This is a genomic window from Bradyrhizobium sp. MOS001, assembly GCF_004634465.1.
In the GTDB taxonomy this organism is placed as follows: domain Bacteria; phylum Pseudomonadota; class Alphaproteobacteria; order Rhizobiales; family Xanthobacteraceae; genus Bradyrhizobium; species Bradyrhizobium barranii.
On record NZ_SPVJ01000031.1, the window covers coordinates 57,171 to 98,170 of the forward strand.

Genomic DNA, 41,000 nt, shown 5'->3' on the forward strand with positions numbered 1-41,000 from the left:
GCCTGTCGAGATCGGTCGTGATCAGGCCGTTGAGGAAGTTGCGCGCATCCTCGCCCGCGACCTTGACCACGCTCCGGTCGGGAAGAAACGCTGATTTCATGTGAAAATCTCTTGCGACATGTTGCTCCGGAACGTAAGCCCGCAAGGCATAAACGACAAGACCTCAAGCCCCGCGCTTGGGGATGAGAGAGGCCTTCAGCCATGACCCAGCGCTTCGATGTGATCCTCAAAGGCGGCACCGTCGTCAACCAGGACGGCGAGGGTGTTCGCGATATCGGCATCACCAACGGCCGCATCGCGGAGCTGGGCCCGCTGTCGCAGGCCTCCGCCGCTGAGGTGATCGACTGCAAGGGCCTCCACATCCTGCCCGGCGTGATGGACACCCAGGTGCATTTCCGCGAGCCCGGGCTGGAGCAGAAGGAAGACCTCGAGACAGGGTCGCGCAGCGCCGTGATGGGCGGCGTCACCGCCGTGTTCGAGATGCCGAACACGTCGCCGTTGACCGTGACGGAGGCCACCTTCACCGACAAGGTGAAGCGTGCCCATCATCGCATGCATTGCGATTTCGCCTTCTTCATCGGCGGCACCCGCGAGAACGTGCAGGATCTGCCGGTGCTGGAGCGCGCGCCCGGCTGCGCGGGCGTCAAGGTGTTCATCGGCTCGTCGACCGGCGCGCTGCTGGTGGAGGACGACGAGAGCCTGCGCCGCATCTTCCAGGTGATCCGCCGCCGCGCCGCCTTCCACGCCGAAGACGAATACCGCCTCAACGACCGCAAGTCGTTGCGCATCGAGGGCGATCCGCGTTCGCATCCGGTCTGGCGCGACGAGACCGCGGCGCTGATGGCGACGCAGCGGCTGGTCAAGCTCGCGCACGAGACCGGCAAGCGCATCCACGTGCTGCACATCTCGACCAAGGAAGAGATCGAGTTCCTGCGCGACCACAAGGATGTCGCGTCCTGCGAGGCGACGCCGCATCATCTGACGCTGGTCGCACCCGAATGCTACGAGCGGCTCGGCACGCTGGCGCAGATGAACCCGCCGGTGCGCGGGGCCGATCACCGCGCCGGCATCTGGCGCGGCATCGAGCAGGGCATCATCGACGTGCTTGGCTCCGACCATGCCCCGCATACGCTGGAAGAGAAGTCGAAGACCTATCCGGCCTCGCCCTCCGGCATGACCGGAGTGCAGACGCTGGTGCCGCTCATGCTCGACCACGTCAACGCCGGCCGCCTGTCGCTGGCGCGCTTCGTCGATCTCACCAGCGCCGGCCCCGCGCGTCTCTACAACATGGCCTGCAAGGGCCGCATTGCCGCGGGCTACGACGCCGATTTCACGATCGTCGATCTCAAGCGCAGCGAGACCATTACCAACAAATGGGTGGCGTCGAAGGCCGGCTGGACCCCCTATGACGGCGTTCGCGTCACGGGCTGGCCCGTCGGCACCTTCATCCGCGGCCGCCGCGTGATGTGGCAGGGCGAACTGGTGACGGCCTCGCAGGGCGAGCCGGTGCGGTTCCTGGAGACGCTGAAGCAGTAAGGGGCATTCTTTAGCCTCGTCATTGCGAGGAGCGCAGCGACGAAGCAATCCAGAATCTCTCCGCGGAGGCAGTCTGGATTGCTTCGCTGCGCTCGCAATGACGAGGGGAGAGAGCTACAATCCCTCGACAGGGAGAGTAGTCCATGACCCAACCCCTCATCACCACTGTGCAACTCGCCGCGATTCTCGGCGATCCCAACCTCCGCCTCTACGACTGCACGACCTACAACGAGCCTGTCCCGCCCGGCAGCGACGTGCCGTATCGCGCTGTCCCGGGCGACAAGACGTTCGCGGCCGGCCACATCCCCGGCGCGGATTTCTTCGACCTGCAGGGCGAGTTCTCCGACACCTCCGCGCAACAGCTCTTCATGATGGCTGGCGTGCCCCAGCTAGAGGCCGCCTTCGGTCGCCACGGCGCTGACGCATCCAAGACCATCGTGCTCTACAGCATCGGCACCATGATGTGGTCGACGCGATTCTGGTGGATGCTGCGCTCGCTCGGTGTCGATGCACAGGTGCTCGACGGCGGGTTTGACAAATGGAAGGACGAGGGGCGGCCGGTCGAGACGGGCGCGCCGAAGGGCTATCCCGCCACCACCTTCAAGGCCGTGCCGCGCGCGGGCTTCTTCGTCGACAAGACCACCGTGAAGGCGCGGATCGGCGATCCCTCGACCGTGATCGTCAACGCGCTCGGGCCGCAATTTCATCAAGGCCTCGAGCCGAGCCGCTACGGCCGGCCCGGCCGCGTGCCCGGCAGCGTCAACGTGCCCGCGGCCACGCTCGCCCAGGCCGACAAGACACTGACGACGCTCGCCGATGCCGAAGCGAAATTCGCGGCCCAGGGCGTTACGCGCGACAAGAATGTGATCTGCTATTGCGGCGGCGGCATCTCGGCGACGATCGACCTGCTCATGCTGACACAACTCGGCTACGACAAGCTGACGCTGTACGATGCCTCCATGGGCGAATGGGCGAGGGATCCGGCACTGCCGATCGAGACGGACTAGAGGACTCTCTTACCCTCCCCCCTCCAGGGGAGGGTAAGGAAGGAGGGGGAGTGTAAGGAAGAAAGTCGGGAACCTTTATCGCGGGCCCGCATCCAATGTCCGGAACGAATGGAAACAGGTGACCACCATGCAGCGGACCGCAGCCGGCCTGTCCGCCGGCGCCAGAGCATCGGAAGCCGAACTGATCGACCGCGCGCGGGGCCGTGACGAGGCCGCGTTGCGCGAGATCATGCAGGCCAACAACCGCAGGCTCTACCGTCTTGCGCGCGGTATCCTGCGCAGCGACAGCGAAGCCGAGGACGTGGTGCAGGAAACCTATGTCCGGGCCTTTACCCATCTGGACGACTTTCGCGGCGAGTCCGGGCTGTCGACCTGGCTGTCGCGCATTGCCATCAACGAGGCGCTTGGCCGGGCGCGAAGCCGCAAGCCGCATGTCGAGCTCAGCGCTCTGCCGGAAGAGGCGCTCGACGCGCAGATCATAAAATTTCCCGTTTCTCCCGCAGGCGATCCGGAAAGGACCATGGCCCAACGTGAAATCCAGCGCGTCGTCGAACGCGCAATCGACGAACTGCCGGATGTCTTCCGCATGGTCTTCGTCGCGCGCGTCATGGAGGGGATGAACATCGAGGAGACCGCCGATCTGCTCGGCGTCAAGCCCGAGACCGTGAAGACGCGGCTGCACCGTGCGCGCACCATGCTGCGCGAGAACGTCGAGAAGGAGATCGGTCCGGTGGTGATGGATGCCTTCCCGTTCGCCGGGTGGCGCTGCGAGCGGCTGACCGTATCGGTGCTGAAGCGGCTCGGCAGCGGCGGCTGAAGTTTTTCGGGAACGTTTGCGCGAAAATCCCATCCAATGCCTGTGAAGCAACGCCGGCAAACCGTCCGGCAGCACAGGAGTTTCAAACATGTCCACCCGATGGAGCGCGGCGATCGCCGCGGCAATTCTGTTGTCGAGCCCCGCGCTGCTTCGGGGCGCCGGCGCAGCCGACAAGCCCACCGATCCGCAGATCGCTCACATCGCCTACACAGCGGGCGTGATCGACATCAACGCGGCCAAGCAGGCGCAGAAAAAGGCCAAGAACAAGGACGTCAAGGCGTTTGCCGAGGACATGCTGCGCGACCACGAGGCGGTCAACAAGCAGGCGCTGGCGCTGGTCAAGAAGCTGAACGTTACGCCTGAAGACAACGATACCAGCAAGGCGCTGTCGAAGCAGGCGAGCGACAAGCTGGCTGAGTTCGACAAGCTGAGCGGCGCGGCCTTCGACAAGGCCTATGTCGCGAACGAGGTCGCCTACCACAAGGCGGTCAACGGCGCGCTGGAAACCCAGCTCATCCCGTCCGCCGGCAATGCCGAGCTCAAGAGCCTGTTGCAGACCGGCCTGAAGATTTTTCAGGGCCATCAGCAGCACGCCGAGCATGTCGCGGCCGAGCTGAAATAGGGGGTGTGGGATGAAGCCGGGACACCTCGCTTCGATCGCGCTTGCGGTCGTCTTGCTGTCGATCGTCGTCCCGGCGCGCGCCGCGACCATTCAGATCACAATGGAAAATCTCGTGGTTTCACCGGCCGAAACGTCCGCGAAGGTCGGTGATACCATCGAATGGATCAACAAGGACGTGTTCGCGCACACCGCCACGGCGAAGAACGGCGATTTCGACGTAATGCTGCCACCGAAGAAGTCGGCAACGTTTGTTCTGAATAAGGCGGGAACAGTCGATTATTACTGCCGCTATCATCCCAACATGAAAGCGACGCTCAAGGTCGCGCCGTGAGGGAGGAGGGAGTGCATTCCCGATCGTAGTGGGAATATCTCCCGGTCATCGCGAGACTAATGCTAGTCCGGGGGAGGCGGCTTCCGTGCGATAAACGCAGCAGACTTCGCGAACCTGTTCGCCAGGTCCCGTTCGCCAGGTCATTCATCCGTAGACTGGCCCCGCCCGTGTGGCGGGGTCATTTTTCGCAAGCAGCTTACTGCCTTGCGAGAGTGACCGAGAATTCGCCGTTGCGGATGCGGCCCGGAAAGCCCTCGACGAATTTCGCCACCGCATCCTCGCCGTAGGTGCCGACGAGCTCGGCGAATGCCGCAAACAGGCTCGCCTGCGCCAGGCAGTCGCCGTCGACGCCATCATGGCGCGCTTCGGCCCAGGCCTCGTTGAGATAGCTCAGCGCGGCCTGTTTCTGCTCGTGATCGGGCAGCGGCGCGCGGGCGGGGGCGTAGGACACTGAATGGCTCATGAAACTCGATCAGGGCTGGGGCGCGATCCACGGCGATGCGCTGTACGAAAGGTGTAGCACGCGTATTAACGCCCGCTAGGCCACATCTTTAGGAACGGTTAACGGCTGTGAACAAAGTCGATGACAGGGTTCCAGATGCGCGTTCGCGTTCATCTCTCGTCATTCCGGGACGCGCCGACAGGCGCGGGCCCGGAATCCATCGTGCGTCAGAGTTGGTGGCCCGATGGATTCTCAGATGCGCAATTGCGCATCGTAGCTCGCGCTTCGCGCGCCCCGGAATGACGGAAAGAGAAATCAGTTCGCGTAACGCGCGGTGAGATCACGCGAGATCTTCGAGCCTTCCTCGATATAGCGGCGGATCGCCACCGTCGCGGCCGGCGTGCAGCTCCGATAGGTCTGCTGGAAGCCGTTATAGCCGCGGTTGAAGCCGGCGATCATGCGGGTGCGGCGCTCGCCCGAGGGGGTTTCGGCATCGATCAGCGCCTGCATCTCGCTGCGCCATTTGTTGCCCTCGTTGGACCCGCAGATGCCGCGCAGATAGTGCAGGCCGCCCAAAATCTCCGCCAGCCGCTGCAAATCGGCGTCAAACGGCGCCGCCACGTCCTGGGCCCTCGTGGGCACGGAGGCGCAGGCGAGAATCAGGGCAAAAATGGCCAGAAATCGCGTGGACATCGGCGGGGTGTATGCCCCCTCGGGGCGGAGGACGCAAGACGGGGCAGTCAGGGCCCGATCAGCCGGGCGGCCGACAGGATGACCTCCTCCAGCCCCCCGGTCAGCTTGAGGTCGCCGAGGCTCGCCAGGGCGCCGGGGGCGATCCAGCGGTAATCGTCGAGCTCGTCGTTGAGAGCCGGCTCCTTGGCCACCCAGCGGGCGGCAAAGGACATGATCAGGTAATGGCCGGCGCCGGGGGCGGTCGGCAGCACCTCGCGCCAGCCGGCGAGGCCGATGATTTCGATGGCGAGCCCGGTCTCCTCGTCGACCTCGCGCGCCAGCGCCTGGTGCAGCGATTCGCCGAACTCGACCCGGCCGCCGGGCAGCGAATAGAACCCCTTGGCGGGCGAGCGGGCGCGGCGGGTCAGAAGCACCTTGCCGTCGCGGAAGATGGCGGCGCTGACCGCGATCTGGGGGTGGGTGGGCTGGATGACCGCAGGCATATCTTCAACGACCCTTCAACAGCCCTTGGCTCAATTCGCCATGATGGTGTCGACGTCGGCTTCCGCGCCGCCATTGATGATGCCGCCGCAGGCCGCGATCAGCGGCTTGACCCAGAGCGTGGCCTGCTCGGCGAGGCGGACGCGGGTCGTATCCTTCTCGACCTCGCGCATGGCCGAGCCGACCGCTGTCAGGATCGAGGTCATGGTATCAGTGATGTGGTCGAACTGGGCGCGCACGTTCGGATCGGCCTTCTCATAGGCTTCGATGGCCAGATCCCGTGCCTTGAAATTCGACGCGGTGAAATGCTCGGCATAGGACAGCGGCGACCAGGTCAAAAAATCTTCGGCGCATTCCGGCATGTCCGGGACCATTTCCAGCAGCATCACGGCTTCATTGAAATGGTTGAGATAGTCGGTGGCAAGCCCGGTTCGCGGGTTGATGTTGGCCACGCGCAGCCGCTCGGCCCAGGCGGCGGCCTCGGGGCCCGTCTGTACATGCGTCCGCGCGGGTTGGGAGGCCTTTGAGCTCATCTGCCGCAGTGTTAGCGTTCGGGGTTAAAACGACCTGAACGGACCCTATATAGATCGCCAAGGATGTGTGGACGCTTCGTCATAACTTCGGCCCCCGCGGCTTTACGGCAACTGTTCGGCTACATCGAGCAGCCGAATTTCCCGTCACGGTACAACGTCGCGCCGACACAACCGATTCCAGTCGTGCTGCTCGAGAACGGCGCGCGCCATTTCCGCTTGATGCGCTGGGGATTGTTGCCCAGCTGGGTCAAGGATCCCAAGGGATTTACGCTCCTGATCAACGCGCGCTCCGAGACGGTGCTGGAAAAGCCCGCCTTCAAGAACGCGATTCGGAGGCGCCGCGGCCTGATTCCCGCCGACGGCTATTATGAATGGAAGACGGAGGGCGGCCGCAAGCAACCCTTCTTCATCCACCGCGCCGATGGCGAGCCGCTCGGCTTCGCTGCGGTATTCGAGACCTGGGTCGGGCCGAACGGTGAGGAGCTCGACACCGTCGCGATCGTCACGGCGGCGGCGGGCGAGGATCTCGCCGCGCTGCATGACCGCGTGCCCGTCACCATCAGCCCGCGCGATTTCGAGCGCTGGCTCGACAGCCGCGGCGACGATGTCGATGCGGTGTTGCCGCTGATGTCCACCCCGCGCATCGGTGAATTCGCCTGGCACCCGGTCTCCACCCGCGTCAACCGCGTCGCCAATGACGACGATCAGCTCGTGTTGCCGATCAGCGCGGAGGAGATGGAGGCCGAGGCAGAGGCAGAGGCTGCGAAGCCGAAGAAGGTCGCGCGGAAGGTTGCTGCTAGCTCGTCAGATGACGGGCAGGGGTCGTTGTTCTAGGCGGCGGTGCCGTAGGGTGGGCAAAGCGAAGCGTGCCCACCATCGTGTTTCAAGCAAGTGGATAGACGGTGGGCACGGCGCGTTGCGCCTTTGCCCACCCTACGCGATCTACACGATCTCTTTTGCCCTGAGCGCCGCGATCTCCGCTGCATCAAATCCCAGCTCGCCCAGCACAGCATCCGTATCCGCACCCAATTCCGGCGCCATCCGGTCCAGCCGGCCGCCGCCATGGGCGAGCTTGAAGCCGCTGCCGGCAAAGCGCAGGCGGCCGTAGGGCGTATCCAGCTCCTGGATCGCGCCGCGGGCCTGGATTTGCGGATGATCGATGACCTCCTCGACCTTCCAGATGCTGGCGCAGGGCGCGCCGGCATCTTCCAGGATTGTCTCCCACTCGCGCGCAGGCCTGGCCGCCAGCGCCTCCTCGATGATGGCGCGCAATGCGCTCTCGTTCTCGTTGCGCGCGAACCAGTCGGTGAAGCGCGGGTCCGACAGCGTGTCCTCGCGGCCGAGCGCGGACATCAGCGCGCGGTACTGCTTCTCGTTGTTGACGGCGAGCAGGATGTGGCCGTCGCCGCATTTGAACAGATTTGCCGTGGTCCGACGGCTCACCGCCTGGTTACCCGACAGCTGCTGGCGATGGCCGGCGACCGACCAGTCCGCGATCTGCCCCGAGAGAAACGCCATCGTTGCCTCCAGCATCGAGACGTCAATGAGCTGTCCCTTGCCGGTGCGGTCGCGCTGATACAGCGCGCTCGACACGCCGAATGCGGCCGTGGCGCCCGAGAGCACGTCGCACACCGCAAAGCCCGCGCGCGTCGGCCCCGTCTCGGGATGGCCCGTGATCGCCATGATGCCCGACAGCGCCTGCATCTTGCCGTCATAGCCGGGCCGCAGGCGGTCCGGGCCGGTCTGGCCGAAGCCGGACACGGCGCAATAGATCAGTTTTGGATTGATCGCCGACAGCGCCTCATAGCCGATCCCGAGCTTGTCCATCACGCCCGGGCGAAAGTTCTCCATGACGACGTCGACTTGCATCACGAGCTTCTTCACGATCGCGATCGCATCGGGCTTTTGCAAATCGAGCGTCAGGCTGCGCTTGTTGCCGTTGATGGCCTGGAACGCCGGCGCCAGTCCGCGCTCGGCCCATTCGCGGCTGAGCGGCGTGCGGCGCATGTCCTCGCCCTCGCGCCGCTCGACCTTGATGACATCTGCCCCCAGCAGCGCGAGCTGGTAGCTCGCATAGGGGCCGGCCAGCACTTGCGTGAAGTCGAGAATCTTCACGCCCTCGAACGGTCGCGTCACGTCGCTCTCCCCATTGTTTGTTGTTGTCGGAGGACGTCAGGCGGCGCGGTTGCCGCGCGCGATCTCCTTCTGCTTGTCGAATTCGGCGCGGCGGCGCGCCAGCTCTTCGGGCGAGAGCTGCGCGACATTGTTGTAGTCGAGCTTCCAGGACGCGTCCTCGCTCCAGCGCAGCGGCGACTGCATCGTGGTCTGCGGCCCGCTCGCGCTTTCCAGCAGCGTCAGCGCGAGCTCGAGTGTTTGCGCCTGCGAGGCGACGTCGTGCGGCTTGCCCGCCGAATTGCCGAGCGGGAAGTCCGAGAACAAGAAGCGCGGCACGGCGGCATGCTCGATGATGTCCTTGGCGCAGCCCATCACCACGGTCGGAATGCCGTTGGCCTCGAGATGCCGCGCCACCAGTGCGGTGGTCTGATGGCAGACCGGGCAGTTCGGCACCAGCACGGCGACATCGACCTTGTCAGCGAGGCAGCGCGCCAGGATTTCCGGCGCGTCGGTGTCGAGCGTGACGCGATGGCTCCGGTTGGTCGGCGCGCCGAAGAAACGCTGGCTCACCTCGCCGATGCGGCCTGCGGCAGATGCCTTCAAGAGCTGCGGCAACGGAAACCAGGTGCCGTTGTCGGTCGCCGTGGTGTGCTTGCGGTCGTAGCCGATGTGCGAGATGCGCAGATCGTGCTGCTTCGAGGTGTCGCCGTCATAGACCTGGTAGAATTTCGCCCCGCCATTATACGCCGCGCCCGGGCCCTGGTCGCCCTTGGTGGGATCGTAAGGCGCGGCCGTGGTGATGATCGTCACGCGCGATTGCGCCAGCGGTTTTTTCAGCGGCTGGAACGGCGCCTCGGTGTAATGCGCCCAGCGATATGGCGTGGTGTAGCCGATCGCGGTGTAATATTCGCGCGTGCGCTGCATATAGGGGACGGGGGAGTCATAGTCGGGCGCAAAGCCGAATTCGTCGTCGCGCGAAGCGGACATGGGGCGCGTCTCCTGGTTCTTGGTTGGGACCAGACTAGAGATAGTTTTGGGGTAGCTCAACCGGGGCGGGGCGGCGCAGGGCAGAATTGCAGGCTTAGTGGAGCCGATTGCGCTGTCTTCCCCTCTCCCCTTGTGGGAGAGGGTGGCTCGCCGCGGAGCGGCGAGACGGGTGAGGGGTATCTTTCCGCGAGCCCGCTTTTTCTGAATTTGCGGACGCATACCCCTCATCCGGCGCTTCGCGCCACCTTCTCCCACAGGGGGAGAAGGAAGAAAGCGTAACTCACCTGAAAATATGCAGCGCCGCGTATTGCAGCAGCATGATCGCCTTGGCGTCGATGATGCGTCCATCCGCGATCATCGCCAAGGCCTCGTCGATCGAGAGCTCCAGCACCTCGATGTCCTCGCCCTCGTGCTCGAGGCCGCCGCCGTCGCTGACCCGCATCTCCGGCTCGTATTCGGCGACGAAGAAATGCAGCTTCTCGGTGATGGCGCCGGGGCTCATGAAGGCCTCGAACACCTTGTGGACGTGGTGCAGGCGATAGCCGGTCTCCTCCTCGGCCTCGGCGCGGATGCGCACCTCGGGGGAGGCATCGTCCAGCACGCCGGCGGCCGCTTCGATCAGGAGATCGTCGTAGCCGCGGATAAAGGCCGGCAGGCGGAACTGGCGCACCAGGATCACCGTACGCCGTGCGCGGTTATACGGCAGCACGGCGGCGGCGTTGTCGCGCTCATAGGTTTCCCGGTGCTGCGTCTGCCACTCGCCATTGGCGCGCTGGTACTCGAACGTCGTGGTCTTCAGCGTGGTCCAGCCGTCCGAGAGCACGCGGACGTCCTTGATGCGGACGCGGTCGGAAATGGTCATTGCTGTTTTCCAGCTACGTTGTGGAAGCGCGGCCGTCGAGCCACTTCTGGAACATCACCGAGGTCGATTCCTCGAAACCCAGCGACTGGTAGAACGCATTGGCTTGCGCGTTCTCGCGGCGGACCAGCAGTTGCAGCTTCAAAATGCCGGCCTGCCGCAGCCAGTCCTCGGCCGCGACCATGATGACGCGGCCATAACCGCGTTTGCGCCCATCGGGATCGACCGCGACGTAATAGACCCAGCCGCGATGGCCGTCATGGCCGACCATGGCGGTGGCGACGATCGCGCCGCCATCGCGGCCGATCAGCACGGTGGAATTGTCGCGCCGCCGCGCCAGCGCGATGTCGGCATGCGGATCGTTCCAAGGGCGCGTCAGGCCGCAGCGCTGCCACAGCGCGACGAGGGGCTCGACATCGGCGTCGGTGATCGCATCGATCGTAAGTGAGACGCTCACAGCACCTTCCCCGGATTCATGATGCCGAGCGGGTCGAGCATCGCCTTGATCGACCGCATCAGCTCGATCGCGGTCTTGTCCTTCACCTCGGGCAACTCGTCGCGCTTGAGCACGCCGATGCCGTGCTCGGCCGAGATCGAGCCGCCCATGCGCAGCACGATCTCGAACACGACCGCGTTCATCTCGTGCCAGCGCGCCAGGTAATCCGCGGTGTTGGCGCCGATGGGCTCGCTGACATTGTAGTGCAGATTGCCGTCGCCGAGATGGCCGAACGGCACCGGCCGTGCGCCGGGGATCAGTTTCACGACGGCGGCATTGGCTTCGTCGATGAAGGCGGGCACGGCGGCGACCGGAACGGAGATGTCATGCTTGATCGAGCCGCCCTCCGGCTTCTGCGCCGACGACATCTCCTCGCGCAGCTTCCAGAAGCCGTTGCGCTGGGTGAGGTTGGCCGCGATCACGGCGTCGTCGACGATCTCGTCTTCCATGGCGCGGGTCAGGATCGTCTCCAGCGGCGTGCGGGCATCGTCGCCGGGCGAGGACAATTCCATCAGCACGTACCAGGGATGTTTTGCTTCGAGCGGGTCGCGCACGTCGATGCCGTGGCGGACCGAGAAGTCGACCGCCATCTCCGACAGCAGCTCGAAGCTCGTCAGCGCGTTCGCGGCTTCGCCTTGCGCGATGGTCAGCAGCTTCAGCGCCGCCGCCGGCGATTTCAACCCGACGAAGGCGGTCTCGATCGCCCGCGGCTTCGGAAACAGCTTGAGCGTGGTCGCGGTGATGATGCCGAGCGTGCCTTCCGCGCCGATGAAGAGGTTGTGCAGATTGTAGCCGGTGTTGTCCTTCTTCAGCTTCGACAACACGTTGAGCACGCGACCGTCGGCGAGCACCACCTCGAGCCCCAGCGCCATCTCGCGCGCAACACCATAGGCGAGCGCGGCGGTGCCGCCGGCATTGGTCGAGAGATTGCCGCCGATGGTGCAGCTTCCTTCGGCGCCGAGCGAGAGCGGAAACAGCCGGTCCACGTCGGCCGCCTTCTGCTGCGCGACCTGGAGCACGACGCCGGCCTCGCAGGTCATGGTGTTGGAGGCAGTGTCGACCTCGCGGATCTTGTCGAGCCGGCGCAGCGACACCACCACTTCGCCGTTGTGCGGCGTCTGGCCGCCGACGAGCCCAGTGTTGCCGCCCTGCGGCACCAGCGCGATTCCGTGCGCGGAGGCGAGCTTGCAGATCGCCGAGACCTCCGCCGTCGAGCCCGGGCGCAGGACCAGCGGCGAGCGGCCGTGAAACAGGTTGCGCTCCTCGGTAACGTAGGCCTCGATGTCGGCCGCGTCGGTGATGGCATGTCGGTCGCCGACGATCTTGCGGAATTGTTCGATCAGCTCTGGCGCAAGCGGCGGGGTGGCAGATTTATTGACGTTCATGCTCTTGTCTCTTGTTCGCTCTTATCTCTTGCGCATGATCTTATCGGAAAACCGCTGCATACTTTTCCGGATCATGCGCTATCGGGCGACCGCGGCCCGGCGCAGCCGGTCGTTGATGGCCTCGCCAAGTCCTTCTTCCGGCACCGCCATCACCGCGATCGCTCGCGGGCTCTTCGCATCGAGGGCGCGAAGATAGCCGAACAGATTGGTGGCGGCTTCATCGAGATCAGCCGCGGGCGACAAATTCATGACGGCGGCGGCGGCCTCCAGGCCCGGCAGGCGATCGGGGCCGAACGCCAGCAGCGCTTCGCCAGCTGCCACATCGCGCGCATTGAGCCGCACGCTGGCGCGCGGCGCGTAATGCGAGGCCAGCATGCCCGGCGCCAGCGGCTGGCTGTCGTCGCTCTCGGCCTCTACGGGTGGCCGCGCCAGCGGCGCGCCGAGCACGGCCTCGATCCGCTCGCGCGACAGCCCGCCGGGGCGGAGCAGCATCGGGACGTCGAAACAGCCGACAATGGTCGATTCGACGCCGACCGTAACAGGCCCGCCGTCCACGATCAGGTCGATCCGCCCGGCAAGGTCGCTTTCGACATGGGCTGCCAGCGTCGGCGAGACATGGCCGGAGATGTTGGCGGACGGCGCCACCAAGGCCCCGCCGAAGGCGCGCAGGATCGCCTCCGCCACCGGATGGGCAGGAATGCGGATCGCGACCGTGTCGAGCCCGGCGGTGGCCAACTCAGCCACCGGACAGTCATCCGTCTTCGGCACCACCAGCGTCAGGGGCCCCGGCCAGAACGCTTCCGCAAGCCTCAACGCACGCGCGTCGAAACGCCCGATCCGGCGCGCGGCGGCGAGATCGGCGACATGGGCGATCAGCGGGTTGAAGGCCGGCCGCCCCTTGGCGGCGTAAAGATGGGTGATCGCGGTGGCATTGGCGGCGTCCGCCCCGAGCCCGTAGACCGTCTCGGTCGGAAACGCGACCAGCCCGCCGGCGGCCAAAATCCGGGCGGCAGCTTCCGCGCCGGCCGCGCCGGCCGGTAAAATCAGCGTTTCAAGACCCGTTTTCACAGGGACAAAATTCCTCATGCCGGCCGCTTGCGGTGCGTCAAACCCGACGCTATAAGCCGCCTTCTTGTCGGAGTGTGGCTCAGCCCGGTAGAGCACTGCGTTCGGGACGCAGGGGTCGCAGGTTCGAATCCTGCCACTCCGACCAGAAATCATTAGGCTTTTTCTTCTGATTTCGATCCTCGGTCAAGTTGACCACCGTTTCGGCCACCGAAACGTACCGGCTCTTTTGACCAATGGCCGCAGCCGCCCCCTGGAGGAAGTCCGGGTGGTGATGGCCATAAGTGTCCTGCAGGACCTCGGGTGACATGCCCAGGAACCCTGCCGCCTCCCAGATTGGCACGCCACGCTGCATGAGCCACGTCGCAGCTGTATGGCGCAGGGTGTGGGGTGTGACCCTCCCTGGCAGGCGGGCAAGCCTTACGGCGGTCTTGAAGCCCTTTTTCACCGAAGCTACCGGCTTGCCGTTGAACTCAACAAAGCACTCTGTGATCAGCTTACGGTTCCACCAACGCCGAAGGTGGGTGAGCAGCCGAGGCGGGATGGGGGCTGGCGTCTGTCGCTTCTTTGTCGCGCGCTTGCCAATGGCCTTACGATAAAAAATGCCGTGCTCCAGATCCACGTACGAACGCCCAGTTATCGCATATGGCGACGCCGATGCGATCGCGCCTGCCCGAGTGCCAGTATACAGGCCGATCAAGATAAACCGCGCGATATGACGCAGAGGCCTTCGGTTCGTGGCGACCGGGCCGCCCTTCGACGTTCCCGAGTGGATCGTCTGCTTCTCGCGATATCTCCAACAATGCCAAAGCAACGCTGCGGCCTCCTTGCGAGTCAGCCATCGGTCGCGGGCCTCACCTTTGGGAGGGAGCGACACTCGCACCATGCCGCGGTGAAAGCCTTCCTTTGCGTGGTGATTGATCGCGGCGCGCAGTGTCTCAAGGTCACGGCGAGCACCACCCGGACTGCCACGATGCTTGGTGTAGCCTGCACAAGTCTGGGCATTAACCTGCGCCAGCTTCTTGCCACCCCAATACTCGTTGAGTCGCTCAATTCGGGCCTCGACCTCGAACTGGTCGCCGGGCTCGCCAATGTCGGTCAGATAAATCGAGAGGACATCAGCACAATCGATGTCCTCAATGTCTTGGCGGCGCCGTTCGGGTTGATACTTACGAGCGATGTAGTCTGCTAGGGCTTGCTCTGCTTTTGCTGGCGGCTTTTTTTCAGACGTGCTCGCAACGCATCCTGTGGCGATATGGCGATCGCCGTCTTTGATGATCCAGACGGCTTGGTGGACGACCTTGCCGTCTCTATATCTGGGCTTACGTTTGTAGAGCCGAGCTCCCTTGCTTGGACGCGGCATAGCTTCCTCATTTCATTGATGGATTCCAGAGTGGTGTAGTCTTTGCCCGCAATACGTTCCACTTGCAGCCGACCGCGCAAGGCTTCGCGCCGCAGGCCCGATGCCGTCATCGAACCGTCGGGAAAAGCCAACTTTGCGGCGATGGAAAGACGGAGTGGCGCGTCAGGCGCGAGCCGGCTAGCAACAAGACTATCGTCCATACCCAAACGTCTTCCGAAGTCCGATAGACTTCAGTTGAAGACTGGACAGCGAACAGTCGAATACGGGGCTGTCTTTTGAGTTTTGGGTGTGGTGTAGAAAGTAGCAGCGGGGCTAAAGCGACCGCTTCACCTCACAATCTATACAATGATCGAGCGAAATTCAAGTTTCGATGCTTCAACCGACGCAAGCCGGATCGCTCGGGCCTCGTCGCATCTCCGCGGCATGCTCTTCTAGCTTCTCAGCGCCGCATTGCGATGACCGTGTGCGACCATTCGCGAACGTCAACGAACAACAAAAGTTAGCGCAAGTGCGCCTTCATCCGATCTCTCGGCCCCAAAACTGAGTACCAAATTCGGTGCCGGTCATCGTTTGCGCTAAGGGCAAACTAAGGCAATTCTTATTGACCAGATTGCGTTTTCGACTAATATTCGGGTCACGGATCAGCGTTGAGCGCCGATTGGGCGTCAAGTCCCTGATCTTAGTCTTAGCCACGATAGCAGACAGGTGGTTGAGCATCTGCCGGCGGACCGCGATGGTTCGCTCAGCAGACAACGAGTGCCCGCGAAGACGTTTCCTGAATGGTACTTCGCGGCTCGACGCGGCAGGCAGTATCCTGCAACTCGCGGCCGACCGTTGGAATCCACTAAATTTCAGATTCACCCAAGACTGATGTTCGAATGTGCTTCGCGCTCGGCGTGGCAGGCATTGGGCCTGCAACTAGAGGCCGATTGCTAAGTCCACTCAACCTCAGGCTTACCCGAAACTGATCTTTTCCGCTCTCCATTGAGCGGAGTGGAGACCTATGTCCATGGGTACCAAAAATGGCTGAAATCAACTTGGGCGCGTCGAACGTGGCGCGAGAGTCAACAACAGCGGTATGTTTGTTTGACGACGTCATGATCGAACTCAACCGTGCGAGAGATAAACACCGAAGCTTGGCGGAAGGGTACCGGATCGCCGAATATAAGGTGATGGGCGAGGCAATGAAAATTGCCTTCACAATCGAGCGAGACGATGAACTCAAAACGCGCTTCCGGAAAGAAATGGGCGCGAGAGACGTTGTTTATGCCGCGTTGATCTTTGTCTGTGAGGCGGAGACGGAGCAGGCGAGGAAGATGGCATCAAAAAGAGCCCGAGCCTTGCGATATGTGGTGGAGCGACTTGATGTTCCGCTCGACAAGATTTCTGAAGCCGTAGCCGAACACGGAGGAATTGAGAAACTGGCAAGGCTCGCGGCGCAGGAGCAGCCACGTAAGAAGCGCCCCGCGCGCGCTAGCGGTGCTGAAGATTTTGATGACTGGCCCAAGGCAATAGAAGCGGGCAAAGAAAGTCAAGAAAGATCGGCCGAGGCAGAGATTGTTGACCTCGATTCGCCGATTCAATTTGGCCTGCCGGCTGCATTGCGAGCTAAGCTAGATCCATTCAGCGGTACCAAAATAACAATGACAGGTTATGTGCGTAAGACCGCGGGCACCGTGACGGCGTTTGCGGTGGAGAAAATCGTAATGCAAAAGGTTGCACATGCGGCGTCGGCAGTCGAATCCGAGGAGGATTGGGGTGACTGAAGTATTATAGGCTTCGCTTAAAGCGAACCCTTGACCCTTCACCACACTACGACTCGTCAATTCCTGTGTGGTCCAAAGCTAAGCGACGACGATAACGCTAGATGGACCACACAGCCCAACCGATATTATTGTCTTGTGCCCCAGGCCAATAGGCTAGTACCTCGTCACAGGGATTATGACTCTTTGGAAGTGGCGGGGTAGGCGCCAGCCATTTTGGCGCGAGCCTTGTCTGTTGTGAACATCCATTTGATGCGGGAGCGGGCGGCATTTCGTTGTCGTTCCCAGGCGGTGATTTCGCGGCGCAGTCGCTTAGGGTCGTCGATCCTGCGATCCAGGCACTGGCCCCGCAGGACGCCGATTTCGATCTCGACCATGTTGAGCCAGCTTGCGTGTTTTGGGGTATAGTGGAACTCGAGCCGTCGCAAAATCCGCCTGGCTTCGGCGGGCGGGAACGCCTGATAGAGGGCGCCGGCGGAGTGGGTCGATAAATTGTCCTGGACGACCCGGATGATCTCGGCGTCGGGATAATGGATGTCGACGAGATCACGCATGCATTGGGCGTAATCCCTTGCCGCTCGCCGCTCGGTGACCTTGACCTTGCGCCAGGGACGATGCACGTCGAGGAGAACGAAGAGATTGACCGTGCCATTGCGACGATACTCATAATCGTAACGTTCGAGCCTGCCGGGCTTGGCCGGGATGGGCTGACGCGTTTCGCCGATGAGTTGCACCGGGCTTTCGTCGAAGCACACCACTGGCCGCCTGGAGTCGGGTGCCTCGGCATAGAGGTCGAGCACATCCTCCATGCGGGCGACGTATTCGCCGTCGACCTGCGGAATGCACCACATGTCTTTGCGCCAGGGCTTGAGGGCATTCTCGGCCAGGCGCCGCCGAACCGTCTCGTGCGACAGGCTCTTGTGTTCGGTGAGCTTGACCATCGCACCCGCCAGCAGCTTTAGCGTCCAGCGGGCACGGCCCCTTGGCGGACTGGCGCAGGCTGTCGCCACCAGCAAGGCTTCTTCCTTGCCCGTGAGTTTGCGCTCCGCCCCGGGACGCGGCTCTTCGCTCAGCGCCCGCTCCAGATTGCCTTCCACGAAGCGTCGCTTGGTCCGGTACACGGTCGAGCCGCTCACGCCGACGCTCCTTGCGATCTCCTCGTCGCTGGTCTCGGCATCGGCGGCCAGCAAAATCTGCGCTCGCTTGAGCTTGCGGGACGCATGCTTGCCGCCGCTGAGCAGCGCCCTCAGTTCGGTGCGCTCGATTTGGCTGAGTTCGACCCGATAGCGTACATTCATGGCGTGCCTCCTCGTTCGAGGCACGCACGAACAACTGAATCGGATGGCCGGCGTGAGTCCTTCGACAAAACCCTTCACGCCCACGCAGGGGCAGTATCTGGCTTTTATCCACCTCTATACCCGGCTGCATCGCAGGCCCCCGGCCGAAACCGACATGCAGGAATATTTCCGCGTCAGCCCGCCTACGGTTCACCAGATGGTCCTGACACTGGAACGCGCCCGCCTCATCAGACGGCAGCCAAGGACGCCTCGCAGCATCGAGGTCCTCGTTGATCCGAAACTCCTGCCGGAGCTAATCTGACCGCCGGACCCAACCTGTCAAAATCACTGTGCAGAGCCACTAGTCGGTTTGCGTCATCTTCGACTTGCGCCATCTTCGTCCAAATCTGGCGCGCTATAATTTACCTCATTGTCAGCAACGGAAAGGCATCATCACGGCCGTAGCGTATTATGCGGCCCAAGTAACCTTGCCGATGCAATAATAGCGCTAGCTCAGCTTCCTGAGCCTGCTCCAGCGGTCTTTTTTCTGTGTCGGCATTGCCCCGACGATCTATTATAGGAACCCGCTGATAGAAGCTCGATTTGAAGCTGTAGGTGGCTGTTTTTATCCGATCCTCATCGTTTGTCCGTTGAGGAGTGACGACGATGGGCCTCGGAGTGTCGTCATCGTTCGGATAATACCTACCAAGGCTGCGCTCGATCTGGTTTTTCGCACCACCTTGGAACAGTAAGTAAATATGGGGACGCCATTTGGGATGGCGGCCATCGTCAAATATCTGAAGGGCGTAGTCAAAAGCGCCGACCGCGATTACGTCGCCGGCGAAGTTTCGCGCAATCTGCTTCCGGAGGCGATCCTTGATATGATCCCAATTGAACCGGTTAAGCTCTCCGATGGCGAAGAACAGGTCTTGTGGGACGATGCTCACCGTAAACCAGTAGTCTGGATCAATCGCCACGTATTTGCTGATTTCCGAGCCCCACCAGAGTCGGAAATGGCGGCGGCAAGTTGGACAGGCTGCCGACCGACACGGCCCCAAGCCGCAGTTCCCCAAAAGGTAAGCTAGTCGCCGACCACTTTCTCCGCCTTGCTCCAGGGCCGTCCCAAGTCGTTGGCGCGCTATCCTAGCCTCTCTGGAGCTCTCAAATCCTGCAGGAAAATCCTCCTGGTTAACTTTCAGTGCTGCGCCGCGGAAGTCGAATTTCATTGTTACACCTGCGAAAGCTGTTGCGTTCTGAATGGCGTCCAGTGGCGTGGGGGCCAGGTCCGCTACAAACTTCTCAGGTTTACAAGTTCGACTTTGTCCGCGACTCCCTGTGATCCTCAGTCACAGACTGGTCCGCGACAGCCTCTGAGGAGGACGCCTAAAACATCGGTCGAGGACGAGTCCTAGACTGAATAGGGGGCGCTTTCTCTCATTAGCCGTCTCAGAAGGAGCGGCCGCGGTAGCGGCATGTGCAGTGTAGAACATGTAAAGCTAACCAGAGTGGCTCGAGCGCCATCGCAAAGCGCACTAATTCTATGCAGTGGCTAATGACGGTGAAAACATCGCCACTTTCCGAAGTTGAAAGAATCCTGCGCGGCAATGGCAGTTATGACGTGCTCGTCACTCGATAACAAATCCGTTTTTGTCGATCACACGAACGATGGCTTTACGAACGCTACACCTCAGTTGATCGACTTGCCGACGATGGGCCACCTGATTCAGGCTGGCTCCTGAGCAGCGAGGGACTCTGGCGCCAGTCGGAGGTGGCGTATTGTCCTCGACAACGCGACGATCAGAGCCCCACCGTTTTCGGCAACGGTGGGGCTTTTCTTGTTGCAGGATTGCGAATCTGCCAGGGGGAAGAGAAGTCTCTGCCGCACGGGTGAGCTATCAAGCGGGGAGCAGTTCAGGTGATCTTGTAAATGCTTCCTGTCCAGCCGCGATGTTGCGGCCAACAAGGAGCACGAAATGAAAGTTAGAGTTGACGCCATCGTTGCTGAGATCGCCAATGTTCTCGACATCAGCCTGTTGAGGCACGACCCTGAGTATGCGGATCTGCCGCGATTTAATAGAATGCACCTAATCATGAGATGCCTAGCACGTCGCGGTATCGCCAGAGGTGAGAAGTGCGGCGGACGCAAGGTTCGATACTGGAAGCCCTCGCGTCACCTGGAAATAGACGTCGGTGTGAAGGGACACGGAATTCCAAGCGAACTTGAACGGATCGAGGCTCCGGTGGTGTTCTCGACGCTTGCTGACGATCTTTCGGAGTTTTTGGGAGCCAACGGAGAAGCGGTTGATGAGGTGGCGTCCTTCGTGGTCCACCTCTTTGGGAAGTGTGCGTTGGGATTGCTGGAGTACCGCGGGAAAGAAGACGGACTGTGCCAGCTTGCAAGGTCTTCAGGTGGAATCGATGTAGCCAAGAAAGCCCGAGATAACTCCCGCTTTGTGGTAAAAGATTCGGTCTAGGCAACTACGAAGGTGTTACTGTTTATAGAGCCGCCATGGAGTTGGCGGAAATGTAAGTCGTCAATCAAGGCGGGCTTTCAAGCCCGCCTTTTTTGTCCGGACACGGTCGCCAGAAATGGCCGTTCGATCAGGGGGCTGCCATTTACAGAGGTGGGACCGAGCGGTCGAGAACCCGACTGCGTCCCGCCCATGCTCCAATGGATATTTCCGATTTCTCAAGGCGAAAATTCTGATATCGGCCCATTCGCTTTAGGCGATCATTTGCAGAAAAGACGATCAGCTCTGAGCGAATTTGAAACTTGTAAACCGAACAGGCGCTCTTAGACGCCGGTCATCACGATGACCGGCGTCTTTGCGTGAGTTCGTGAACAAGGCAGGGCATGGTTTCTCAATCAGTCCAGTCCCCCTCTGGGTAATCACGGCGTAACCGTCGCCGCTTCCTCTTCGCTTGCGCGGCTTGGCGGGCACATCCAGCTCGTCCGTCGTGCCATCGCGCGAATCGCCGGCGCTTGGTGGCCGGGACGCGTTGGGGGGAGCTGTATTCCAGTGCTCGTACCCGGCAGCTCTTTTGCTTGTGGTTCGTGTCAGGCAGGACGGCCCGAAAGCAGCGCGCGGATCCTCTACTAATACCTGTCTCAACGTTAGCATTGAGTCGTAGCTGTTGAGGCGCTCTCAAATGATGTTTTTAGCGTATCGCTGGTCGAAAAAAACTCAATGCACGGTCGTCGAAATAGCAGCAGCGATTCTGGTTTCTTCATGAATTCTAGCGATCCGCGCGGCTTCCAAAACCTGTCGGTAAAGACTGGGTCCAATTCTCGGGATCAACAAGCTGACCGTCTTGCCGGTGCCGAGCACGTAGCCCAGCGGCAGTTTTCTGGCGAGCGCGCTCACCTCGGGAGGCTGACGGATCAGGATGCGGCAGTTCATGTCCATAGCCGCGGAGACGATGCTGTCCCTCAGGACGATGAACCGAGCACCGCGAGGATCTCCATTGTCATCCAAACCGAGGACGTAGACTTGGTCTGCCCCCGAAGGTTCTTCTCTTTGGCCCATCATAACCCCCAGCGGTCGCGGCGACGAGGTAGCCTAGATTCCCTCTTCGCTGCATAAAACTGTGCGTTAGAACTTTGGAGGCGGCACCGCAGCCCTTTGCTTCTCTAGGAGGGCATCCCGATCTTGGTCCAAAAATCGAGGCTCGTTGATAGTGAGCACCCATGATGGAATTGGAGAGTTCGAGGATCGCGGTTCGCTGGAGTACTGATCAAGCTCCATCGTCGAGAAGTTGCTGAGGTGCCAAATTCGGTTAAATGGCCGGGTATGAAATTGGGCGGAGATTAAACCGACGAGTTCCGGGGCTGGTGCGCCGGATTGGAAGATGTAGGATATGGCTGTCACCACGTTGGGCGACATGTTCTCGGTCAATCGGGCGGCAAGCCGATTGCCCTTGGCGTTCGTACACTCCAACATCGCTGGCTTTGGCGACGAGATGCTACATTCTTTTTCAGCCATCGCGGCCTTTGCCGCAGCTTCGGGCATACCGGTCGCAACTCCCAAAATATCCCTTTTTGTAAAGGCGTAAATGTCCGTTAATTTTTTATCCGTCCGAGTGAAGCTGGTCGTGACGTGCTTCCAGCTTTCGTAGTCGTCCGGGCGAAGCAAAAAGAACGGCTGCGCGCCCAGGATGGCATATTTCAGGCTCTCTGCGGAGCCGCCTTGATCGTAGCTTGTTGCGGCGACCACCGGTTGACCGATAATTCTACCGTCTCGATCCAAGTCGAAACTGACAGCATAGTTGAGGTTGACTTGTGGAGCGGGAAACCAGTGCTGCATGATTTGAGCACGGATGACCGCTATGGGGTCGGGCGGCGGCGTCTGAGCAAGTGCCGACGAACACGCGAACATTGAGAGCAGAGCAATCCATTTCAACATTTGTGATCTCTGGTGTGAGTTACGTAATAGGTGGATGCCGGACCCGACGAGGCCCCGCGCTATCCTTCAACGGATGCGTAGATGAGAAATCCCGCGAACATGCTGATGATCCACGCCACCGCATAGTAGGGGCGTTGCTTCAGCCGTTTTGCCCTAAGGAACAGGTAGACCGGCGCGAGCAGCACGGCCGTTATCCGCGTTACCCGAGAGCCGTAGCCCGCCTGCTGTAGTCTGCGATCATCGAGCCAGCCCAAAAGGGCGTTGACCGCGAGGGGCACCTGGAACGGCAATCCTCTGCTCGGATGATACGGAAATCCAAGTGCTAGCGAGCGAACTGCAGCGTCCTGATTACTGGCGCTCACCACAGCCTCGATCACCCCGATAACGAAAGGCAAGAAGGCCAGCGTCCAGACGTAACCGTTGCCGATGTGCTTCGACGAAATGGCGGGTGGCTCGGCAGCTACAAGTTCACCTAGGTCGCTCTCTCGGAGGGGTTTCCATTCAGGCATACCCTTTCGCCAAACCTGAGTGTCGGTCTCAATCTCTTTCTTGTTCAGGAGGTCCTTGATGGTCGTCGCAGTCGTCGGGCCTCGCCGAGCGCCGTTTACGACGTAGTGCCACTCGTTTGGCCCGGGCTGGCTGGCGGCCCCAATATCCGGCAGCGGCGGTGGTGCAGAAAGCTCTTCAGTCACGTTGGTGTTCCTCGTTCTAGTGAAGGTGTTGGAAGTTGCCCTCGCTTCGACCCCAGATTCTCGCTTAATATGGAATATAGTCCCTAGAGACTATATGCCCGATGATGCTCCATCCAGCAATGCAGGATTGGCGCGTCATTGTTGGCAAGAATGTCCGGCGTATTCGTCAGCAGCGCCGAATGACCCAAGAGAAATTGGCGTTCGAAGCCGACTTGGATTTGACCTACATCGGCGGAATCGAGCGAGGTCGGCGTAACCCCAGCCTTATGGCAATGGCTCAAATTGCTGAGGCTTTGTCGGTGCCGCTCGTCAAACTCGTGAGCGAGCAGTGAAGGTTCTTGTCGGGGTCTATTGAGACTTTAGTACTCGTCTGCCCTCATGATCGTGATGATCCGCTCGGTTACGGCGGGGTCTGCCGGGTTGGGTGAGCGGAAGTTGAGCGACTTATCAAAATAGTCGATCTTGAACATCACGGCGGTGCCGTCAAAGTCAAAAGCACCAAAGTCATGCTCTTCGTGGGGATCGTTGGCGTGGCAAAAGTCGTCAAAGACGGCAATTGTCTTGACTAGGCGTTCCACGGCCTCCGGGCCCAGCTCGGCGATGCCGGCCGTGATGACGGCGCCGCCGCCGAGAAGGTGCTTGCGAAGCTCGTCGTTGAGCACGCGTATCCGGTCCGTGTCCGTGTGCGGGGACATGGTTGTTCTCCATGATGTCTGTTGGTTGATGGGCCTGGGCTCGCGTCTGCTGAGCGTCAGGCAGGGATAGGTGTCGAAGCCCGGGCCTTGGTCCGGGCTTGGCGCTAAGCGAGCTGGTTATTCTGGACCGGGGTTTACAAGCCCCACCTGGGCGATATGCCGGACGTAGGTGCCCTTGTCCGGGTAGTCGCGAAGCTGAAGTGTCAAAACCTGGTTCTCCCGCTTGGTCACTAAGCAAGGCCACCACCCAAACCCGGGGTCATCGTCCTCGACGAGCACCAGTTGGCCGACTGCGATGCTGTCCCACGTGCGCGGCAGGCCAGCAGCAACAACGCGGTCCGTCGCCTTGGCCTTTTCAGGGGATGGCGCGGGCTGGTGGACACGGCTTTCGTCACCGGCCGTATTGAGCGCTGCTTTGAGTTTGCCGAGGAGGTCGCGGCGGATCGGCGGCACGAACGCCTTGCCGCTCGCATATAACCTCCCCGCGGGCAGCTTCATGCCGATCTCGGTGACTGCTGGCGACGCCGGGTGCACGGATGCCAGCTTCATCTGCGCCGCAGCACTAGCGACTTTTTCGCTGAACTCGGGAAACCGAGCGCCCCGTGGTTTTCCTTCTTCATCAAGACCGAAGACAAAGAGCTTGTCTGGTGTGGTGACCGCTTTCTTCTCTGGCTGCTTTCCCATGTTTCTCCTCCTCAAAAGCATACGGGGCCTGAAAAGGCCCCGCTGTATGCAGTTCTCGCGATGTTGTGGCTTGGCCACGGTGGCGGGCCATTTGCTCGCCGAGGCAACTTAATCACGGAAGTGTCTCCACTATAAATTGCAAAGTCGTTGTTTGACCTTGTAGAGCGAGTATAGGCGAGCCGTGCTTCGCACTCAAGCGAATTATTCGCCAAAAATTGGTCGTAAGCCGCTGTTTTTACGTCGATTTTTGCGATTTTAACGGTATTCGATCGCACCTCTGATACAGGTGGCAGTAACCGATTTGGCAGGCTTGCCGGTCGTCAATTCGGTTGCCATTACAAAAGTTGAGGCCGTCGAGAGAGCAGAGCCTCCAAATGGAATTTTGCACGTATCTGGCGAACCTCTGCGGGAATACAGGGTTCAAGGCGCGCGTATCGATACGGCTGGCCACTGTCCTGATGATCTCCGCGCAGCCACCCGGGCCGTAACAAGCGGCGCCATAAGCGTGAGAGCTATCGCAGTCCTGTAGAATGCCCGTGCGATGCAGAAAGTTATGAACCAGCGTGTCTACCGCGATCATCGCGGTACCGGTTTCAAGCCAGAGCGGCCGGTGCTCGCGCACACCGATCAGCAGCGTCGAGAGCGTCATCATTAATATCTTGTCGGAGACGCCGTAAACGTTTCGCAGGGGGCCGATCAAGGCTTCCTGACGCGCCGCTTCCAGCTCGACCTTGGTCGAACCTTTTGCGCCGTCCAGTTGGCTGTCGATCCAGCCCACCAGATCGTTGTTGGCGAGGTCGCGGACGAACAAGAAGAGCGAGTACGCGGTTTGATTCAGTCGGCCGTTGCGAAGGTGTGGCCGGGGCAGGGCGCACGCATCGATGTGGTCGGGCTCCGCACAGGTAAAACTGGTCTTGTCGTATCGGCAGCCTTCGAAATGCCAGTAGCTGCGCAGCTTCGGGCAAGAGGGCGCATTCTTCTCGCTCGCTGCAATCGTCGACCAGGATGCCGTGCCATGCTTGTGCATGTAGTCGCGCGCGACGCGGTCTGAGATGCCTTGAAAGCTAAACGTCGTGACAAGCCAATCAAAAATCGGCGGCGTGTCAGCGAGGGCGACAGCTCGATTTAGGCCGGCGTCCCGAGCCTCGTTGTCGATCTCGTCAAGGAACGACATTGAACCGGCGACCGCACAGACTGTCCGGATCAAGCTTTCAGCGCGGCTCAGCGGATCGGAGGTTCTCGCCGCGACCGATTTCTTGCTAGTCGGGGTCTTTGCCGAGCGTCTACCTGGAACGCTGGTTACTAGATGAGGGATACCAGCCTCCGTTGGGCATCACTATCGCCATCGATGTAGCGTTGCGTAGTTTGGATGGATCGGTGGCCGGCCAGCAGTTGAACATCTCTCAACGAGCCGCCTGCCTTGTGAACCGCGCGAGCCGCTCGCGTAATGAAAGTCCTTCGTCCCGAATGCGACGAGCACCCCTCGAACCCGAGCTCATCATAAGCGCGGTTGAACCAGACAACGATGCTCATCGGTGTCATGGCGCCGCCGCGCTCGGATCGAATGAGGGGCCCATGCCCGTTGCATATCCGTCGTGCTTCAACGAGGGCCTGTCGAAGCTCGGGATGAATCGGAATTGAGCGACCGCTCCGTTTCTTGGCGATCTCGTCGCGAACTTCAAGCGTACCGCCGACCTCGCCGCTTGGGTCCAGCAGCATAGCCCATGTCAACTTGGCAATCTCGGCGGCACGAAGACCTGCCTTGATCGATAGTAAGACGATGAGACGGTTGCGAAGCGGGTGGCGAGAGCGCTCGGCGAAAAACAAGAGATCGTCGATATGATCAGTCGAAAGTGTCTTGGCTTGCTTGCCAGCCATCTCAAAAAATACCTGTTGCAATCAGATTCTAGAGAATCTGAGTCGGCGTGCAAGGGGAATTGCAGGTGAAGCAGGCGGCGCTTTCACCGACCGGTGAGGCTGTCGAGCTTGCCGCCAATTCTGGATAGGTCCGAGCGGCGCGTAGCGAGATCGAAGGAAGACGTGAGCGATATTTCAATGATCGATGAATGGATACTGATCCGAGCGACCCGATCTCTCTGTGGCTGACTGAGCTACGGCCGAATCGAAGCGCCCCAGAAACTTGTAAATCGTCCCAGCCGACCTCGCATTCCGCGATAAGGCGAAAGGAGCAAGAGATGGACGAAGACAAGACCAAGATGCCAAGGGCAACGCAGATCAAGACGAAGGGATCAAGGCGAACGGCAACAAGGAAAACCGTGGAAGCTGGAATGAACGACGAGTTGATGAAGGAGTGTCTCGACATCATTCGTCAGTATCGAAGAAAATGCGGCAGCTTCCGGCAGCGATACTTGGATATAAAGAGGGCCAACCGGGTCACGAAGGCACGAATAGTCAGGGAGTTCGTCACAACATTTGAGGAAATGGAGGATGACGCACGCGCCGCAGCACAGAAGCTAAGGCGTCGCCTTCCACCTCATAGACCGCTCGTGCAGTCCGACCTTGTTACGTACTTGGCAGGCCGAACAGTACGAGAAGCCTGAATCGTAATAATGAAGGGGGCAGTTCGCTGACCCCCTTCATGTACGAGAACGGTCTGGATCCGGCCATTTTGCTTCGCCGTTAGATCGAGGCTCATCGATCGTTGCGGTCGCGGGTAGGGCGGCCCTTCAGCAATGAGGGCGGCAACTGATAAGGATTCAGAATTTGCTTATCAGTCACGGCGGACATCTCGAATGGTCTTGATTAGGTTCTCTGGTGCTCAGGTCCTTTTCTAATCCTCACTCACAGCATTCGCAGCCTGCCCCCGAGTCAGACTTGTAAATGATCCTCGAAGCATCCCGCTTCCCTTCTCAAAACGAGAGGCGCATTTACAGGAGACAATCGATGAAGAAAATATTCGTAGATCCGTTCACGTTCGAAGTCGCTCGCACTCTATACAGAGGTCTCCCCGGAGGAGTTGGTGGCAACTGTGGCCCGACGGAGCAGCGCGCGCTAGTGGCGATCATCCTCGCTCTCAACGACTCTGGTTTCCTCATCTCCGAACACACGCGTCGTGAAACGTGGTTTTGCTTCGGACCTGAAGCCAAGGACTTGGATCACTTTGGAGACATTTCAGACGAAAGATTGGAGGGGCTAACTGCCCACACGATCGGGTTCAAGTTGAGAAGGTCGGAATTGTCACGCTCAATCGAACTGTCTGAACGATATCGTGCTGATTTTGACGTGGGCATCGTGAAAAATGCTTGGAGAGGGATCGGGACGATAATCGACCGGGTATTGAAAGGGGAGCTTCGCCTAATCGGACCTGAAGTGCAGGATGGACTGATCATCCAGGACCTCATTGGGTCCACACCGAAAGAAGGACACTACTTGTGGTTCTCGCTAGATAAGGCAAATAAAATGCCGTCTTTAGTGGACCTTGAGAGTCCAGTGCTCTTCGAGGGGCAGCCACTTAGAATTCCCTTAAAAGCTGCAGCTTCGGAGCGCGGGAGAAAATTTGTAACCTTGGGCCCCCCGATGGGCGGAGCATGATAACGGCATCCGGTGCGCCGATTTGCCGGGCGTAAATCACGATGATCCATCCAGGGTCGACATCTTGTAAGAGCGAAAATGACCGCGGACGTCGTCCGCGGTCATCCAAGGCTTCACAGACAGCAGCTTAGATGCATCCCTGCGTTAATTGTTAAGGTTTTGAGAGTTTGCTTATCAGTTCCTGAGCCGGAGACCCCATTCCTTTAGCTGCGGTTCCGCCAATAACCATTCGCTCATCTTGTAAAGTGTGAAGCGACCGAATGGAGCGGCGCAAAGCCAATGAGGAAAACGATGAAAATCAAAGAAGCAGATTTCGAATGCAATCTTTGCAAGAACGACAAACTAGATGGTGGTTTTCATGGAGCGACGTACGCCCAAACTATCGGCAAGACAGAAGACTTCGTGGGCAGCGAGCTTGTCGAGTATTCGATCACCGTCACGCGCGAACCGTGGGCGCGGCAGGAATCGCGGGGACACCGCGAGGTGCTACGAAGTCGAGGCAAAGCTGTCGCACAGATTGGAAAGACTTCGCTACGGGATGAGCTTGTCATCTTGCCTGGCGCAGCCATGAGCGCATCCGACGTTTTGCGAGCCTTGCGGAAATACATCGAAGAGGTGGAACGGAGCGGCATGTACGTCGGAAGGTACAAGGACGCAATCATTGTGGAGAAGATCGACGGGAGCTTGGAGGCGGTATAGCGGCGAGAGCCGGATCGGGCCGCACAGACGACGCAGCGATTAGGAGTACCGCTGCGTCGCTCTGTGTTGCCGCCCCACATTCAGAACCTTTAATTGGACCGTTTTGCGTGACTGATGAGGAAATTAAGAAAAGCTAGCCAGTTCCAACTGGCTAGCTTTCATCGATGAGCTGATCGAAATCAAGGGGAGGAGCTTGAACTTTGTCAACGCCCACTATCCCACTTTCCGTTGAAAGTCGGTTGCATCTTCCAACAAGGGCATGTCTAGGCTCGGGATCTCCGGCATCGCCTTGCCAGCGATCGCTTGCAGATCGCCGACCATGCCGACTGTGGAGTCAAGCACAGACAGAATCTGTGTTTCTCGCTTGGCCCACTGACGCCCCATGAACTTACGTTCCTTGTCGAGGTCGTCCCGCATATCGTTGAATTTTTCAACGACGGCGTCCACGCGTTGCCTAAACTTGGTACCGGTCAGATAGTGATAGACCTGCTCCATCTTCGTTTGCTGGCCCTGCTGGACCAATCGTGAGCTGGTCACGTCAATTAGACCTTGGCGGAGCGCCACCGCCACCGGGAGAGCACAACGAGGATGAGCGACCCAAACGCCCTCGACCAGGTCGAATTGCTCGACATGCTTGGGTAAGGCTTGAGAGACAATCAGGGCCACATCGGCGCCTGATCGGCGCTGGTCGTCCCGCAATTTGGCGAGCCATCCATCACTCCAGGCCTTGGTGCGCTTAGTTTCCCACAGAATGATGCCGGCAGGCTGGCCGATAGCTCCGTTCACCTGCTGCATTACATCTGCACCAAGCTCACCTTTGCCGATGGGATCGATGGAGTCTGTCGGAAAGCGTCCGCGCAAAAGCTCCTCGAGCTCAAGTTCCAGAACCTCGCCTTGTGACTGCTGCGACCCTTGCTCCGCCTTGCGCTTCAGTTCCTCGATCGTCCGCGCCATAGATTCAATGGTCTGATCCTTCTCCGCGACTCGCAACCGGGCTGCCTCGTCGGCCTCCTGGCGGGCTTTGGTTTGGATAGTCTCGACGGAAGCTTGCACGCGCTTTTCAATCGTCAAATCCAGCTCGCGCTTCTCTTCATCAAGTGCCCGTTGCTTACGCATTAGCTCAGCCTGTGCCTGCTGGGCTTCCGCTAGCTTGACATTGTTGCTCTCAAGCATCCGTTGCAGCTCTGCAACTTCGTTCACCCGCGCCTGCAGGTCTGAAGCCACAGCGTCCCGTGCCTTCTTGGCCTCGGCAGCGGCGACTTGCCTGCGTTCGGTCTCCAGCCGTTGCTTGATCTGCTCTTCGACGTTAGCTCTTGCTTTGACGACTTCGTCTTCCTGTTGTTGCAATTCGTCAGCTTTGCGAGCGAATTCCGTCTCTTTCGCAGCAAGCTTGGTTTGGAAGCCTCGTCGCTCGGCTTCCAATAAAGGTGCTGCAATTGACTCCGTAAGCGGAATTTGGTGACCGCACTTGGGGCAGGGGATGTGAGGTTCGTGGAGGTGTCCAGCCATAGAAATAGTCATGTTCCTGTTTTGTTCATTTTGGCTGAGTCTGATGTTTCGGTCAACTGTGAGTTGGATCAATCCCCAAGAAAGCTCCAATCGCCGCCCCTACTTCCAAAAGCTGATCAGTCTCGGTACTGGAGCAATGCTAGGTCGCGACAGCTCGTCGGTTTCACGTCTTTTAGACTTTCACCGGCATCCCCTTGTGCTTTCCTCAATTCACTTTCCTGCCGCGTTCCTCGGCGAGACCACCAGCGGCGTTGCTCAACACTTCACTCTCGACCGGGCTCTTGGAGCTGATTCTCCTGGCGTTCTCTCCCGGTGTGCAACGAATTTGGTCAAACAAGAAGGGTGCCTAGGTTCTGGCAACTGGATGCAGCTTCTTTGACTTCGAGCAGATAATGAGGGACTTCGAGCCGCGGGTCATCGCCACATAAAGATGGCTCGCACTCATCTGCGAGACATCCAGTATAACTGCAACTTCCGCCTCCAGACCTTTAAGTGTAAGCGTGCTACCGACGCCGCGTTTCGGCAGCGAGCGTCCGCCCATTCGGTTCTGTTCTCGGGCACGCAATGCCGCATCATGAAGGGATGTCAGAGAGGCTGAATCGGCTTCGTTGAGCGCGCGGATGCAGGCGCCAAGCACAAGTGGTCGGTGTGAACGAACGCCTGGCCGCTTGCTTAGCTCAGAAAGGAGAGCAGCCGCATTTGAATAGCTTCGGTTCACCTGGAACTCGATAGCAGCTTGCTCGACCTCGTTCGGCGGCTTTTTTGCGCGGCCGGCTGTGATTGTCGCGAGACGTGAGATCATGTCCGCACCACCCACGTTGGTCATCACGTCTTCCGCAAACCCGACGAGCTGGCTCAGTGCATCCGGTGCATTGAGGTCGAACTTTTCGGCGAACTGGACAAAGTCTTTCAGATCGACGCTCTCAACCGTGACGGCGCCTGGCGTTTGGCTTGCGAACCGACGTTGACTTGGCGGGCTCTTACTATCGCCGATTATGAGGACTCGCCCATTATCATCTGGCGCTGTGGTGCGTGCCGCGCGTAAACGTCTTTCGTGATCTTCGGTCCCGTCGAGATGAACCCAGGTGACGTGCTTGGGCGCCTTCGACAGGTCGATACTCTCTCCAGCTGCCAGTTGTGCGCGGACATCAAGAAGCCAACGGCCGAGGACCTCGGTGCCAGCGTTTTTCCATCGCCAGGGAACTGAAAGTTCACCCGACGGTGGAAAGTATTTGCAGACGTGGCCGTCCCACTCAGGCATTTTTTCATTGAAGTTGAATACGGTCTGCAAAGGGTCGCCGAGAACGCAGGTAGGCAGCGCCCGTGAAGAGTAGTAGGCAAGGGCGTGCTGCGACATAGTGCAGTCCTGGTATTCGTCGACGAGCAGGCGTGAAAAGCTGGCGGCGAGGGTGTCATCGACGTGACCATGCTTTACGAGCTCTACGGCCGCCTTTCGGATCGCCGGATAGTCCGTCGTTGGGTTGCTGATGCGGAGGACGCTTGGATTCAGGCCGCTGCGCGTTGGAAAGGTCGAGGTTAGCCTCATTGCCCAGCCATCCATCGTGAGAACACGGTAGGCGCTGGTCGGTACACCAAGTTGCGTCAGCCTGGTGCGAAGGGCTATTACGCCGGCGTTGGTGTGTGTAAGAATGAGAACCGGCTTTTTGTCTTCATGGCGAAGCAATGAGGTCGCAATCAGATGGGTCTTTCCGCAACCGGCCGGAGCTGTAACGGACCCCCTGCGAATGGCGAATAAATCCACCTCAGCGGTCATCGGAAATCCACTTGAACACCTCAGCAATCATATTGCGGAGGCTTGGGTCGGCTTCCTCCAGGGCGGGGGCCACGATCTCCCGAGCCGCTTCTTCCATCCAGCTCACAGACTTGAACCAGCCGGACCTGCGAATGCTGGAGGCATTGCCCAGAACCTCGCGCATCTCCGCCGTGAGGTTGTCGAGAAAAAGCTCCGTGGAGATGCCGTTGTAGCTGTGGTTTCCGCTCGATACGGTGTTGATATGGTCGTCGACGACCTTCTCCGTGTGCAGCTCGACAGCCAGGTCAAGGAGCTTCTGCACCGAGGCGTCGGGCAAGCTGTGAAAGAGCTCTTGCTCAAGCTTTCGCTTTCCGGCCCATTTCGAAACGATGCCACCGCCATCGAGGAAAAGCTTCTCCTCAGCCGAGTCCGGCTCCTTATCATCATCTCGCAGAACTCTGACGGCGTACCCGAGCTTCAGGAACGCGTTGGCTCGTTTGTGAATCTTCTCGACACCGCCTGCGTCGACCAGGGCGACACCGTGAGCAGTCAATGACGGCTGCCCCTGGTTAACTCTGTACTGGTCGACGCCCCTCAGCAAGCCAACTTCGCTGGCGCCCTCGCAAACGATGACTGTGGGAGCGAGGAAGGCTTCAGGATTCGCCCTGATAGTGCTCTGAATATCGTCGGCATCGCCAACGGACTTGATGTCCACCGCGCCGGCTTTTTGCCGGACCACCACGAGCTGTCCGCCAGACAGCTCCCGAAGTGCGACAGGGGAATGCGTGGAAACGAATGCCTGGAGCGGGGCAACCTTTTCCTTGCTCCCGATAGAATCGAGAAGACGGTGGATTCGGTGCGGCTCCAGCCCATGTTCCAGTTCGTCGATCAGAACAATGCTTGCGTCACTTGCCGCCATCCGCTGCAAGCCCGCGATGAGCAGTCGCGTGGAGCCGACGCCGAGGCCGCGAAGCGGTATCCCGTGCTCGTTGTGGAGCGAAATGGTGCCCCCGCCGAATGAGACGGAATGCGCATCGAGCATCGCCTTAACTTCTTTACCGACGGGGATGCCAAGATAGGACGCAACGCTTTTCACCATATCCAGTGTCCCGATGAGCTGCGTTCCAGCCTTATCGCCGAACGCCGACCTCGCCTCGCGAGCGGCCTTTGCCAGCGCCGCGGTCACGTCAGCCCGTTCTTCCGACAGTTTGTTGAGGATGGACCCACGCCGCCACACGAGGTTGCCTTCAGCAAGGGCGCCGAGGCGCGTTGGCGAAATTGCCTGTCGGTCGGCCCATGAAAGGTTGCGGGATTGCCCCTGGTCTGCAGCCCGCTGGGAGACGAGGGTCCATACTGGCTCAAGATCGCTGCCGATGGTCAGATTGACCGTCAGGGCCGTTTCTGTCCCTTTGCGTGGTTCATCCTCAACAGTCTCGGTGCTCGGGTCAAACGCGCGTAGATAGAGCCCGTATGCCTCGATGTTTTTCAGGCGGTCCGATAGCGCGCCCAAGGTGCAGGAGACGGAGACAGGCTGTTCAACGTCGAGCTTGTGGAAGTCGGCGTCCGTGAATTGCGCGAATCGCCGCGCGCCGAGGCAGTAGTCGATCGCATCGAGGATGGTAGTCTTGCAACTGTCGCCAGGACCAATCAGGCAGTTTATGCCGTCCTTGGGTGCCCACTTAAGCGACCTGATACCTCGAAAGTTCTGAATCTCAACAAGACGAATGCGAACCACTGCCCTTCCCCCCAGAGCAGTATAGCTGTCTGCTCCGCCAATAATACCGGCGCGCAATACCGCCGGTCGCCATTACGCCCTAACACAACCTACTGTGTTCTTCGCGCAACGTAAGGGAAGACTTTCGAACTAGGCTGCAGCCGCCAGAAGCCTGTTCGTCTTGCTTTCCTGAGTACGCGAAGTTGAAGGATTTGGGGACGGCCTCAATGAGCGCGCAGCCAAATCCTGATGGACGCTACTCGGCAGAAAGCGGTCAATAATGGGTATTGCCGCCCGTTATGATCTGCTATCTCGAGACGTGCCCAAGGTTGCTGACGGAGGGCGGGATCACCGAGCTATACTCACGGAATGCCGAGCGACGAACCCATGGAGGACGAGAAAAGGGGATCCAGTCCGGCATCGCGGGGCGGGGCAGGGGTCTATATTGAGGGCGAGCTCGGGGCATTCTACCTGCTCGCTATGCTGGCCGGAACAGAGGCGCGGGGGATGCCCGGCGCGAGGATTAGCCGGGTGCGCTTCCAGGGGGCCGACCTCGGCTACGCGCTTGATGACCTGATTGTATGTGGCGTTAGCCCGTCGGGCGACGAGCTTCTCGAGATTCAATCAAAGCGGGAGATCTCGTTCTCTCCGAAGGACATAACGTTCCAAGAGGTCGCCGAGCAGATCGCGCGGAGTTCGCGAAGCGACGTGCCGGAGGATCGGCATCAGCTTGCAGTGGCCACGCAGCGCACGAGCAAAGCGATATCCGGTCCGTACCAGGACGTGCTGCTCTGGGCGCGCAGGTCGGCATCCAGCGTTGAGTTCTTCGATCGGCTCGCCGCCAAGGGAGTGGCGAGCGATTCCATGCGAAACTTCGTCGCAACGTTCCGCTCGAACCTCGTCGCCGCTGCCGTCGAAGATAGCGATGACGCCATCTGGCGACTTCTTCGGAGGTTCGCAATCCTCGAGTTCGACTTTGAGTCAACCGCGCCACTGGCCCGGACGCATGCGCTGTCGGTCGCGCGTCAGGTGCTTGCTGACGAGGATGTCTCCCGCGCTGGTTCGCTGTGGAGCGACTTGATTGAGATATCAATCGCGACCGCCAAGTCCGGCGGATCGATTGATCGGCACGAATTGCGCGCCAAGCTAGTGGATCGCGGATTCCGTCTGGCAGGCGACCGGGACTACCGGCCGGCGCGCGCGAGGCTGGCGGACATGGCCCGTATGACGCTGGCGGGGATTGGCACGGCGGTTGCCGGTGTGCACCTCACCCGTCTCGACACCGTCGCTGCGTTAGACCAAGCGACGGGGGAGCATCGCTTTGTGGAGCTGCGCGGCGGACCCGGCGTGGGGAAGTCCGCGGTCCTTCGTGGGGCTGCCGAGCGGGTCGGCCGTGAGGCTCAGATCATCGTCCTCGATCCGGTCTCAACACTCGCCGGCGGCTGGCTGGCGTTCGCCCAGGCGGTTGGCATTCCCGGTACCGCCCACGAATTCCTGAATGATCTTGCCGTCAGTGGTGGCGCCGTCATACTCATCGACAGCCTGGAGATGTTCGCCGACCTCGCGCGGCAGCGTACAGTGAACGATCTGCTCCGCGCGGCCAGTGCGGTTGACGGCTTCACGGTCATCGCGACGGCACGCGCCGGCTATGGTGATGCCACCGACTCGTGGATCGCCGACGACATAGCCGAAGCATTCGGCGGCATCTATGCGGTGGAGGTCGGAGAACTCACAAACGACGAGGCGGCGTTCCTGGTCGACACGGCGCCCGAGCTTCGCGCGCTTTTGGCATCCGGTCACCAAGCGGCCCGCATCGCGCGCAATCTCTACCGGCTCTCGCGTCTTCTGAAGGCACCAGCGTCCGCGGACATCCGGACTGAAGCAGCGCTAGCAAGGCACTGGTGGAGCAGTGCGGACGATGCCCAGAAGGATGTTGTCAGGCCGGCGCAGCGAATTCTGGCTGACCTCGCAGAGAATAGCCTCGCAGGGGAGCTCGAACTGGAACTGCGTGCCGATTCCGCCGCGCGTTCGCATCTGACCAGTTCCCTAACGCTGAGGGAGGTTCGTCGCGACCAGCTAGGATTCTACCACGACGTGCTCCGCGATTGGGGAATTGGAAGCATCATCGACGAGGATTACAGTCGGCTTGCGAGTCTGGATCTGTCGGCTCCCGTGTCGCCGCGCGTCGCCCGCGGCATCGAATTCGCGGGTCGGCTGGCGCTGGAAGCACGGCAGGAGTGTGCTGCCTGGCTCGACCTGCTCGACCGGCTCTCGCTCGCCGGCGCCCACAGCTCGTGGCGTCGGCAGGCGCTGTTGGCAATAGTGCGGTCAGAAATCGGGTTCGAACTGTTGGAACGTTGCAGCGCGGCGCTCCTCGCCGACGGCGCCGCGCTCTTCGCCGAGCTGAGCAGAGCGATCACGGCGGTCGAGACCGTCCCGACGGCCGATCTCTACGCAACGATGAAGGTAGGCACCGAAAAGCCAATTCCGCGATCGCTTCGCACCAACACGACTGGCTCGGGCGTATGGCTGCTACGTTGGGTGCTACAGCATTCGAAGGATATCCCGATCCAGGCGATTGGCGCCGTCATTGATCTAATCGAGATTCAGCTCCAGCTGCTGGTAATGGTTCCTACGCTCGCTAGTCCAACCGCCTCCATGTTGCTTCACTGGCTGCGGCAGCTCGATGTGAGGGAAGCTGAGGTTACAATCCCGACCGATGCGGCGGCGGGGCGTATGGACAGCAACGAGCGCCGACGCATGATCGAGGAACTGCGTACCGTCGCGCTGCTGCTCTCCTCGCACGCTCCTGAGGATACTAAGGCTTACCTGCGAGAGGTCACGACCGAGCGGGATTCGTACAAAGTGAAGGCGATCCGGTTGATGAGCGCGCCGCTCGCTAAGGTCGCGCCTGCCGAGCTCGCCGCGCTGATCACGGCCAGCTTGAACGAGAAGCGTGAACATCAGTCGCGCTACGGGGACGGGAGTGAGCGCACGTTCAGCCTTGCTGACAGCGACTACCTGCCGCCATCGCCGGCGCAACCGCCTTTCCTCGACCTCCTCACCTCATCTCCGCAGTACGGCCTCGCACTGGTGCGTGAGCTCGTGAGCGCCGCGGTCGAATTCCACGGTGATCGAACCGAGCCCGGCGAAAACGGATACACGCTCGTCTTCGACGATGGCCCACATTTCTTCGCCTGGACCGACACCTATTTCTGGTCGCGCGACCAGGCTCGTGAGTACTCGGTGGCATCCTGCCTGAAGGCCCTCGAGGCTTGGGGCCACGATCGCCTGGACGCCGGCGAAAAGATCGACGCCGTCGTCGCCGACATCCTCGGTCCGCCCGGAGGCTGTGCTGCCTATCTCTTGGTCGCCGTCGATCTCCTCATCTCGCACTTCCCCAAAACCCGCGAGGCTCTGGTGCCGTTCCTCGCGTGCCCGGAGCTCCTAGCTGTCGAAAGATTCCGCGGTGGGCACGACCAGATCGACCACGACGGTCGCTTCGGGGTCGGGGACGAACCGTCTGGTCGCGTCACGCTCGCCGACCTGCGGGCAAGACCGTCTCGCAGGGCCACTCTCGAGAGAGTGCTTCCCGCCTACCTGTCCGATGATGCGGCCACCAGGACTCTGCGTGATCGGCTGGGAACCGCGGTGAGCACGCTCGAGCGGTATGGGGAGCACGCTGGCTTCGGTGATCCGGCGTTCATGGGGGCCTATGCCCTGAACCTTCTCGATGTCGCTAACTGGGTCGATATCGAGGACGGGCGCGCCTACCGCTCCCCGCCCGAAGAGGCCGCGCACCTAGCGCGGCTGACCGGGCGCCACAATGAAATGACCAGCTCAAGCGAGCTGGAGGCGCGTATTCAGCTCGCCATTGACGGTTCAGAGCATGCGACGCCGGAGACCGCCCGCGATGCCGTCGCGTATGCTGGCGGGGAGCTGCCAAAGGACAGCGACACGGATGCGCTGAAGTCGCGATCGACGCGGCTTATCGCCACCGCGATGCTAGTGGCGCGCGATGGTAGCGACGATCTCCTAGACACGCATGAGGCCTGGGTGAGGGAGGTCATAGCGCGCGCCCTCTTCGGGGAGTCGGACCGCTCTTCCAGATCCGGTAAACTGCTGCGGTTCAACCGGCCCGCACTCGCGATCCTGGCGCTGTTCCATCTGTGGATTCGCCGGCAGTCCAAGTCCGATCGCGAAGCGCTGGTCGCCACCGCGAGCCGCCGTGATCATGGCGGCCTCACGGCCTTCGCTGCGGCGCTTGAGAGGATCGTCGAGACCGACCCGCGACTTTTTAAGGCGGCCATGCGCGTCGCTTTTTCGGCTTGCCTGTGGCGACGGCCCCCGTGGGGCGACGACGAAGCCTTGCAGAAGAGGTTCGAGGACGAGCGGGCCGCAGCGACCGAGCGCGCCGTGGCCGCGGACATCGTCTGGCTCGACGGTGGAGATGAGCCCGCCTGGCCGGCGTTTCCCGACGAGAGGCCTATCTTGCGGCATACATTGCGTGTTGCGGTGCCCGGCCCCGAACGACCCGAGGACGAGGCCGAAGAGCCGGATGGCGTCGTGCACGGTGGCGCGGCGATCCACGCGGACGCTCAGACCGCGGCACAATGGCTGCGGTTGCTCAATGGCGACCATGCGAAGAAGCTAGACTGGGGCGCCGAGATCGTCGCGGCCTATTCCGACTGGACTGCGGCGATGAACGGGCTGGGCCTCCCGGCTGAGGCGGAGGTAACTCGTTCATCGAGCGAATGGAACGAACAGTTCTACCTGCTGTACACCGCGGCGCTAATGGACGCCTCTGGTGAGCGCTTCGACTCTAAGATGAAGCTCGTCACGGACCTGCCCGATAATTCTTTCTCGAAAGTCGCGGAAACTTTGATCCACGCAGCCGACGTCATGTACTTCAATGATCCGACGCGGTCACCTGCGCGGCCCGTCGTCTTGCGGGCGCGAATGGGCGACCGCACCATGTCACTCCGTCGGTGGCGGGCGTTTGTCCGCTCGCCTGGCGACATGTCGATCGACTTCGACACGGGGGGCGTTGTCGCGAAGCTTCTCCTCAACACGCATGACCCCTTCCGTGTTACCAAGAGTTATCTCGTCTCGGCAGTGGCCGACCGGTTGGATCCGCTGCTTGATGCCATGCGGCCGCTGCTCCCCGGCGGTCCGACCACCTTCGTGGCGCTCTGCACAATGAATATGCTCCTCGTGGCGCCTCGATCTAGGCACCTAGATTTTCTGCTCACCGCAGTTGAGGCCTGGTTCGAGCGCTTACCCACCCACGGGGGCCTTTGGATATCCGTCGGCATCGGACGGAAGGTCGTAGAATGGTTCGAGGCGGCGATCGCAGAGGAGCCGGGCATGCTCGGACCTGCTCACGCGCAGCGTGAGCGCATCGACCGCGTCCTCGGTAGACTGGTCGGGGTCGGAGTCGCTGAGGCCCACGAGCTGGAAAAGCGCGTGGAGCAGGCAGCTGCCACCGACTCCCCATCGCATGGATTGTTTAGGCCGCGGCCACCGGAGTGAGTGCAGGGAGCAGTCGGTCAAGTCAGCTCACGGGAACCTTCAGGCGGCCGGAAGCGCGCGCCGCTGATGTTCCTCAACAACGACGGCAGAGCTGCGCGCCTTCAGCACTGTCGCGTCCAGTAGGTCAGCCCACTGCTGAAGCATCTCGCGTTCTTCCTGGTGTTTCTGCCGGTTATAGGCCGCTCAGGTCTTATCAGCCGGCGTATGCGCGAGGCATGCCCCCACCACATCAGGGTTCGCGTGCCGGCTCTTGAACCAAGTGCTGAACATGCAGCGAAAGCCCTGGACAGTGGCGCCGTCGACCCGCAACTTTTCCATCGCGCGGTTCGGCGTTCCCTCATTCACCGGCGAATTTGGCTTGATGCGATGCGGAAACAGATATTCGCCTTCTGAGATTTCTCGCAAGTGATGCAGCATCATGACGGCCTAGCGGAAGAGAGGGGAACCCAGTGCTCTCGTCGGGCCTTCACGCGAACTGCTGGGATTGGTCCATGTTCCGCCGGAGCCGAACAAGCATTCAAGCTAAGGCGGCCCGATCCATCGCGACAGACGATTTATTCAGACGGTGTCTAAGCGCCGATACTGACTGATAAGACTTGGTCACAATGGAGTCGGTTGGTGTCCTGATAGGGTCGCAAACGGAGTCCGTTCTTCAAATGATAAGGTTTCTAACAAAAGCTTATCAGTCTGACGAAAAGCTTATTAGTAAGGCACGATATGCAGTCGCCAGTCCGCTTTTTTGATGGCCGAGGCTCGTTTGGCCTCCGGAGGTAGGTGGGTCGTCTGAGTTCGTGCGCTATTTCCTTTTGAGGGTTGTCGTATCCGATGTCGGCTTCTGGGAGGGATGCAGACGAAGGATACGAAGGATACGAGAATACCAGTAGGCACTTATTGACCCTGAGCTGACCTCGCTCATCGGTGACAATTCCGAAGGCCGCTGCGCTGTTGAGGGAACGATTCGGGTTCAGGACCTCGGAAGAGATCGAGTCAGGGAACGTTGCCACGGCAGGCCCATGCGATGTTTGCAAAGGATCGCGGGCCATCGGGCCGTCCGGCCTCGTAGGCATCGCGCACGGCGGCATCAGTGCGCGCTCGCTCCGCTGCGTCGAGCGCTGCCACATACTTGCCGAGCGGCCCTTCACCAGCGGCAATCGGAGCCCAATAGTCCGCAAAGCTTTGGTAGTCCATACGGATCATCAGCTCCATTTCCGCAATGTCCACGAGACCCTGTTCAGCAAAAGTCCGTCTCAGTTCGCCCGGCTGCATCATCGGTTGAAAGCAATAGCGACTGCGAAGCTGGCGCCCGCTTTCACCGAGTGCCGCCACCGTGTCGACCATCATGCGCATTCCGGGCATGCCGCCGAGATGGTCCCAAACCGCTGCCGCGACCACGCCGCCCGACCGAACGGCGCGGCGCATCTCGGCTACTGCCTTGCCGGCTTCGGGAACGAAGTGGAGCACGAGAAGCGCCAAAGCGCGGTCAAACGTGCTGTCCTGGAAGGGCAGGGCGCAGGCATCCGCCTGTTGGATTTTAATTCGCGGGTTTGTGTTGCGCCGGATTACCTCCTCGACAAAGATTGGCGAATAGTCGACCGCGGTAATCTCGGCGAGGTCGGCGGCTTTGACGAGCGTGAAGGTCAAGCTACCGGTGCCGCAGCCGATCTCGAGAATCCTTTCGCCGTCGGAAACCCCTGTGAAGTCGATGAATGGCCGCGCCAGTCTTCGGCTCCAGCGGCCCATGAGCTGCTCATAGCCCGCGGCGTTGTGGACGTTGAATTCTGAGGTCATCGACGTCTCCGTGCGCTTCCCAGATTTTTAGATCTCCACGAGGTGGCTACACAGTCGCTAACACAATCGCGTTGCGATCGCGGCGAGAACGCCGTGCTGCTTGCTCTGTGATGCGTATGAGAAGATCCGTCACGGCGAGCTCCTTTTGAGGGCTACCATGCCTCATCGAGGCCGAGTTGCCCAAACACCTCGCGACGAAGCTCAACGA

Annotated in this window: 40 protein-coding genes, 1 tRNA gene and 1 pseudogene (1 of these 42 only partly in view); 15 read left to right on the plus strand and 27 right to left on the minus strand. The window is 60.6% G+C overall.

What is annotated here, in order from left to right:
* Positions 1–100 carry the beginning of a folate-binding protein YgfZ gene (locus CT676_RS29295; protein WP_085402573.1) on the minus strand. It extends 776 nt beyond the left edge of the window, so only the first 100 of its 876 coding nucleotides appear in the window; the start codon lies at positions 98–100; the stop codon falls past the left edge of the window.
* Between the two features lie 101 nt (positions 101–201).
* Here CT676_RS29295 and CT676_RS29300 point away from each other — a divergent pair, with 101 nt between their 5' ends.
* From CT676_RS29300 to CT676_RS29320, 5 genes are all read left to right on the plus strand, one after another.
* Positions 202–1,536 (plus strand): dihydroorotase, encoded by a 1,335-nt coding sequence (locus CT676_RS29300; protein ID WP_085402574.1) that lies wholly within the window; start codon positions 202–204, stop codon positions 1,534–1,536.
* A gap of 143 nt (positions 1,537–1,679) precedes the next feature.
* Positions 1,680–2,543, plus strand: a complete 864-nt coding sequence (locus tag CT676_RS29305; RefSeq protein WP_085402575.1) for a sulfurtransferase — start codon at positions 1,680–1,682, stop codon at positions 2,541–2,543.
* Positions 2,544–2,670: 127 nt separating this feature from the next.
* Positions 2,671–3,360: an RNA polymerase sigma factor gene (locus CT676_RS29310; RefSeq protein ID WP_085402576.1), complete on the plus strand. Its 690-nt coding sequence runs from the start codon at positions 2,671–2,673 to the stop codon at positions 3,358–3,360.
* An 88-nt stretch (positions 3,361–3,448) separates the two neighbouring features.
* Entirely contained in the window at positions 3,449–3,982 is a 534-nt protein-coding gene (locus CT676_RS29315; protein ID WP_085402577.1) for a DUF4142 domain-containing protein, read from the plus strand.
* Positions 3,983–3,992: 10 nt separating this feature from the next.
* Positions 3,993–4,313 carry a cupredoxin family copper-binding protein gene (locus CT676_RS29320; RefSeq protein ID WP_085402578.1) on the plus strand — a complete coding sequence of 107 codons (321 nt, stop codon included), beginning with the start codon at positions 3,993–3,995 and terminating at the stop codon, positions 4,311–4,313.
* Positions 4,314–4,509: 196 nt separating this feature from the next.
* Here the strand turns inward: CT676_RS29320 and CT676_RS29325 are convergent, their stop codons facing one another.
* From CT676_RS29325 to CT676_RS29340, 4 genes are all read right to left on the minus strand, one after another.
* On the minus strand, positions 4,510–4,776 hold the full coding sequence (locus CT676_RS29325) for a hypothetical protein (protein ID WP_014497305.1): 267 nt from the start codon (positions 4,774–4,776) through the stop codon (positions 4,510–4,512).
* 294 nt (positions 4,777–5,070) lie between these two features.
* Positions 5,071–5,448, minus strand: a complete 378-nt coding sequence (locus CT676_RS29330) for a TIGR02301 family protein (RefSeq protein ID WP_011085347.1) — start codon at positions 5,446–5,448, stop codon at positions 5,071–5,073.
* 47 nt (positions 5,449–5,495) lie between these two features.
* Entirely contained in the window at positions 5,496–5,930 is a 435-nt protein-coding gene (locus CT676_RS29335; protein ID WP_085402579.1) for an NUDIX hydrolase, read from the minus strand.
* Positions 5,931–5,960: 30 nt separating this feature from the next.
* Positions 5,961–6,461, minus strand: coding sequence for a hypothetical protein (locus tag CT676_RS29340; RefSeq protein WP_028152167.1), 501 nt, complete (start codon positions 6,459–6,461; stop codon positions 5,961–5,963).
* A 63-nt stretch (positions 6,462–6,524) separates the two neighbouring features.
* Here CT676_RS29340 and CT676_RS29345 point away from each other — a divergent pair, with 63 nt between their 5' ends.
* Entirely contained in the window at positions 6,525–7,295 is a 771-nt protein-coding gene (locus CT676_RS29345) for an SOS response-associated peptidase (protein WP_135215924.1), read from the plus strand.
* Positions 7,296–7,403: 108 nt separating this feature from the next.
* Here CT676_RS29345 and CT676_RS29350 read toward each other — a convergent pair whose 3' ends face one another.
* The 6 genes from CT676_RS29350 to CT676_RS29375 all read right to left on the minus strand — a co-directional run bounded on the left by CT676_RS29350 (position 7,404) and on the right by CT676_RS29375 (position 13,371).
* A complete protein-coding gene (locus CT676_RS29350; RefSeq protein ID WP_085402581.1) occupies positions 7,404–8,597 on the minus strand; it encodes a CoA transferase in 1,194 nt (397 codons plus the stop codon).
* Between the two features lie 36 nt (positions 8,598–8,633).
* Positions 8,634–9,563, minus strand: coding sequence for a glycine reductase (locus tag CT676_RS29355; protein ID WP_085402582.1), 930 nt, complete (start codon positions 9,561–9,563; stop codon positions 8,634–8,636).
* A gap of 280 nt (positions 9,564–9,843) precedes the next feature.
* Positions 9,844–10,425: an NUDIX domain-containing protein gene (locus tag CT676_RS29360; RefSeq protein ID WP_085398461.1), complete on the minus strand. Its 582-nt coding sequence runs from the start codon at positions 10,423–10,425 to the stop codon at positions 9,844–9,846.
* A gap of 13 nt (positions 10,426–10,438) precedes the next feature.
* Entirely contained in the window at positions 10,439–10,879 is a 441-nt protein-coding gene (locus CT676_RS29365; RefSeq protein WP_085398460.1) for a GNAT family acetyltransferase, read from the minus strand.
* Positions 10,876–12,303 carry an FAD-binding oxidoreductase gene (locus tag CT676_RS29370; protein WP_085398459.1) on the minus strand — a complete coding sequence of 476 codons (1,428 nt, stop codon included), beginning with the start codon at positions 12,301–12,303 and terminating at the stop codon, positions 10,876–10,878. Before CT676_RS29370 ends, CT676_RS29365 begins: the two co-directional genes overlap by 4 nt.
* 78 nt (positions 12,304–12,381) lie before the next feature.
* Positions 12,382–13,371: an L-threonylcarbamoyladenylate synthase gene (locus tag CT676_RS29375; RefSeq protein WP_167768198.1), complete on the minus strand. Its 990-nt coding sequence runs from the start codon at positions 13,369–13,371 to the stop codon at positions 12,382–12,384.
* 68 nt (positions 13,372–13,439) lie between these two features.
* Between CT676_RS29375 and CT676_RS29380 the strand changes: the two genes are divergently transcribed.
* A tRNA-Pro gene (locus tag CT676_RS29380) sits at positions 13,440–13,516 on the plus strand.
* A gap of 174 nt (positions 13,517–13,690) precedes the next feature.
* Here the strand turns inward: CT676_RS29380 and CT676_RS46295 are convergent.
* Positions 13,691–14,254 (minus strand): annotated as a pseudogene (locus CT676_RS46295) (tyrosine-type recombinase/integrase); the annotation flags it as partial.
* Between the two features lie 6 nt (positions 14,255–14,260).
* On the opposite strand from CT676_RS46295, the gene CT676_RS46300 reads away from it, so the two are divergent.
* Entirely contained in the window at positions 14,261–14,560 is a 300-nt protein-coding gene (locus tag CT676_RS46300; protein WP_343287550.1) for a hypothetical protein, read from the plus strand.
* On the opposite strand, the gene CT676_RS45420 is transcribed toward CT676_RS46300, so the two are convergent.
* Positions 14,557–14,931: an excisionase gene (locus CT676_RS45420; protein ID WP_244623300.1), complete on the minus strand. Its 375-nt coding sequence runs from the start codon at positions 14,929–14,931 to the stop codon at positions 14,557–14,559. The two genes, CT676_RS46300 and CT676_RS45420, sit on opposite strands and share 4 nt — an antisense overlap.
* Positions 14,932–15,753: 822 nt before the next feature.
* Here CT676_RS45420 and CT676_RS29395 point away from each other — a divergent pair.
* A complete protein-coding gene (locus CT676_RS29395) occupies positions 15,754–16,497 on the plus strand; it encodes a hypothetical protein (protein WP_135215926.1) in 744 nt (247 codons plus the stop codon).
* 173 nt (positions 16,498–16,670) lie between these two features.
* Here CT676_RS29395 and CT676_RS29400 read toward each other — a convergent pair whose 3' ends face one another.
* On the minus strand, positions 16,671–17,792 hold the full coding sequence (locus tag CT676_RS29400) for an IS630 family transposase (RefSeq protein ID WP_063981152.1): 1,122 nt from the start codon (positions 17,790–17,792) through the stop codon (positions 16,671–16,673).
* Between the two features lie 401 nt (positions 17,793–18,193).
* Complete coding sequence (locus CT676_RS29410; protein WP_135215927.1) at positions 18,194–18,997, minus strand: hypothetical protein; 804 nt, start codon at positions 18,995–18,997, stop codon at positions 18,194–18,196.
* Between the two features lie 747 nt (positions 18,998–19,744).
* Between CT676_RS29410 and CT676_RS29415 the strand changes: the two genes are divergently transcribed.
* Positions 19,745–20,245 (plus strand): hypothetical protein, encoded by a 501-nt coding sequence (locus CT676_RS29415; protein WP_135215928.1) that lies wholly within the window; start codon positions 19,745–19,747, stop codon positions 20,243–20,245.
* 711 nt (positions 20,246–20,956) lie between these two features.
* Here CT676_RS29415 and CT676_RS29420 read toward each other — a convergent pair.
* The 3 genes from CT676_RS29420 to CT676_RS29430 form a co-directional block, all read right to left on the minus strand.
* Complete coding sequence (locus tag CT676_RS29420) at positions 20,957–21,172, minus strand: hypothetical protein (protein WP_135215929.1); 216 nt, start codon at positions 21,170–21,172, stop codon at positions 20,957–20,959.
* A 192-nt stretch (positions 21,173–21,364) separates the two neighbouring features.
* Positions 21,365–22,174, minus strand: a complete 810-nt coding sequence (locus tag CT676_RS29425; RefSeq protein WP_135215930.1) for a hypothetical protein — start codon at positions 22,172–22,174, stop codon at positions 21,365–21,367.
* Positions 22,175–22,233: 59 nt separating this feature from the next.
* Positions 22,234–22,866 (minus strand): DUF4339 domain-containing protein, encoded by a 633-nt coding sequence (locus tag CT676_RS29430; RefSeq protein ID WP_167768199.1) that lies wholly within the window; start codon positions 22,864–22,866, stop codon positions 22,234–22,236.
* Positions 22,867–22,967: 101 nt separating this feature from the next.
* Here CT676_RS29430 and CT676_RS29435 point away from each other — a divergent pair, with 101 nt between their 5' ends.
* Entirely contained in the window at positions 22,968–23,198 is a 231-nt protein-coding gene (locus CT676_RS29435) for a helix-turn-helix transcriptional regulator (protein ID WP_193560914.1), read from the plus strand.
* Positions 23,199–23,225: 27 nt separating this feature from the next.
* On the opposite strand, the gene CT676_RS29440 is transcribed toward CT676_RS29435, so the two are convergent.
* The 4 genes from CT676_RS29440 to CT676_RS29455 form a co-directional block, all read right to left on the minus strand.
* Positions 23,226–23,561, minus strand: coding sequence for a DUF3768 domain-containing protein (locus CT676_RS29440; RefSeq protein WP_135215932.1), 336 nt, complete (start codon positions 23,559–23,561; stop codon positions 23,226–23,228).
* A gap of 117 nt (positions 23,562–23,678) precedes the next feature.
* On the minus strand, positions 23,679–24,245 hold the full coding sequence (locus tag CT676_RS29445; RefSeq protein WP_135215933.1) for a hypothetical protein: 567 nt from the start codon (positions 24,243–24,245) through the stop codon (positions 23,679–23,681).
* A 235-nt stretch (positions 24,246–24,480) separates the two neighbouring features.
* Positions 24,481–25,419, minus strand: a complete 939-nt coding sequence (locus CT676_RS44780; RefSeq protein WP_135215934.1) for a hypothetical protein — start codon at positions 25,417–25,419, stop codon at positions 24,481–24,483.
* Between the two features lie 128 nt (positions 25,420–25,547).
* A complete protein-coding gene (locus CT676_RS29455; protein ID WP_244623301.1) occupies positions 25,548–26,144 on the minus strand; it encodes a site-specific integrase in 597 nt (198 codons plus the stop codon).
* A 296-nt stretch (positions 26,145–26,440) separates the two neighbouring features.
* On the opposite strand from CT676_RS29455, the gene CT676_RS29460 reads away from it, so the two are divergent.
* The 3 genes from CT676_RS29460 (at position 26,441) to CT676_RS29470 (ending at position 28,496) form a co-directional block, all read left to right on the plus strand.
* A complete protein-coding gene (locus CT676_RS29460; RefSeq protein ID WP_135215935.1) occupies positions 26,441–26,806 on the plus strand; it encodes a hypothetical protein in 366 nt (121 codons plus the stop codon).
* Positions 26,807–27,149: 343 nt separating this feature from the next.
* Positions 27,150–27,797 carry a hypothetical protein gene (locus CT676_RS29465; protein ID WP_135215936.1) on the plus strand — a complete coding sequence of 216 codons (648 nt, stop codon included), beginning with the start codon at positions 27,150–27,152 and terminating at the stop codon, positions 27,795–27,797.
* Between the two features lie 291 nt (positions 27,798–28,088).
* The gene (locus tag CT676_RS29470; protein ID WP_135215937.1) at positions 28,089–28,496 is read left to right on the plus strand and encodes a hypothetical protein; all 408 of its coding nucleotides are present in this window, start codon (positions 28,089–28,091) and stop codon (positions 28,494–28,496) included.
* Between the two features lie 213 nt (positions 28,497–28,709).
* Here the strand turns inward: CT676_RS29470 and CT676_RS29475 are convergent, their stop codons facing one another.
* The 3 genes from CT676_RS29475 to CT676_RS29485 all read right to left on the minus strand — a co-directional run bounded on the left by CT676_RS29475 (position 28,710) and on the right by CT676_RS29485 (position 33,493).
* The gene (locus CT676_RS29475; RefSeq protein ID WP_135215946.1) at positions 28,710–30,017 is read right to left on the minus strand and encodes a DUF2130 domain-containing protein; all 1,308 of its coding nucleotides are present in this window, start codon (positions 30,015–30,017) and stop codon (positions 28,710–28,712) included.
* Positions 30,018–30,351: 334 nt separating this feature from the next.
* A complete protein-coding gene (locus CT676_RS29480) occupies positions 30,352–31,779 on the minus strand; it encodes a UvrD-helicase domain-containing protein (protein WP_135215938.1) in 1,428 nt (475 codons plus the stop codon).
* A complete protein-coding gene (locus tag CT676_RS29485; protein WP_135215939.1) occupies positions 31,769–33,493 on the minus strand; it encodes an ATP-binding protein in 1,725 nt (574 codons plus the stop codon). Before CT676_RS29485 ends, CT676_RS29480 begins: the two co-directional genes overlap by 11 nt.
* A 366-nt stretch (positions 33,494–33,859) precedes the next feature.
* Here CT676_RS29485 and CT676_RS29490 point away from each other — a divergent pair, with 366 nt between their 5' ends.
* Positions 33,860–39,004, plus strand: a complete 5,145-nt coding sequence (locus tag CT676_RS29490) for a hypothetical protein (RefSeq protein ID WP_135215940.1) — start codon at positions 33,860–33,862, stop codon at positions 39,002–39,004.
* 183 nt (positions 39,005–39,187) lie between these two features.
* Here CT676_RS29490 and CT676_RS29495 read toward each other — a convergent pair whose 3' ends face one another.
* A complete protein-coding gene (locus CT676_RS29495) occupies positions 39,188–39,424 on the minus strand; it encodes a hypothetical protein (RefSeq protein ID WP_135215941.1) in 237 nt (78 codons plus the stop codon).
* Between the two features lie 567 nt (positions 39,425–39,991).
* Entirely contained in the window at positions 39,992–40,792 is an 801-nt protein-coding gene (locus CT676_RS29500; RefSeq protein WP_135215942.1) for a class I SAM-dependent methyltransferase, read from the minus strand.
* Between the last annotated feature and the right edge of the window lie 208 nt (positions 40,793–41,000).

Coding starts and splice junctions, on each gene's coding strand:
- CT676_RS29335 (WP_085402579.1), bottom strand. CDS start 5,930: ATGCCTGCGGTCATCCAGCCCACCCACCCCCAGATCGCGGTCAGCGCC.
- CT676_RS29300 (WP_085402574.1), top strand. CDS start 202: ATGACCCAGCGCTTCGATGTGATCCTCAAAGGCGGCACCGTCGTCAAC.
- CT676_RS29420 (WP_135215929.1), bottom strand. CDS start 21,172: ATGAACTGCCGCATCCTGATCCGTCAGCCTCCCGAGGTGAGCGCGCTC.
- CT676_RS29370 (WP_085398459.1), bottom strand. CDS start 12,303: ATGAACGTCAATAAATCTGCCACCCCGCCGCTTGCGCCAGAGCTGATC.
- CT676_RS29500 (WP_135215942.1), bottom strand. CDS start 40,792: ATGACCTCAGAATTCAACGTCCACAACGCCGCGGGCTATGAGCAGCTC.
- CT676_RS29490 (WP_135215940.1), top strand. CDS start 33,860: ATGGAGGACGAGAAAAGGGGATCCAGTCCGGCATCGCGGGGCGGGGCA.
- CT676_RS29445 (WP_135215933.1), bottom strand. CDS start 24,245: ATGGGAAAGCAGCCAGAGAAGAAAGCGGTCACCACACCAGACAAGCTC.
- CT676_RS29360 (WP_085398461.1), bottom strand. CDS start 10,425: ATGACCATTTCCGACCGCGTCCGCATCAAGGACGTCCGCGTGCTCTCG.
- CT676_RS45420 (WP_244623300.1), bottom strand. CDS start 14,931: ATGGACGATAGTCTTGTTGCTAGCCGGCTCGCGCCTGACGCGCCACTC.
- CT676_RS44780 (WP_135215934.1), bottom strand. CDS start 25,419: ATGTCGTTCCTTGACGAGATCGACAACGAGGCTCGGGACGCCGGCCTA.
- CT676_RS29495 (WP_135215941.1), bottom strand. CDS start 39,424: ATGATGCTGCATCACTTGCGAGAAATCTCAGAAGGCGAATATCTGTTT.
- CT676_RS29415 (WP_135215928.1), top strand. CDS start 19,745: ATGAAAGTTAGAGTTGACGCCATCGTTGCTGAGATCGCCAATGTTCTC.
- CT676_RS29325 (WP_014497305.1), bottom strand. CDS start 4,776: ATGAGCCATTCAGTGTCCTACGCCCCCGCCCGCGCGCCGCTGCCCGAT.
- CT676_RS29465 (WP_135215936.1), top strand. CDS start 27,150: ATGAAGAAAATATTCGTAGATCCGTTCACGTTCGAAGTCGCTCGCACT.
- CT676_RS29400 (WP_063981152.1), bottom strand. CDS start 17,792: ATGAATGTACGCTATCGGGTCGAACTCAGCCAAATCGAGCGCACCGAA.
- CT676_RS29435 (WP_193560914.1), top strand. CDS start 22,968: ATGATGCTCCATCCAGCAATGCAGGATTGGCGCGTCATTGTTGGCAAG.
- CT676_RS29310 (WP_085402576.1), top strand. CDS start 2,671: ATGCAGCGGACCGCAGCCGGCCTGTCCGCCGGCGCCAGAGCATCGGAA.
- CT676_RS29305 (WP_085402575.1), top strand. CDS start 1,680: ATGACCCAACCCCTCATCACCACTGTGCAACTCGCCGCGATTCTCGGC.
- CT676_RS29480 (WP_135215938.1), bottom strand. CDS start 31,779: ATGACCGCTGAGGTGGATTTATTCGCCATTCGCAGGGGGTCCGTTACA.
- CT676_RS29425 (WP_135215930.1), bottom strand. CDS start 22,174: ATGTTGAAATGGATTGCTCTGCTCTCAATGTTCGCGTGTTCGTCGGCA.
- CT676_RS29355 (WP_085402582.1), bottom strand. CDS start 9,563: ATGTCCGCTTCGCGCGACGACGAATTCGGCTTTGCGCCCGACTATGAC.
- CT676_RS29340 (WP_028152167.1), bottom strand. CDS start 6,461: ATGAGCTCAAAGGCCTCCCAACCCGCGCGGACGCATGTACAGACGGGC.
- CT676_RS29315 (WP_085402577.1), top strand. CDS start 3,449: ATGTCCACCCGATGGAGCGCGGCGATCGCCGCGGCAATTCTGTTGTCG.
- CT676_RS29460 (WP_135215935.1), top strand. CDS start 26,441: ATGGACGAAGACAAGACCAAGATGCCAAGGGCAACGCAGATCAAGACG.
- CT676_RS29475 (WP_135215946.1), bottom strand. CDS start 30,017: ATGACTATTTCTATGGCTGGACACCTCCACGAACCTCACATCCCCTGC.
- CT676_RS29410 (WP_135215927.1), bottom strand. CDS start 18,997: ATGAAATTCGACTTCCGCGGCGCAGCACTGAAAGTTAACCAGGAGGAT.
- CT676_RS29320 (WP_085402578.1), top strand. CDS start 3,993: ATGAAGCCGGGACACCTCGCTTCGATCGCGCTTGCGGTCGTCTTGCTG.
- CT676_RS29395 (WP_135215926.1), top strand. CDS start 15,754: ATGGCTGAAATCAACTTGGGCGCGTCGAACGTGGCGCGAGAGTCAACA.
- CT676_RS29345 (WP_135215924.1), top strand. CDS start 6,525: ATGTGTGGACGCTTCGTCATAACTTCGGCCCCCGCGGCTTTACGGCAA.
- CT676_RS29330 (WP_011085347.1), bottom strand. CDS start 5,448: ATGTCCACGCGATTTCTGGCCATTTTTGCCCTGATTCTCGCCTGCGCC.
- CT676_RS29440 (WP_135215932.1), bottom strand. CDS start 23,561: ATGTCCCCGCACACGGACACGGACCGGATACGCGTGCTCAACGACGAG.
- CT676_RS29470 (WP_135215937.1), top strand. CDS start 28,089: ATGAAAATCAAAGAAGCAGATTTCGAATGCAATCTTTGCAAGAACGAC.